Genomic DNA, 46,652 nt, shown 5'->3' with positions numbered 1-46,652 from the left:
GGAAGCTAAGCCCACCAGCGCCGATGGTACTGCTCGGGAGACTGGGTGGGAGAGTAGGTCACCGCCGGCCACTCACTCTTTGAAGTGGGATCGTGTGGGGAGTAGCCCTTTTCGGGGGGCTGCTCCCCACATGTGTTTCCGGGTCTGGTGGGTCGCCATCCACGGTGTGGTGGGGGGAGCATCGTTCAGTAAGCGCCAGTCGACCTCGAATCTTGGCTCGCCCATCAAGACCTGCGCTCGATGTTCCACACCCTGGCTCGGCTGCAGGTTGTACCGTCGCGCGATGGATACGCAGCACTTTCTACTGTGGCTCCATGCTGGAGTCAGCACGCTTGGGCGGACGTCGCGGTTGTGGCGGTTTGAGGTGCTGCGCTTACTTGGACGACGAGCCCTCCTGGTCAACATCAGCGACGTAGGCCCCCGAACCCGTCACGTTCATCATCGAAAGACATCGCCACCCATGGGTTCCGCGACGTCGGCGAACCACCGCATCCCCAATCCTGACCGCTGACGACGGCGCCGTGGTCGTGTGATCAGGCGTTCTGTGAGGTCCAAGAGGCGTGCAGACGCGAGTAGGGACCGCCGGCGTGGGCGAGCTCTACTGCTGAACCGACCTCGACGACACGACCGGCGTCGACGACTACCACGGTGTCCGCCGCTTCCGCCGTCGACAGCCGGTGGGCGATGGCGACGGACGTCCGGCCGCTGAGAACGCCCTCGAGAGCCCGCTGCAACCGGACCTCTGTCGCGGGGTCCACCGACGACGTGGCCTCGTCCAGCACGAGCAGGTCGGGGTCGGCGAGGTGGGCCCGGGCGAGGGCGACCAGCTGACGTTCCCCAGCCGAGAGTCGTTCTCCCCGTTGACCGACAGGGGTCTCGAGACCTTCGGGGAGGCCGTCGAGCCAGCCGCCGAGGCCCAGGTCGACGAACGCAGCACGCACGTCGTCCTCGGTGGAACCGGGGCGGCCGCGGCGCACGTTCTCGCCGACGGTCGCGTCGAAGAGGAAACCCTCCTGCGGGACGGCCACCACGCGGTGGTGCAGTTCTCTCGACGGCAGGTCGCGGGCGTCGACGCCGTTCAAGAGCACCGTCCCGGACGTGGGATCGACCAGTCTGGTGATGAGGCGCGATAGCGTCGTCTTGCCCGAGCCGGTCTCACCGACGATCGCGGTCCGCGAGCCGGCGGGGAAGTGCAGGGACACCCCGGCGAGGACGACCTTGTCGGTCCCCGGGTAGGAGTAGGCGACGTCGTCCACGCGCACGTCGATCGGGCCGGTGGGCAGCGTCCGCGGTGTCGCCGGTTCGGGCACGGTGACGGGGGTGTCGATGAGGTCGACCACGCGACGCCAGCCGGCGAGCGCGTTCTGGAGTTCGTTGAGGACCTCCGTCGCGGCCTGGACAGGGCCCACCCACAGCTGGGCCAGGAACAGGAACGCCAGCATCTTGCCGAGGGTGATGTCCCCGGCGAGCCCGAGCAGGGTTCCGAGGACGATGACGAGGGCGCTGACGAGACCCGACACGAACACACCCGCGGTGAACGTCACCGCCGTCGCGGTCTGAGCCTTCACCGCCTGCTGGCGGTGGGCCTCGATCGCGCCGTCGATGCGGCGCCACGAACGGTCCGACGCCGCGTGGGCGCGGATCACGTCGGCACCCACGACCGTTTCCGAGATGGCGGCGAGCAGTTCGCCCATGCGGGCCCGGACCGCCTGGTAGGCGCGGGACACGGGGCGCTGCAGTCGTTGTCGGGCCAGGACGAGCGGGACGAAGCAGCCGATGACCACCAGCGCCAACTGCCACGAGTAGAAGAACATGAGGCCCGTCGCGAGCAGCACCTGGCCGGCGGACAGCACGAGGACGAGCATGCCCGTCTGCAGGAACGTCGAGATGGTGTCGACGTCGCTGGTCACGCGGCTCACCAGGGATCCACGCCGTTCGCCGCTCTGGGTCAGGACGGCGAGGTCGTGGACGTGGCGGAAGGCCCGCACCCGCAGGCTCGCGAGCCCGGCCTCGGTGGCCTGGAACAAGCGGACGTTGACGAGCCACGCGGTTCCCGAGGTCACCAGCAGCACGAGGGCCGCCAGCGCGCAGAGGAGGACGACGTGCCCGACGTCCGGGCCACCGCCGGCCTCGACGCCGGTGTCGATCGTCTGCTGCACCGCGATGGGGACGGTCAGCTTTCCCAGCGTGGTCGCCGCGGCGATCGCGAGGGTCACCCCGAGGCCTTCCGCGAACTCCGGCGTGAGTTCCTTCGCCCGGGCGATGACCCCGCGCTCGACGGTCGTTGCGGTGCTCACGCGACTTCTTCCTCCTCGGCGGCGGCGCGCGCCGCGGCTGCTCGTGCGTAGGCCGTCACCAGTTCCCGGTAGCCCGCGTCACGGGCTTCCACCTCGGCGGCGGGCCCTCGGTCGACGACCCGGCCGTGTTCCAGGTGCACCACCTCGTCGGCCAGGGCGATCGTCGCGGGGCGGTAGGCCACGACGACGACCGTCGTCCCGATCCCCGTCCGCTCCAACCCGTCGAGCACGGCTCGCTCGACGGTCGGGTCGAGGGCGCTGGTCGCGTCGTCGAGCACGAGGAGTCGGGGTCGCCGCACGAGGGCGCGCGCCAGGGCGAGTCGTTGGCGCTGACCACCGGACAACGTCGAGCCGCGTTCGCCGACGAGTTCGTCCAGGCCCAGCGGCAACGACTTCACGAAGCCCTCGGCCTGAGCGAGTTCCAGGGCCTGCCACACCTCGTCGTCGGTGACGTCGAGGCCGAGGGCGACATTGCCGCGGATGGTGTCGTCGAAGACGAAGGTCGACTGGGGGACGAGCGAGGCGGCGCCGGCGATCGCGCCTTCGGCGAGCTCGCGCACGTCGACCCCGTCGAGCAGCACGTGACCCGTCGTCGGGTCGACCAACCGCACGAGGAGGCCGGCCAGCGTCGACTTCCCCGCGCCCGTGCCGCCGACGATCGCGACCGTCGTACCGGCGGTGACGTCGAGGGTCACGTCCGAGAGGACGGGCACGGGGGCCGGGTGGGGTGTCGCGGGTTCCTCGGCGAGCGGGTCCACGGCTGGCGCGGGGTGGCGGTACGAGAGGTCCGTCGTCGAGACGGTCAGCGGGCCACCCGCGTCGACGGGTCGCGAACCCCAGGGGGTCGTCTCGTCGGACTGGAGCACGTCCTGCACCCGCGCGTCGCCGGCGACCGTGCGGGGGAGATCGGCGAGCAGCCAACCGAAGGAGCGGACGGGGAAGGCGAGCAGGCCCAGCAGGTAGGCGATCTGGACCAGGTCGCCGACGGTGGTGGTCCCGGCCGCCACCCGCACCGTGCCCAGCACCAGGACCATCAGGGTCCCGAGCGAGGGGAGGGCTTCGATGATGGGGTCGAAGGCGCCGCGGGTCCGGCCGGCGGCGACGTTGGCGTCGCGCAGGCGTTCGGCGTCCACCCGGAACCGGTCGACCTCGTCGTCGGCCAGGCCCAGCGTCTTCACGACGAGGGCGCCCTCGAAACTCTCGTGGGCGGTCGTCGACACCTCGCCGCGCAGGTGCTGCACCCGGACGACGAGCGGGGACATCCGGCGCTGGTAGGCGATGTTCGCGATCACCAGCGCGGGAACCACGATGAGACCCACCGCCGCGAGGACGGGGTCGGCCGAGACCATCGCGATCCCCGCGAAGAGGATGAGGACGGCGGTCCCCAGGGCGAAGGGCAGCACGAGGGTCGCCTGCCACATGGCCTCGACGTCCGAACCCGCGGTCGCGAGCAGTCGTCCGGCGGGGTGGGCGTGGTGCCAGGCGAGCGGCAGATCGAGGTAGCGACGGGACAGGAGCCGTCGGTAGCGGGCCTGCAGGGCGTAGGTGAAGGCACCGCCGAAGATGCGGCGGAGGAGAACACCGCCGACCAGCACCACCGTGATCGCCATGAGCGTCGCGCCGGCCAGCCACACGTCACCAGCGCCGATCGAGTCGCTCCCGGTGAGGGCGGGGACGACGATCCGGTTCGTGACGCGCCCGATCATCCATCCCGAGGCCGCGTTGCCGATCCCGTAGATCAGCGAGCCGACGATGGCGATCCGGAAGGGGCGCGGCTCTTCCCGGACGCCCCGGGCCAGTGTCTTCACGCCGATGATGAAGGTGCCGCTCACTGGTAAACCCTTTCACAGGAGGGTCTGCAGCGCGTCTCAGCCGACGGCTCGACGCTTCTCCGAAACACCGGGCGGAGACCCTTGACCGTAGATCGTGCACGATCTACGGTCTATGACATCAGCTCACCGCAGAGTTGAGGTCGAGGAGGTGATCCGCGTGCCGCACCACCCGTTCTCCACCACCCCCCTCAGGAGGGCTGTCTACGATGACGTTCGTGGATCAGCCGACGACGCGACGGTCTCTGGCGCCGAGCCGGCAGATGCTCGCCGACCACGTCTACGACGCGGTCCTCGACCTGCTCATCGACGGCGAACTGCAGGCGGGTGCCACCCTCGGGATCGACGGTCTCGCCCGGCAGTTCGAGGTCTCGCAGACACCCGTCCGCGAGGCGCTCGCCCGCCTGGAGTCCACGGGACTGGTCCGCCGGACCGCGCTCAAGGGCTACCGGGTCGCCCCCGTCGCGACACCCGAGGAGCTCGTGCGGCTCATGCAGGCCCGGCTCGTCCTGGAGCCGGCGCTCGCGGAGCTCGCCGCGCACCACCTCACCCCCGAACTCCTGGCCGAACTCGAGCTCGCCGTGCACGACCTCGCGACGGCGCCCCTCGGGCCGTCGTTCCACGAGTTCCGGCAGTACTGGGAAGCCGACGAACGGTTCCACCGGATCATCGCCCGGGCCACCGGGAACGAGTTCCTCATGTCGGCGTACACCGCCCTCGGCGGGCAGATCCAACGGTTCCGCCTCTTCGGGGGCGGCGGGGTCACCGACTCCGACCACTGCGTCGCCGAGCACACCCGCGTCCTCGCCGGACTGCGTTCCGGTGACCCGGCCGTCGCCCGCGCGGCGATGGCCGCACACATCACCGAGGCCCGGGACCGCGCGCTCGGGGCGTACGACGCCCCCGACGCCGCCCACGCCTGACCCACTGCTCCACCCCCCTCCACCACTCCCGTTCGCGACGTCGCGATCACCCACGCCCGGAAGGCGCCCCATGAGCACCAGCACTGCTCACAACCCCGGCCTGTCCACCGACACCAACCACTTCCCGCGCTCCGCACCCAGCGACCCCACGGCGCCGCACGTCGGGTCCGCGACCGTCGTCGTCGACGCGTCCCGCGAGACCGGACCACTGGCCCGCATCTGGGAGAGCATCGGCTACGACGAGATCAACTGGACCTACACCCCCACCGGCCGTCGGCTGCTGAAGACCTTCGGGGAACTCTCGCCCCGGCCGTTCCTGGTGCGCCCGCACTACGTGTTCTGCTCGGGCACCGGCTTCGGGATCCCGCACTGGGGCAACGGGAACGTCTACCACGAGGACGCGCACGGGAACCCGGTCTACGACTTCACCATCGTCGACCAGACCTACGACTCCATCGTCGAGGCCGGTCACCACGTCCTGGTGGAACTCGCGTTCACCCCGCGCGACCTGCTGCCGCCGGAGGCCGACGAGCTGAAGGTCGTCTCGAGCCCCACCGTCTACAGCAACTACGAGGCCGGGGCCTGGGCCTACCCGCCCAAGGACTTCGAGAAGTGGCGGGGTCTGGTCGCCGAGCACGCCCGGCACTGTCTGGAGCGCTACGGCGCCGACGAGGTCCGCGAGTGGCTCTGGGAACTGTGGAACGAACCGGACATCTTCTACTGGAAGGGAACGCCGGAACAGTTCTGCGAGCTCTACACCGTGACCGCCGAAGCCGTCCGCAGCGTGCTCCCGGACGCCAAGGTCGGCGGGCCGGCCGTCACCGGCGGCGGGGTGGAGTTCCTGCGCACGTTCCTGCAGCACACCTCGGAGCACGAGACCCCCCTCGACTTCGTCTCCTTCCACACCAAGGGATCGGCGTTCACGCCCTGGCGGGTCTACGGCCCGACGGGTGCCCCCGCACCGGAACAGCAGAGCCCGTCGGCGCACAAGATGCTCCACGAGATCCGCCGCATGCAGCAGGTCATCGCCGAGTTCCCGCAGTACCGGTCGCTCCCGGCCATCGTCGACGAGTGCGACGCGGGGGTGCCTGCGCACTTCAGCGTCTACGACAACGCGAACTTCCAGTTCCAGAACACCGAGTACTACCCCGTGTTCCAGGTCAAGCTGTTCAAGAAGATCCTCGACCTCAACGAGTCCGAGGAGGTGAAGGTCGAGCAGGCCACGTCCTGGAGCTTCTACTTCGAGGGCGAGCGGTTCTTCGAGGGCACCCGGAGCTTCCTCACCGCGGGGGGCATCGAGAAACCCTTCCTCAACGCCTACCGCATGATGGCCCGCCTCGGCGGCCGGCGGCTGGCGGCGACCTCGGACGCCATGAGCCCGGCCGAGGACCTCGACTCCGGTGACGGCCGCAGCATGCGCGAGGAGGTCGACGTGCTGGCCTCCAGCGACGCCGCGGGTCGGGTGACCGTCCTCGTGTGGCGGCACACCGACGACCAGTACCGCAGCGACGACGGTCCGGTGCCCGTGGACCTGCGGGTCGAGGGGCTGACCGGTCGGGACTACTCGCTGAGCCACCACCGCATCGATGCCGTCCACAGCAACTCCCACACCGCGTGGACGGGGTTGGGGAGCCCGCAGAACCCGAGCGAGCAGGAGATCGCCGCGATCACGGCGAAGCAGGGGCTCGAGGAACTCGAACCCGCCCGGTCGGTCACCGTCGAGGGCGGCACGTTCTCGACGACCGTCCAGCTCCCGCTGCCCTCGGTCTCGATGTTCGTGCTGGAGCCGAGGTGAGCACCCCGTCGCTGGCGGCGGTGCGACTCGCCGACGACGTCGTGATGCCGCAGCTGGGACTCGGGGTGTTCCAGGTCCCGGCGGCGGAGGCGCAACGGGTCGTCGAGGACGCCCTCGCCCTCGGGTACCGGCACGTCGACACCGCGGCGGCCTACGCGAACGAGGCGGGCGTGGGGGCCGCCCTGCGGTCCTCCGGTGTCGCCCGCGACCAGGTGTTCCTCACGTCCAAGCTGCGCAACGGCGACCAGGGGTTCGACCAGACCCTGCGCGCCTACGACGACTCCTGCGAGCGGCTGGGGGTCGAGTTCCTCGATCTCTACCTCGTCCACTGGCCCAACCCCGCGGCAGGTCGCTACCGGGACAGCTGGGCGGCTCTGCAGCGCCTCCACGCCGAGGGCAGGGTGCGGGCGGTGGGGGTGTCGAACTTCCTCGTCGAGCACCTCGACGCCCTCGACGGGCCACCGCCCGCCGTGAACCAGATCGAACTGCACCCGACCTTCCAGCAGCGGGACCTCGTCCGCACCTGCACGGAACGGGGGATCGTCGTGGAGGCGTACTCCCCGCTCGGACAGGGCGCCGACCTGGACGATCCCGCGGTGCAGGACGTGGCCCGGGCGCACGGCGCGAGCCCCGCGCAGGTGGTGCTGGCCTGGCACCTGCACCGGGGGCACGTCGTCATCCCGAAGTCCTCGCGCCGGGACCGCATGCAGGAGAACCTCGACGCGGCCCGGCTCGAACTCACCGACGCGCAGGTCGCGTCGATCACGGCCCTGGACCGCGGGCACCGCATCGGCGGCGACCCGACCACCTTCTCGCTCAGCCAGATCCGGTAGGAGGTCCTTCGATGGCGAGGACGATCACCCCGGTGGACACGCCCGTCACGACCCCGGCACCCCGCCCGGGACGCCCGCGCAGACGCGGCGTCGACACCCGACGACAGACGATCTGGGTGTGGGCGTTCCTCACGCCGACGATCGTCCTCTACGGGCTCTACACGCTGTACCCGATCGTCGCCAGCTACTGGTACTCGCTGGTGGAGTGGAACGGGTTCAGCTCCGACCAGAGGTTCATCGGCGTCCAGAACTACCGCGCCGTGCTGGCCGACCCCGCCTTCTGGTCCTCGGTCAAGATCACCCTGGTGTTCATGCTGCTGGTGGCCCCGGCCCGGATCCTGCTGAGCCTGCTGCTGGCCATGGTCCTCAACTCGCCGAAGCTGCCGCTGCGCAACCTGTTCCGTACCGTGTACTTCCTGCCCGTCGTCACCACGACGGCCATCGTCGGGGTCGTCATGCAGTTCGTGTTCGACCCGGCCAGCGGGCCGTTCACTGCGTTCCTCAAGGCCATGGGCGCCGAGAGCGGGATCGACTTCCTGGGCGACTCCGGGACCGCGCTGGTCACGGCGGCCGCGGTGTACGTGTGGAAGTTCTTCGGGATCACGATGGTCTACTGGCTCGCCGCGTTGCAGACCGTCCCGACCGAGCTCTACGAGGCGGCGCGCATCGACGGGGCGGGTGCGGTGAAGCTGTTCCGCTACATCACCCTGCCGCTGCTCACCCCGTTCCTGCTCATCATCACGGTGCTGACCGTCGAGGACACGTTCCACGCCTTCGACCTGATGCAGACGATGACCGGTGGGGGACCGTTCTTCTCCACCGAGATCATCGAGATCTACATCTACCGCTGGGCCTTCAGCGCCTCGATCCCGCAACTGGGGTTCGCGTCGGCCGCAGCCGTCCTCTTCGGGTTGTTCGTCATGGCCGTCGGTGCGTTGCAGGCCTGGGCCCTCGTCGTCTCCCGTCGCGCCCGGAAGGAGTTGTCGTGAGCACCCTGACCCCGCCCCTCTCGCGAGGACGGCGCATCGCCCAGCGGGCTCCGTGGTGGGGGGTCGTCCTGCTGCTGACCGTCCTCGCCGTGGTCTGGATCTACCCGTTCGTGTGGATGGTGTCGGCCTCGCTGAAGAGCTCGCTCGAGGTCTTCACCGCCGGTCTGAAGATCGTCCCGCAGGACTTCGCCTGGGAGAACTACGCCCGGGCCTGGAGCGACGCGCACTTCGGGCGGTACATGCTGAACACGGTCATCCTGACCGTGTCGACCGTCGTCATCGTCGTGGTGCGTTGCGCATTGGCGGGCTACGTCCTGGGTCGCTACCGGTTCCGCGGGCAGAAGGTCATCATCGGCATCCTGGTGGCGACCCTGTTCGTGCCGACCGGGTACACGATCATCCCCATCGTCAAGCTCTCGATGGAACTCGGACTGCTGAACTCCCTCACGGGGATGGTCCTGGCCCTGTCCGGAGCGGCGAACGTGTCCGCCATCCTCATCTACGCCGGGTACTTCCGGCAGCTGCCGAAGGAACTCGAGGAGGCCGCCACCGTCGACGGAGCGGGCTTCCTGCGGACCTTCTTCCAGGTCATGCTGCCGCTGTCGATGCCCGTCACCGCGACCGTCGCCCTGCTGACCTTCCTGGCCACCTGGAACGCGTTCTTCCTGCCCCTCGTGTTCTCGTTCAGCGATCCGGACCTGCGGACCCTGTCGGTCGGCATGCAGGCCTTCGTGGGGGAGAACGCCACCGACTGGTCCGGCATGGCGGCGGCCGGCGTCATCTCCATCGTGCCCATCGTCGCGCTGTTCCTCTTCCTCCAGCGGTACTTCGTCGAAGGCATCGCCGGCGCAGTCAAGTCCTGAAGACCCTCCCGCACGACCACTCTCGATGAGGAGAACCGTCATGCCCCAGATCTCCCGCCGCTCGCTGCTCGCCGGCGGCGGCGCACTCACCGGAACCGCGCTCCTCGCCGCCTGCGGTGGCGGCAGCAGCGGTGGCAGCGGAGGCCCGGGAGCCCCCGTCACCCTGCAGTGGTGGGACCACTTCAGCGCCCTGCAGAAGTTCCACGAGGGGTGGGCGGCCACGGAGTCCAAGGCCCTCGACGCCTCGATCGAGTACACCTACAACGACGTCAGCAAGTCCACCGAGGCGCTGCAGCTCGCGAACCAGTCCAAGCAGCTGCCCGACATCTACAGCAACGTCGTGGGCCTGCCGTTGCCGGCGCTCGTCGCCGAGGGGTGGCTGCACGAGATCACGCTGTCGGACGAGGCCAAGGCGTCGCTGCCCGAGGGTGCGTACACCGAGGGCATCACGACCATCGACGGCAAGCTCTACGGTCTCCCGCTGTTCAGCTACCAGCAGTACGCCGCAGCGCAGTGGTTCAACGTCGACATCATCTCCGCCGCCGGTCTCGACCCCGACGACCCGCCGGCGTCCTACGACGACTTCCGCAAGAACCTGCAGGCGATCAAGGCCAAGGGCGGGGACGCCGCGCCGATGGTGCTGGCCCTCGGCGGGGTGGCCCGCATGCGGGAGCAGATCGACGACCTGGCCCAGGCCGCGGGGTTCCCCGGGTTCCAGGGGATGACCTACACGACGGGTGAGTTCGCGTACGACGACGACAGCTACGTCGACGCCATCGAGTTCTGGAAGGGGCTCAACGACTCCGGTCTCATCCTGGCCGGCAGCGGCAGCCTCACGGTGGCCGACGCCCGGACCCGCTGGGCCTCGGGCATCGCCGGGTACTTCCCGGACGGGCCGTGGTGCGCGGGTGGCGCGAAGAACGTCGTCCCCGAGTTCGTGGACAAGATGGGGGTCGGCCCCATCCTCACCCCCGGCGGGGGACCGGTGACGACCTACCGCGGCACGCCGGCCGCGCAGTTCTTCGTGGCCGGCAACACCAAGAACCCCGAGCAGGCGATCGCCGTCATCGAGTCGATGACCACCACGGAGTACCAGAAGGGACTGGCCAGCGGGATGGACCAGCCCCCGACGGACCTGAGCGTCGTCGAGTCGGCCGACGTCATCGCCCCGTACAAGGAACTCGCGACGTGGTTCGCCGCGACGGTGAAGCGGGCCCCGGAACCCATCGTCCGCAACCCGGCGATCAGCGCGGTCCAGTCCGCGCAGAAGCCGATCAGCCCGCACCTCGGCGACATCGTCCAGGGCTACCTGGGCGGGGACGTCAAGGACCTCAAGGGGGCGTTGCGCAGCCTGAACGACGCGTTCAACACCGACCTCGACGCGGCCATCGCCACCGCCACCGCGGGCGGGGCGCAGGTGTCGCGGGCCGACTACGCGTTCTCCGACTGGGTACCCGGTCAGGACTGGGTCCGCCCGGCCTGAGCGGCCTGTGGACAACTCTCGGGGTCGGTCCCGGTGTTCGCCTAGCGTGAGTCTCCGTCGAACGGAGGAGCACCGTGAGCAGACACCTGGGGCCGACCCCGAGCCCGTCCGGGGACCACGCGGTCCGCCGGGTGGAGCGGGCGTTCGCGGAGTGGCTGACGACGCACGAGTCGTCGCAGCACGTCGGGGTCGGGGACCTCGCGCTGCGTCTGCAGGTGCTGCGCACCTCCCGCCGCGACCTGGCGCGCCGACGGGGCGACCGGCATCCGGACCGGGTGCTGACGACGCTCGTCCCGGACGACGTCGAACTGCTCGTCGCGCAGTCCCGTCGTGCGGCCGAGTGGTGGGGGCTCGAGTCGGTGGCCGAGGTGCGGGCGACGTGCCGGTCGTGGCTGGAGTACCTGCGGTTCCTCGTCGAGTCCGGGCGGTGGGAGGGCGATCGGGGGACGGCGGCGGCGGTCCACGACGCACTGCTGCGCCGGCTGCGCACGGAACGGGGTGAGCTGCTCGCGAGCGGAGGCCACACGGTGCGGACCTCGTTCCCGGTGGAACTGGCGCAGCTGCAGCGGACCCGGCTGGTGCAGGAGGCCGAGGACGTCCTGCGGGGACGCACACCGGGCACACCCCGGCTGCGGGCCCAGCTCGAGGACCTGGGTTTCGGGCAGGAGGACGGTCGGCGTGGTCCGCGGTGGCCGTCCTGGGACTCCGCGCAGGAGGTGGACGCCGCCTGCGCGCGGCGGCGACTCGTCGTGGCCGAGGTGGTGCGCGTGGTGCGGACCCTGGACGACGACCACGCGCGGACGCTCGCCCTGGCGACGTCGGAGAGCCCGGCCGACGTCGCCGAGGGCGGTCGACGGCTGGAGGCCGCCGTGTCGGCGGGAGCCCTGGCCGGGCTCGTGCGGGCCGGCGTCGTGCCCGTCGCCCGGCCGTGGCGCATCGCCCGAGGGTTGCAGCACTCCGTGCACGTCGCGCTGTCCCGGCTCGTGGACGAGGGAGTGCTCGACGGGGAGCTGCGGCGGCCCGTGCTGGCGGCGGCGGGGTGACCTCGGTGGTGGTCCGCACCCGCGCGGGATGACACCCTGGTGCGGTGGCAGCTGCAGACCGGCCCCCCGTCAGTGAGTCCTACGAGCTCGGCCAGCGCGCGCTGGGCGACCTGCGCGGTGACTTCGTCGCGTGGCTCGAGGAGAACGTCGAGGTCGACGAGGAGGTGGGCGCCGCGGCCGTCGCCGAGGCGCTGACCGTCGGGGCGGGTGGTCTGCTGACCGTCCGGTCCGGAGCCGTGATCTCCCGGCTCACCCCCGTCGACGTCGAGGCGCTCACCGCCCAGGTGATCCCCGCGATGGTCTCCGACAGCGGCACCCCGGAACCCGCGGAGATGCAGGAGGACCTGGAGGCCATCTGGTACCAGTTCCTCGCCTTCCTCGGCGAGACCGGGCGCTGGACCGGGTCCCAGGGCGACCTCGAGACCAGCCTGACCCTGCTGGCCGGTGAACCGCCGGAGCTGGCGGAGGTGTTCGCGGCGGCGGCGGAAGGCGTCGACGAGGGCGAGGAGGACGCGACGGTCCTCGCCTCCTTCCCGGTCCGCGCGGCGCAGGCCGTCCTGGCCCACGTCGGTGAGGGCCTCGTCGTGCCCGACGACGCGGAACTCGCGCCGGACTCCGTCACGGCGGTCCTGGCCTTGTTCGAGAACCCCATCCCGATCACCGCCGACCAGGACGGTGCACCGCAGGACCTCGAGGACGTCCCGTGGTTGCGCCAGGTCGTCCTCACGATGATCGACCTCGACCTGCTCGACGGCGACGACGAGACGCTGCTCGTCCCCGGGGCGGAGGCGCAGGGGTGGCTCGACCCGACGCCGGAACCGCGTGAACTCCGCCGCCTGCTGGTGGGCCGGTTCGTCCTGGACGATCCCGGAACCCTCGACGGCGGGTTCTCGATCACCGAGGCCGTGATGCCCACGGTGCTCGCCTCGGCCGTGGCCGGGAACCCCTTCGACGACGCGGCCCTCGACGAGCTCGTCGTCAACGCCGACGTGCTGGGGCCCGCCGCGGGGGTCGCGGTGGAGGAACTGCGGGAACGCCTCTCCGACCTCGCCGTGTTCGGCGTCCTCAGCGAGTCCGCCCCCTGGACCGTCGCCCGCGGGTACTGGCCGGCCCTCGCCGCCGCCGCCGCCGAGGAGGACGGCGACGAGGACCCGCTCGGCGACCTGTTCGGCGACGGGGAACCGCACTGGCTCGAGAACGTCATGGGTCAGCTCGGGGTCGGCGACGACCAGGTGCAGCAGATCCGGAACATCCTCGGCGGGCGGTAGTCGCCGGGGTCGCCGCTCAGTCCGCCTCGACGGCGAGTTCGGCCCAGACGGTCTTCCCGTCGTTCTCGACGAGAACTCCCCAGGCGTCGGCGACGGCTTCCACGATCCCGAGTCCCCTGCCGCCCAGGGCGTCCGGCCCGGCCGTGCGTTCCTGGGGGTGGCGGGGCGAGGAGTCGTGCACCGAGATCGTGAGCCGGCGTGCGGCACCGTCGAAGCGCAACGAGAGACCGGCGCCGCCGCCGGTGTGCACGAGGGCGTTGGTGACGAGTTCGGACAGCACGAGTTCCGCCTCGTCGAGGAGTTCGTCGGTGGACCAGGCGAGGAGCCGGTCGCGGAGGAACTCCCGCGCCGAGGCGACCGCGCGGATGTCCGGGGGCAACCAGAGGGAGGCGTCGAGCCGGCCCGAGTCCGTGCCCGTGAACGTCGCGACGAGCATGGCCGCGTCGTCCGTCAGGGCGTGCGGGATCGCGGCCATGATGGTGGAGGCGAGCCGTTCCGCGGGTTGGTCGGGCTTGTCCCGCAACGTCGTGCGCAGCGTGTCCCGCAGGGTCGCCTCACCGACCTCGGAACCCTCACCGAGGACCTCCACCACCCCGTCTGTGTGCATCACCAGGGCACTTCGGCCCAGCAGGCGGTACCGGGTCGTCGGGTACTCCGCGCCCGCCAGGACCCCCAGCGGGGGACCGGGGTCGACGTCGATCTCGCGGTACCCGGACTCGTCGACCACGAGGGGTGGTGGGTGGCCCGCCGTCGCGACGGAGAGGAGGCCCGTCGACGTGTCCAGGCGCGCCAGGCAGCACGTCGCGAACAGTTCCGCGCCGAGTTCCAGCAGCAGCCGGTTCGTGCGTCGCAGGACCGTCGAGGGGTCGTGGCCCTCGCTGACGTAGGCGCGCACCGCCGTCCGCACCTGACCCATGAGCCCGGCCGCGCGGGTGCTGTGCCCCTGGACGTCGCCGATGATGAGGGCGATGTCGTGGCCGGTCTGCACGGCGTCGTACCAGTCGCCGCCGATCTCGGAGCCGGCCAACGCCGGGGCGTAGCGCGCCGCGACCTGCAGGCCCTCCTGCTGGGGCAACCACGTCGGCAGCAGACCGCGTTGCAGGTCACGGGCCAGGGTGGCGAGCGCCTCGTGCGACGTCGCCAACTGCGCGCGCGAGGACCGTTCCGCGTCGAGCAGCTGCGCCCGCTCCAGGGCCACCGCCACCTGGGAGGCGACGGCGGCGAACAGCTCCAGGTCGGCGTGCTCGAGGGGGGATCGATCGCCCCAGCCGACGCTCAACGCGCCCAGGACCTTCTCCCGCCCCGCCAGCGGGACGACGAGCGTGACGCCGATCTGCTCCGGCTCGACCCCCGTCAGGTCCCGGTAGCGGGCGATGTCGTCCCCGCTCACGACGACCGGTGCGCCCGTGCGGACGGCCTCGGAGATCGGGTTGTCCGACGAGCGCGGCACCCGGCGGAGCCGGTCGTGCTCCGGCGGCATCGGCGGCAGGCCGTCACCGCGCAGTTCGTCGCCCTCGAGCACGTAGACCCAGGAGGAGCGGCAGTCGAGGACCTCGATGACCGCGGCCGGGATGCGCTGGGTGATCTCCACGGCCGTCGCGCTCGTCTGCAGCAACCCGGTGACGCGTTCCAGCAGGGTCGAACGGGAGGCGGTGGCGGCGGCGAGCCGTTCCGCGGCGCGGAGCAGCGTCGCCTCCAGCGCCATCCCCAGTGCCGACGCGACGATGCCCGCGGCCGCTTCCTCGTCCGCGGTGAACGGGTCGGTGCGGGTGAGGACGACCGCGCCCCGGATCGAGGACGTCGAGAGCGGCGCGACGACGACGTGCGCGGGAACCTCGGCGATGCCCGGCAGCGTGGTGCCGTCGCACCGGGCGACGGACGCGGCCGCCGCCTCGGCCGCGAAGGGCGGGTCGTCGACCTCGAGGAAGGCGTCACCGTCGACCAGGTAGAGCGGAGGGTGCGACGACGCGCCCGCGAACCAGACGACGCAGTGGTCGGCGCTCAGGGCCTGGCGCCCGGCCCGCGACGCGGCGCGCAGCAGGCCGCGCAGATCACCCGCCGTCTCGGGGGCGTTGATCGCCCGCAGGTAGGCGTTCAGGCCGTGGAGCACCTCGGCACCGTACCCACCCCGGCTGTGCTTCTCGCGTCGGTCGGTGGCGATCGTGGTGGCGACGGCCGGGGGGTCAGGCGGGAGGGGCGAGGCTGGAGGGTCCGCCGGAGAGGACGGCGGCCGCGAGGGCCCGTGAGGCGGGACGGTCCTGGGTCTTGGGGTTCGTGAGCAGCACGAGGTCGATCTGGCCCAGTTCCGGCAGCTTGTGCTGGGGGCCGAGGGGCACGAGCTGCACGGGCACCAGCGAACTGGCCAGGCAGGAGACCCCGATGCCGGCGGCCACGGCCGCGATGAGGCCGTTGACCCCGCGGCAGACGCAGGCCGAGCGGTAGCCGATGCCGACGCGGTCCAGCGCCTCGTGCATCGCGGCGCCGCTCAGGGAGGGAGAGGGGTAGACCGCCAAGGGCACCGGCTGGCTCAGGTCGAGGCGGGTCTGGGGGTTGCCGACCCAGACCAGCCGCTCGCGCCGGACGAGCTTGCCCTCCCCGGAACGGGGTGGTCGCTTGCCGATGAAGATGTCGAGCCGGTCGTTCTCGAGGCGGCGGTGCAGGGTTCCGGACTGGTCGACGGTGAGTTCCAGGTCGACGCGCGGGTTCTCCGTCCGGAAGTCGCGCAGGATGTGCGGCAACCGGGTCAGGGCGAGGTCGTCGGACATCCCGATCCGCAGCCGACCCACCGGCCGTGCCCCCGTGAAGTACGCCGCGGCCTGTTCGTGGGAGGCCAGGATGGAGCGGGCGAACCCGATCATCGCCTCACCGTCGGGGGTCAGCGTGACGGAGTGGGTGTCGCGGTGGACGAGGTGACGGCCGACGGAGTCCTCCAGCTTGCGGACGTGCTGGCTGACCGTCGACTGGCGGACCCCCAGCCGGGCCGCGGCCTGGGTGAACGAGTGCGTCTGCGCCACAGCGAGGAACGTGCGCAGCTGCACCGGCTCGAACGTCCCCGTGGGTACCTGGCCTGCGGTCATGGTCCTCCGCCCCGTCGCGGGTCATCACGACACGTGATGACTGATAAGCCGTCAACCGGGCTGCAGCATAGCGCTGTGTCGGCCGATGATGGTGACGCACAGTGGTCGGAACCAGATGGTCAGTTCGAGAGGTACTCAGGTCGTGACACCGGCAGCCGCCGAGGCAACTGCAGATCCCACCGGAACCACCGCACGAGAGTCCAGGGGCCGAGCGACGTTCGCCGCCCTGCGCGTCCGCAACTTCCGGATCTACGCCACGGGGCAGGCCTTCGCCAACACCGGCGTCTGGGTCCAGAACATCGCCCTCGACTGGCTCACGCTGGAACTCACGCACTCCCCGGCCGCCGTCGGCATCACGATGGCGCTGACCTTCCTGCCCATCCTCGTCTTCGGGATGTACGGCGGGATGATCGCCGATCGCTACCCCAAGCGGAACATCCTGCTCGTCACCCAGCTGTGCAGCGCGAGCATCGCGACCACGCTGGCCGTGCTCACGATCAGCGGGAACATCACCGTCGGGGCCATCTACGCCCTGGCCGTCGTCACCGGGTTCGTCATCGCCCTCGACAACCCGACCCGACAGGCCTTCGTCGGCGAGGTCGTCCCCGCGGAGCACATCCGCAACGCGGTCGCGCTCAACGCGGCGGTCTTCCAGACGACCCGCCTCGTCGGCCCCGCCGTGTCGAGCGTCCTCATCGGCACCGTCGGCTCCGGCTGGGCGTTCGCCGTCAACGCCCTGCTCTACGTCGGCCCGACGATCACCCTCGCCAGCATGAACACCGCCGAACTGCGCCCGGTCACCGCGCTGCCGCGCGCCAAGGGGCAGCTGCGCTCGGCCCTGCGCTACGTCGCCGACCGCCCGCACGTCGGCTGGACCATCGCCCTCGTCGGCGTCTTCGGCACCTTCGGCCTGAACTTCCCTGTCGTCCTCACCGCGATGGCCTCGGAGACCTTCCACGCCGGTGCCGGGCTCTACGGCACCTTCAACATCGTCCTGGCCGTGGGATCCATCGCCGGAGCGCTGATCGCCGGCGGTCGCAGCCACTCCCGGCTGCGGTTGATCCTCCTCCTCGGAGCGGCGTTCGGCGCCGCCCAGACCCTCGCCGCGTTCGCCCCCGACCTCGCGACGTTCATGGTGGTGCTCGTCGTCATGGGCGTCACCAACCTCGCCTTCCAGGCCATCGCGAACTCCTCCGTCCAGCTCTGGGTCGACCAGGAGTACCGCGGCCGCGTCATGGGTCTCTACGTCCTCGTCTTCATGGGCGGCACCCCCATCGGCGGACCGATCGTCGGCTGGATCACCGAGCACGTCGGGGTCCGCGCCGGGATGGCCGTCTGCGGACTCGTCCCGCTGGCCGTCGCCGTCGCGATGGCCGGTGTCCTGGCCGCGCAGCCCGTCCTCGCCCGTCGTCGGGAGACCGCGGCTGCGCTCGCCGGGTGATCCCCGGCGGGCCTTCCGTCGTGATGGTTGTGCGAGTGCAGCGGAAGGCGCTCTCCGCGCTCAAGGCGGCCACGAAGATCCCGATACACCCAGGGTGCCGCTCCGCTCCACGCCGACCTCGAGGTGGAGTGCGCCCCGGTGCGTCCTCACCCTCGCGGTGCTCGGCTGGATCGCCTACGCGCTGCTGACCCTCCTCGCCCACGACGCCGGACGAGCCCTGGACACCTGGCTCGGCTCCGCGGTCGAACTCCTCGCCGTCGCCGGGATGTGGATGCGGACCCGGATCGCCGACGGCGAGGCACGGGCCTGGCGGGAGTTCGCCGTCGGCTGGTCGATCTACACCGCCACCGAGATCGCCGTCGACGTCCTCGACACCGTCAACGGCAGCGACGTCGCCCTCACCGCCCTCGAGGCCGGCTACGTCGTCGGGTACGTGTTCTGGCTGCGGGCCGTCGGGCGGCTGCTCTGGCCGCACCGGGTGCAGCGTCGCGGGTACGCCCTCGAGGTCGTGACCGTGCTCGTCCTGCTCGCCGGTCTGGTGACCCGCTTCGTCGCCGCCCCGCTCGCCGCCCTCACCGGGATCCCCGCCTTCGACGCCGGGTGGTGGCTGTACCTGCCGTCGGGGGACCTGATCCTCGCCGTCTGCGCCGTCGTCGTCGCCGCCACCAGCGGCAGCGACCGCCGGTGGTGGGTCCTGGCCGGCGGGCTCGCCGTCTTCGACGCGGGGGACATCGGCTACTCCGCCGTGCTGCTGAGCAGCGGCGGAACCGCCCCGACCTTCGGGATCGGGTTCGACGTCGCCTGGGTCGGTGGTCTCCTCGCCGTCGCGATCACCGCCTGGATGCCGGCGCGACCCGTCCGCACCACCCACCGCGACGGCCGGACCCTGCAGGTCGTCCCGCTCGTCACGGTCCCCGGTGCCGCGCTGCTGCTCTTCGCCGTCGCGGTCGGCCGTCCCGACCCCCTCACCGCCGGCCTCGCCCTCGTGGCGCTCGCCGGCGGCATCGGGCTGTTCGTCGCCGGGCAGCGGGACCTGCTGGACCTGGAGCGCTTCCGACGCGCCGCGCTCGTCGACGACCTCACCGGTGCCCCCAACCGGCGGGCGCTGGTGGAGGAGGCCGACCGGCGGGTCGCGGAGGGCGCCGACCTCGTCCTCGCCCTCTTCGACCTCGACCGGTTCAAGGCCGTCAACGAGTCGCTGGGTCACGCGGCCGGCGACGACCTGCTGTGCCAGGTCGTCGCCCGGTTGCGTGCCGCGCTGCCGTCCGAGGCGGTGGTCGCCCGGCTCGGTGGCGACGAGCTCGCCGTCCTGCTGCCCTGCGACCTCGTGACCGCCACGGAAGCGGTCCGGGCCGCGCACTCCCGCGTCAGCGGCACGTACACCTTCGACGGTCAGCGCATCCACGTCGGGTGCAGCGTGGGGGTCGCCGCCCACCCCGGTCACGCCGGGACCGCGGCCGAACTCCTGCACGTCGCCGACCTCGCGCTCATCGCCGCCAAGCGGCACGGCGACCGGGTCGAGGTCCACTCCGCCGCGACCTCCGGCGGACTCTCCGGGGAACTGCTGCTCGTCGAGCAGTTGCGGATCTGCCTCGACCTCGACACCGAGGCCGACGCGGACGACCGACTGCGGGCCGGGGCGCTGCTGCTGCACTTCCAGCCGCAGGTGCGCACCGACGACGGTGAGGTCGAGGGGGCCGAGGCCCTCGTGCGCTGGCAGCACCCCGACCACGGACTCCTGCCCCCGCTGACGTTCCTCGGTCTGGTGGAACGGCACGGGCTCATGCACGCCCTCACCGCCTGGGTCATCGACGAGGCCGTCCGCGTCGCGGCGACGTGGCACCGCGACGGCCGTGCGGTGCGGGTCGCCGTCAACCTCTCCGCCACGAACCTCGGGGACGTCGACCTGCCCGCCCGGGTCGCCCGGGTCCTGCAGGCCCACGGCGCGCCGACCACGGCCCTCGCGCTCGAGATCACCGAGACGGTCGCGATGGAGGGTTCCGGGGTGAGCCTCGCGGTGCTGCGGGAGTTCTCCGAGATGGGGTTGTCGCTGAGCATCGACGACTTCGGGACGGGCTACTCCTCGCTCGGGTACTTCCGCCAGCGCGAGTTCGACGAGGTCAAGCTCGACCGCAGCTTCGTGACGGGGATCGGCACCGACCCGCGCGCCGAGGCCGTGATCGTCTCGACCATCGAGCTCGCGCACCGGCTCGGGGCGCGGGTCGTCGCGGAGGGTGTGGAGGACATCGACACCCTCCGCGAACTCGCGCGCCTCGGCTGCGACCTCGTGCAGGGCTACCTGCACAGTCCGGCCGTCCCGGCCGCCCAGTTCGAGCGGTGGTGCGACGAGCGCCGCGCGCAGGCCACCCTCCACCCCCGGCCCTAGCCGAACCGGATCCGCCCGGCCTCCCGGTGGCGCACCGCCTCCGCCAGCCGGGCCTGCACCCGCGCGAGCGGCACCCGGACGGCCGGACGGCCGATGGCGAGGGCGTCCGCCGCGACCTCGGCGTCGCCGACGACCGCGACGACGGGCACGCGCCGGGCGCGGGCGTCCCGGATCCGACGGGGCAGCGGGCCGTCCTCGACCACGTCGACCCGCAGCCCCGCGAACCGGGCGGCCAGGGCGTGGACGTGCTCGCCGTGCCGGTCACCGCTGACGGGCAGCAACCGGAGCTGGACCGGCGCGAGCCAGAACGGGAGCCGGCCCTCGTCGCGTTCGAGCAGCATCGCCACGAGCCGCTCCATCGAGCTCAGCAGAGCGCGGTGGACCATCACCGGTCGGTGCTTCCGGCCGTCCTCGCCGACGTAGTGCAGGTCGAACCGCTCCGGCTGGACGTGGTCGACCTGAACGGTCGAGAGGGTCTCCTCCCGACCGGCCGCGTCGGCGACCTGCACGTCGATCTTCGGGCCGTAGAACGCGGCCTCGCCGACGCCGACCTCGTGCTCGTCGTCGCCGAGGGCCTCGCGCAGCTGGTCCTCGGCCCGCCGCCACAGGCCGTCGTCGCCGAGGTGGCCGCCGCCGGGTCCGCGCACGGACAGGCGCAGCCGGCGGATCTCCAGACCCAGCACGGCGTAGGCCTCCCGGATCGCGTCCAGGGCGGTCCGCACCTCGGTGACGACCTGGTCGGGTCGGCAGAAGACGTGGGCGTCGTCGAGGCTGATCTGGCGCACGCGGCGCAGCCCGACGAGGACGCCGGAGAGTTCGCTGCGGAACATCGACCCGAGCTCGGCGTAGCGGACCGGCAGGTCGCGGTAGCTGTGCGGCCGGGCGGCGTAGACCTGGGTGTGGTGCGGGCAGTTCGCCGGTCGCAGGACGAAGTCCTCGTCGCCGATCCGCACGGGCGGGAACATGTCGGCGGCGAACTCCTGCCAGTGCCCCGAGCGTTCGAAGAGCCCGCGCTTCGCGAGGACGGGGGTGTGGACCCGCCGGCAGCCGCTGCGCAGCGAGAGTTCCAGGGCGAAGCGTTCGAGTTCCCCGCGGACGACACCACCGTCGGGCAGCCACAGCGGCAGGCCGGGCCCGACGAGGGGGGAGGTGTCGAAGAGGTCGAGTTCGCGGCCGAGGGCCGAGTGGTCACGGGACAAGGGGTTCTCCTCAGGGTGGAGGGGAACCTGCCGGTGGCACGAGGAGAGCCCCGGGGAAGGTCCCCCGGGGCTCGGAAAGTCGGATCAGCTCAGCGCTGTCCGCGACGCCGGAGGTGCACCGGCGTCGTCGTGTCGGACGGACTGAACTTCACGAGACCGAGCGTGCCACGATGTGGGGGTGGACGTCGAGGGGTTTCCGGTGCTGCGCTTCGACCCGGCGGACCCCGCCGATGCGGACGAGCTGTTCCCGATCATGTCCGACCCCGCGGGCTGGTGGTTCGACCCGTCGGGTCGCCACGTCGAACCCGCGACGACCCGTTCCTGGCTGGAGCGGGCGGCGGCCCGGTGGTCGAGCGACGGGTTGAGCTACTGGTCGGTGCGCCTGGACGCCACGGGTGAACTCGTCGGCGTCGGCGGGGTCCAGAAGCACCGGACCGGGATGTGGAACCTCGCGTACCGCATCGCCGTCCCCCACCAGCGGAGGGGTTTCGCCGTGGCGCTGGGCCGAGCCGGGCTGGACGCCGCCCACGCCGCCGAACCCGACACCGTCGTCGTGGCGTGGGTCCTGGAGACCAACGAACCCTCGCGCCGGGTCGCGCACCGCCTCGGGCTGCGCCCGGAGGGACCCCGGGTCGACGCCAGCGACGGCGTGGTGCGGATCGCCTACGTCGACCGAGAACTCAGCCCAGGGCCCGGCGCAGGGCGCTGATACCGAGTCCTCCGGAGGTCCGGGCGACGGTCGAGGCGGCCACCATCTGGTACCCGTGGAACGCGCCGGGGTAGACGTGGAGTTCCGTCGGGACCCCGGCCCGGACGAGGCGCAGCGCGAACTCGACGTCCTCGTCGAGGAAGAGGTCGAGGCTGCCGACCTCGAGGAACGTGGGCGGCAGCCCGGTCAGGTCCTTCGCTCTCGCGGCGGCCGCGTAGGCGGAGACTCCGTCACCGCCGGGTTCCGTGCCCAGCAGCGACCGCCAGCCGAACGCGTTGGAGGCGCGGGTCCAGACGAACTCGCCGGTCGCCGGGTTCGCCTCCCGGGTGACCGTCCGGTCGTCGATCATCGGGAACACCAGGTACTGGAACGCCACCGCGACTTCGCCCCGGTCGCGCGCGAGCAGGCCCAACGCCGCGGCTAGACCGCCGCCGGCGCTGCCACCCCCGATGGCGATCCGGCTGCGGTCGACCCCGAGGTCGTCGGCGTTCTCGTGCAGCCAGCGCAGCGCGGCGTAGCAGTCCTCGACCGGCCCGGGGTGCGGGTTCTCCGGGGCCAGTCCGTAGTCGACCGAGACGACGACCATCCCGACGCCGAGGGCGAGCTGGGCGGCGTTCAGCTGGTCGGCGTCGGCGCTGCCGACGACGTAACCACCGCCGTGGATCCACACCAACGCCGGGGCGCCCGCGGGCAGTGCGGTGGGCCGGGTCACCAGGACCCGGACGTCGGGGGCCCCGTCGCGCGGAACCCGGACCTCGTCGACGGTGAGTCCCGGCGGGAGCTCCGGCAGGGGCAGCTGCGCCGCCGCGGCGCGCACCGCGGGGAGTTCCTCGACGGTGAAGTTCCGGGCCGGCAGCAGATCGAGGATGTCGCGGAGTTCGGGGTCGACCAGGTGGAGCGTGCTCACGGTGTTTCCTCCTGAGGGGTGGGGACGAGGACGTGGAACTCGGCGGTGCCCGTGACCGTGCGGTAGGGCTCGGTCGGGAAGACCAGGTGGGTGCTCGTGGTGCCGTCGGCGAACACCTCGACGGAACAGCGGTCGAGGTGGACTGCGAGTTCTGCGGTGCCCGGCGGCAGCGGTGAGCGGGTCGCGCGGGGGAAGGACGGGTGGAAGTCGACGAGACCCGAGGTGCGGCGGTCCACCACGAGTTCCGAGCCCTCGACGGCGATGCGGAGGACCTCCCTGCCCGCGGAGAACTCCCAGGAGGCGTCGCCCGCGAACCGACACACCACCACGCAGTCGGTGCCGGGGAGTTCCCCGACCTCGCGGGTGAGGCGGCCGGAGACCTCGACCGGAACCCCTTGGAGGAGGGTCGGGACCCCGTCACGCGTGGCGAGGGAGAGTTCGCGCGGCAGGGTCATCGCACCCCGCCACGGGGCGGTGGGGGTGGAGCCCGCGTAGTCGGGATCGGCCATCCAGCCCAGCAGGACCCGGCGGCCGTCGGGCGCGTCGGTCCAGGTCGCAGCGGCGTAGACGTCCGGGCCGGTGTCCAGGCTCCGCGGTGGGCCGACGTCGAGCTGGATCCCGTCGAAGGAACCGACGCGGTACACGACGTCCGGCCCGTCGGGGCCGTTGACGCTGAGCAGGAGCACCCAGCGGACGTCGTCCGGGTCCCCGGAGTCGTCACCGTCCAGGGGGAGCGGGAACAGGTCGGGGCACTCCCAGATCCCGGTGGTCGTGCCGTCGTCGAAACTGCTCAGGAACTCCCAGTCGAGGAGGTCATCGGAGCGGTACAGCACGACGACGCGTTCGTCCGCCTCGACGGCGACCATCACCCAGTGGTCGTCGTACCGGAACACCTTGGGGTCGCGGAAGCCCGTCGACGCGCGGTCCAGGACGGGGTTCGACGGGTTCTTCGTGAACGTCACGCCGTCGCCGCTCCAGGCGAGCGACTGCGCCTGCGTCCCGTCGTCGTAGGCGCTGGTGTAGACCGCCGCGATCCGCGGTCCGTCGACCACCGCGCTGCCCGAGAAGATCGCCTCGGGGCCCTCGTGCGGGATCGCCAGCGGCAGCCGGTCCCAGTGCACGAGGTCCAGGGACGAGGCGTGACCCCAGGACATGTTCCCCCAGTCCGGCCCCTCGGGGTTGTTCTGGAAGAACAGGTGCCAGCGGCCGTCGTGGAAGAGCAGCCCGTTCGGGTCGTTCAGCCACGTGTCCTCGGCGGTGAAGTGCACGTGCGGGCGGAAGTCCACGCCGCGAAAGCTACCCGCCGCGTCGGGGGCGAGGACCAGCGGTCAGGCGGTGGCGATGACGGCGGCGAGCAGCGCCGTGCGTTCCAGCATCCCCGACAGCGTCGCGTGCTCGGACCGGGCGTGCGCGCCACCGCCGACCGCGCCGAGGCCGTCGAGCACGGGAGCCCCTGCGGCAGAGGCGAAGTTGCCGTCGCTGGCCCCGCCGACGGCGATCTCGGCGAGGTCGACACCGAAACCCGCCGCCACGTCGCGGGCGCGTTCGTAGAGCGCGGCGGTCCCCTCCGTGCGGACCATCACGGGACGGTTCCACTTCCCGGTCAGTTCGTAGCTCACCCGCTCGTCACCGGTGTCGAGGTTCGCGAGGACGCCGTCGACGCGGACCTGTTCCGCCGGGTCGGTGACCCGGACGTCGAGGCTCGCCCAGGCCGTGCCGGGGGTGACGTTGGGGCGGCTGCCCCCGGTGACGACCCCGACGTTGAGCGAGGTCCCGGCGTCGAGGTCGGTCGCGGCGTGGACCTGCGGGACGATCCGGGCCAGCGCCAGGATCGCGCTCGCCCCGGCGGTCGGGTCGAGGCCGGCGTGCGCCTCGACGCCGGTGAGGTGGACCTGGAAGAGGCCGACCCCCTTGCGGGCCGTCTTCACCGCACCGCCCGGCCCGCTGGCCTCGAGGACCAGGACCTCGGCGGCGGAACGGGCGACGTCCTCGATGACCGTGCGGGCCACCGGCGAACCGACCTCCTCGTCGCCGTTGAGCAGCAGGCGCACGGTGCGTCGTGGAACCCCGAAGTGCTGCAACGCCTTCAGCCCCCAGACGAGCTGCACGAGACCGGACTTCATGTCGAACACCCCGGGACCGCGCAGGACGTCGTCCTCGAGCGAGAACGGCATCCCCGCCAGGGTTCCGACCGGCCAGACCGTGTCGTAGTGGGCCAGCACCGCGACGGGCGCGCCGGGCAGGTCGCCGGGCAGGTCCAGCACGACGGTGTCGCCGTGCTCCCCGCCGTCCTGCACGGTGCGGGCGGAGGGTTCACCGAGGTGGCCGGTGATCCACGCCTCGACGAAGGCGAGCCCGCGCTCCAGGGCGGACCGGTCGTCGGAGGGGGTCTCGATCTCCACGTAGGCGCGGAGTTCTTCGAGCATCTCGTCGCGGTGCCCGTGCACCCAGGCGGTCAGGTCGGCGGCGGGGACGGTCAGCGGCCAGGTCGCGGAGGACGTCACCCGGCCCATCCTGCCGCTCAGTCGGGGAGCAGCGCTTCCAGCAGGCTCGTGAGTTCGGTCTCCACCTCGTCGAGCGGAGCCGTCGAGCGGTGGCCGCGGGCCAGGATCAGCGCCCCCTGCAGGGAGGCCTGGACGAGGGTGGCCAGGGAGGCGGCGCGGGCGGCGGCCAGGCCGCCGTTCTCGAGGACGGCGGCGAGGTCGTCGTGCCAGGCGCCCGCGTACTCCGAGACCACGGCCCGCAGCGCGGGGTTCGCGGCCGAGGTGTCGACCGTCGTCGCGGCGAACGGGCAGCCGCGCCGGAAGTCCTCCGCCACCAGCAGCTCGCGCCAGCTCGCGAGGATCCTGCGCACCGTCGTGACCGGGTCGGCTCCTTCCGCGCGGGCGGCGCGGACGGTGCGCCGGCTCGCGGAGTCGGCCTGGGTCAGCGCCTCGGCGACCAGCTGGTCCTTGCCGCCGGGGAAGTAGTGCTGCAGGGAACCGCGGGGGGCGCCGGCGTGGGCGACGACGTCGCGCAGTCCGACGCCGTGCACGCCGCGTTCCTGGATGAGTTCGCGGGCGCTGGCGACCATCCGCTCCCGCGCCGTGGGGATCTTCGCTGTTGTGTCCATGACAGTCGTCATGCTACAACGTCCCCATGAGATATGACAGTCGTCATAGCGCGAGGGGCCGCAGCCCGTGGTGGACGGTGGCGGTCGCCTGCCTCGGCATGACGATGAGCTTCCTGACCATCACGGCCACCCTCACCGCGCTGTCCTCGATCGCCTCCGACCTGGGGCTCGGGCCGGTGGAACTCGTGTGGACCAGCAGCGCCTACGCCCTGGCCCTCGCCGCGTTCGTGCTGTCCTCGGGCGCGCTCGGCGACCTCCTCGGGCGCCGGACCGTCCTCCTCGCCGGGGCCGCGGTGCTCGGGGCAGGGGCCGTCCTCACCGCCTCGGCCGGCAGCGCCGCGGTGCTCATCGCCGGCGAGGTGGTCATGGGGGCGGGGGCCGCGCTGATCGTCCCCAACAGCCTCGCCATCGTCTCCGGCGCGTTCACCGACCCGCGCCGCCGCGCCTCGGCCGTGGGGGTCTGGGCGGCCTGCTCCGGGATCGGCCTGGCCGTCGGGCCGATCGCCGCCGGCCTCCTGCTGTCCGCGTCCAGCTGGCACGCCGTGTTCCTCGTCGACGTCGTCGTGGCGGTGCTCGTCCTCGCCGCCGCCCCCTTCGTCGTCCCGAACACCCGGGTGGCCGGTCGCGGGATCGACCTCCCGGGGACCGCGCTCGCGACCCTCGCCGTGGCGGCCCTCGTCGTCGGCGTCGTCGAAGGTGGCCGCTCCGGGTTCGGGTCCCCGGTGCCCGTCCTCGGGTTCGTCCTGGCCGTCGCGGCCGGAGCGGGTTTCGTCCTCGTCGAACGGGTCGTCGCCCGACCGGTCGTGGACCTGGCGGCCTTCGCCGCACCGCGCACCGTCGGGGCCCTGCTCGTCTCGGCCGTGGCCCTCTTCACCTTCACCGGGCTGGGGTTGCTGACGACGCTGGAGATGCAACGGGCGCAGGGGCTGTCCGCCCTCGCCTCCGGGGTCCGACTGCTCCCGCTGATGGCCGCCTACGTCGTGGCCAGCTCGCTGGCGGCGCTCGCCGTCCGGCGCGCCGGGATCCGGCCGGTGCTCCTCCTCGGACTGTTCGCCACGGCCGTCGGAACCCTCGTCCTGCACCAGACCGGGCTGGGGAGCGCCTACGTGCCGACCGCCGTCGGGTTCGTCCTCGTGGGTTCCGGTCTCGGCCTGCTCGTCGCCCCGACCACGGCGCTCGTCGTCGGCAGCGTCCCGGCCGAGCGGACCGGGATGGCCGGGTCCGCCGTGACCACCGTCCGCCAGGTCGGCGGCGCCCTCGGGGGGAGCGTCCTCGGGACCGTGGTCACGAACCGCCTCGCCGGCCACCTCGCCGACGGTGACGCCGCACCGCTCGCCCTCACCGCCGCCGTGCACGACGGGTTGCTCGTCGCCGCCGGCGTCCTCCTCCTGACCCTCCTCGCCACCGCGGTGCTCATGCGCGCACCGCGGGCCTCGACCACCACGGCGATCGAAACCCCCGAAGGGATCCCAGCGTGAAGATCGACGGAACCACCGCACTCGTCACCGGCGGACTGCGTGGCCTCGGCGCCGCGTTCACGGCCGAACTCCTGGCCCGCGGTGCGCGGAAGGTGTACGCCACCTCGCGCGGCAGCGCCTCGCACGACGACCCTCGGGTCGAGACCGTCGCGCTGGACGTGGACGACGCCGACGCGGTGGCCGCCTTCGCCCGGAGCGCGACCGACGTCGACCTGGTGGTGAACAACGCGGGACTCGCGACCGGTTCGGACCTGCTCACCTCACCCCTGGCGGACATCCGCCGGGAGTTCGAGACGAACGTCTTCGGGGTGCTCCACGTGGCCCGCGCGTTCGCCCCCGTCCTCGCCGCGAACGGTGGCGGCGCCCTGCTGGACGTGCACTCGGTGCTGTCGTGGGCCACGACCGGTTCGGGTTACGAGGCCAGCAAGGCCGCCGCCTGGGGGGTGACCAACGGGCTGCGGGCGCTGCTCGCTCCGCAGGGGACCCTGGTGACCGGGTTGCACCTGGGCTACACCGACACGGACATGATCGCCCACCTCGACGTCCCCAAGAACGACCCGCGCGACGTCGCCCGCGCGGCGCTCGACGGGATCGAGCGTGACGCGACCGAGGTCCTGGCCGACGAGGTGTCGCGGCAGGTCAAGTCCCTGCTGTCCGGCGATCCGGCTGCCCTGGTGCTCTGAGCGGGACCTCCTCGTCGGGCGCCCGGGCAGGCCCGCTGGACGCGCCCCGGAGTCGGCACGCGACCCTGGGGCCCACCGCGTTCCCGCACCGCCGCCCGACGAGGAGCCGTCCCCGTGTCACGTCCCACCCCCGACCTCCCGGCCGCCGGAGCCGTCCTGCCCGCCGACGCCGACCGCGCCGTCCTCGTCGGACGCCTCCACGACCCGGACGTCGCCGGCCCGTGCGTGGTCGTCGTGCGCGGCGGTCGGGCCCACGACATCACCGCGGTCGCGAGCACGGTCAGCGAACTGCTCGACCGCGAGGACGTCGTCGAGCTCGTCCGGGCGGCACCGGCGGGACGGAGCTGGCCCGTCGACGACCTGCTGGCCGCGACCACCGCCGGCCACCGCGACCGACCGCACCTGCTGGCCCCGGTGGACCTCCAGGTCCTCAAGGCGGCCGGGGTGACCTTCGTCTCGAGCATGCTCGAACGGGTCGTCGAGGAGCGGGCGGCCGGCGACGCCACCCTGGCCCGCGAGGTGCGTGACCGCCTCGCCGGGGTCATCGGCGGGGCGATCTCCTCGGTGCGGCCGGGATCCCCCGAAGCCGAGCGGGTGAAGCAGGTGCTCCGCGCGGAGGGCCTCTGGTCGCAGTACCTGGAGGTCGGGATCGGGCCGGACCCGGAGATCTTCACCAAGGCCCCGGTCCTCTCCGCCGTCGGCACCGGGGCGACGATCGGCGTGCTGGCCCGCTCGACCTGGAACAACCCCGAGCCGGAACTCGTCCTGGTCGCGTCCTCGCGGGGGCGGGCCGTCGCCGCCACCCTCGGCAACGACGTCAACCTCCGGGACTTCGAGGGCCGCAGCGCCCTGCTCCTGACCGAGGCCAAGGACAACAACGCCTCGTGCGCGATCGGACCGTTCCTGCGGCTCTTCGACGAGGACTTCACCCTGGCCGACGCCGTCGCCCAGGACGTGCAGCTCACCGTGCGCGGGCGGGACGGCTACACGCTGAACGGCGTCAACTCCGTGAGCGAGATCAGCCGGACACCGGAGGAACTGCTCGCCCACGCCTGGGGCCCCCACCACCGCTACCCCGACGGGTTCGTCCTCTTCACCGGGACGATGTTCGCCCCCACCGAGGACCGGGACGCACCGGGCCAGGGGTTCACGCACGCCCCGGGCGACGTCGTGACGATCAGCTCGCCCGCCCTCGGCACCCTGGTCAACACGGTGGACACCGCGGAGAACGCCCCCGACTGGACCTTCGGCATCCGTGAGCTCATGCACAACCTGGCCGCCCGCGGCCTCCTGGGCGCCCCCGGAACCGCGGGCTGAACGGCGCGCGCGCTCAGAGGTCGGGGGCGGCGAGGACCTCGTACGCGTCGAGTTCCGCCAGGAACCCCTCGCGGACCTCGTCGCTCGCCCAGGAAACCTCGATCGCGTTGCGCTGCAGCTGGATGAGGTCGTCGAAGTCCAGGGCCGCCGCACGGGTGAGGGCGATGAGGTTCTCGGTGACGTAGCCGCCGAAGTAGGCGGGGTCGTCGGAGTTCACCGTCACCTTCACCCCGCGGCGCAGCAGGTCGGCGATGACGGGGGCCTTGGAGTCGTCGGTGACGAACGAGTTCGAGATCGGACAGCAGGTCAACCCGATCCCGCGCTCGGTCACCAGGGCGAGCAGGCGCGGGTCCTCGACGACGTTCGTGCCGTGGTCGATGCGGTCGACCCCGATGTCCTCGATCACCTGGCGCAGGTGCTCCGTGGTGTTCTCCTGGTCGATGTCGCAGTGCGCGGTGAGCCTGAACCCGGCCGCGCGGGCCTTCGCGAAGAGGTCCGCGAACTTCGCGGGCGGGTTGCCGCGTTCGTCGGAGTCCAGACCGATCCCGACGATCTGCCCGCGGAAACCCATCGCCGCCTCGATCGTGGCCTCCGCGCTCTCCAGCGGCAGGTCGCGCACGATGCAGAGGATCAGGCCCGCACTGAGCCCGAACTCGCGCTCCGCCTCGAGCACGGCGTCGTGGTAGCCGAGGACGACGTCCTCGAAGGCCACCCCACGGGCCACGTGCACCTGCGGGTCGAAGAACACCTCCGCGTGCCGGACGTTCTGCGAGGCCGCCTTGCGGAAGTACGCCATCGCCAGGTCGCGGAAGTCGGCCCGGGTCACCAGGACGTCCATCGCCGGGTAGTACACGCCGAGGAACGAGGCGAGGGAGTCGAAGACGTAGGTCGCGCGGACCTCCTCCACGCTCTGCTGCCCGATGTCGATCCCGTTGCGACGGGCGAGTTCGAGCTTGAGGTCGGGTTCCAGCGTCCCCTCGAGGTGCAGGTGCAGCTCGACCTTGGGGAGTCGGGCGGTGAAGGCGGCGTGGTCCGCGACGTCGTTCATGGCCGTCATCCTGCCCGCTGGCCCGACCCCCGGCGCGCCCGCCGGTCCCGGCTCCGCGCAACACGAACGCAACACGACGGCAACGCGCGGAGCGATCGCGGCACCGAGGATCGGAGCCCCGACGTCCGTCCTCCACCCCGCGACCGAGAGGCCTTCGATGACCCAGCCCCGCCCCCGCCGCGGCGTCCTGCCGGGTCCTGCCGGCGGTCACCCCGCATGAGCGGGGCACTCGTGGAGACCGGGCCCCCGCGGACGACGGTCCACGAACGCGTCAGCCGCTCGCTGCGCGACGACATCCTCTCCGGCGTCCGGAAGCCGGGGGAGCACCTGCGGCAGAGCGCCCTCGCCGCCGACCTCCAGGTGAGCGTCGCCCCCGTGCGGGAGGCGCTGCGCGACCTCGCGGCGGAGGGCTACGTCCGCTTCGACCCGCGTCGCGGCGCGACGGTGCGGTTGGTGGACCTCACGGAGCTCCTCGAGATCCGGATGCTCCTCGAGGCGGTCGAACCGCTGGTGGCCCGGTTGGCCGCGGAACGCGTCACGCCCGAAGAACTCGCCCGGATGCGCTCGGTGCAGGAGCGACTGGAGCAGGTCCGGACACCCGAGGAGCACGCCCCCCTGGACGCCGCCTTCCACGACCTCCTCACGGCGGCGACCCGGTCCCCGCGGCTGCAGGCGCTGGTGGAGTCGCTCAACGGGTCCTGGCACCTGGCCGTCGCCGCGGCCCTCGACGCCGTCCCGCACCGCGTCGGGGAGGCCGTCGCCGAGCACCGCCCCGTCCTGGCGGCCCTCGCGGCGCACGACGCCGAGGCGCTCGCGAGCGCCTGCCTGGCCCACCGGCGTCCCACGTGGGACGCCGTCGAGGCCGTCGTCCGCCGACGGGCGCAGGACCGCGCGCTCCCGGGGCGTTCCTGATGGCGGGCCCCTCCTCCCGAGGGATCCGGTCGGTGACGGCGTCGGCGTCGGCCTCGGTGACGTCCGCGCTCCACCCGACCCCGGGCGGTCCGGCGGACGTCGAGCTCGATCCCCGGCTGAGCGATCCCCAGGCGGCCCGGCTGGTCGCCCGCCGCGAGCGGGAGACGGGCCGGCTGGTGCCGCGCCACCTGGCCGGCATCGCGGTGGCCCGGGCCCGGGCCCGGCAGGACGCGCCGGGACCGGTCGAGGACGCCGCGCTCGTGGTGCGCGACGTCACCGTCCGCGGGGCGGCCGGTCCCCTGCCGGCGCGCACCTACCTGCCGCGCACCGGGAGCCGGGCCAGCGTCCTCTACCTGCACGGCGGGGGGTGGGCGCTGGGGGAGCGCGACGTCGACGACTCGCTCTGCCGCGCGATCGCGACGGGCGCCGGGGTGGCGGTGCTGAGCCTGGGGTACCGGCTCGCGCCGGAGCACCCCTACCCGGCGGCGCTCGAGGACTCCGCGACCCTGCTGGGTGCGCTGGCCGACGGAGACGTCGAAGGGTTCGCGGGTCCGCTCGTCGTGGCGGGTCTCGGCGCGGGAGGCCAGCTCGCGGCCGTCCTGGCGTTGCGCTCGCGGTCGGGGTTCGTCCCGCCGATCGTCCACCAGTCGTTGTTCTGCCCCGTCCTGGACTGCGACCTCGACCGGCCGTCCCACCGGGAGTTCGGAGCGGGCCTGGGACTCTCCCTGGAGGACCTGGCGTGGTTCTGGCGGATGTACGTGCCGGACCGCGCGACGCGTCGCCGTCCGGACGTCTCGCCGCTGCGGATCCCCGACGCGAGCGGTCTGGCCCCGGCGACGGTCGTCGTCGCGGGTGCGGACCCGTTGCGCGACGAGGCGTGCGAGTACGCCGAGCGGCTGCTCGCGGCGGGGGTGGACGTCCGCCGCGTGCTCGTCGAGGGGGTACCGCACGGTTTCGTCGCGGTGCCGGGCCTGGTGAGCGCCGCCGGTGCGGTGCGGGCGGCGACGGACCACCTGGCCGCCACCCTCGACCGCCGTCCGCCCGCGGGACCACGGGTCGTCGACCTGCGCGACCGGGCCGTCACCCTGCCCACGACGGGCGTCCCCGCAGGTGGGGGGCCGGCGGCGGGCAGGTGAACCGGGTGGGGGCCGACGGACCGGCGGAACGGCCCCACGGCGACGCAGAGTAGGGCAACATCTCTCTTCGTGAGCGTCGTCTCGTCAGGTGCCGTGCTGCGGGTCCCGCAGCCGCGCGCTGCGGACGTCCGGCACCCGGTCACCGGGGAGGGCTGACGCGTGGCGCAGGAGTTCCCGGTCGACGCCGTGACCCTGCGACGGGCCAACCGGGCGAGCTGGGTCCTGCTCTTCACGGCCCTGGCCTACGGGGTGGTGTGCCTCGGCGTGGCCCTCGGACTGCTCCCCTCGGGCAGTGGCCGCTTCGCGGACGCGACCCTGGGCAACGGCGTCGAGGTCGCGGCCCTCGTGGCCCTGGGGTGGCGGGCCTGGCACTGCCGGCGGATCAGCCCGTTCTGGGCCGTGCTGGCGCTCGGTGTGGGGGCGTACTGCGCCTCCGAGATCGCCTTCGACGTCGCCGAGGCGGTCCTCGGGCGCGGGGTGCGCGGGATCACCGGGCTGGACGTCGGCTACGTGGTGGGCTACGGGGCCATGCTCGTCGCGATCGTCCGGCTGGTCTGGGTGGGGGCGAAGCGCTGGCGCGTCGGGTACGTCGCCGAGGCCCTCGGGATCGTCCTGCTCGTCGCGGCCCTCGCTCAGGAGTTCCTGGTGCGACCCCTCGTCGGCGCCAGCGGGTTGCCGTCCGCGGCGGTCACGACGTGGGTGATGCTCGTCGTGGTCGACGCGCTCCTGCTGGTGGGCAGCGTCCTCACCGCCCTGCGCACGGGCGGGCGGTGGTGGTTGCCCGCCGCGGGCTTCGCCTGGCTGGTCGCGGCGGACACCACGTTCGCCGTCGTCTCGATCGCCGGCCGCTACGCCCCGGGCAGCGGCGTCGACGGGATCGCCGTCGTCGGGATCGCCCTGCTCGGGGTCTCCGCCCTGCAGGTGCGGACGGCCGTCGGCCCGCGCGCCCGTTCCCGGATCTCCATCGTGATCACGCCCGCGGTCGTGCTGCCCGCCTGCTTCGCGTTGCTCGTCGTGGACCACGTGCACCCGTTGACGGACTCGGCGATCTGGCTGGCCGCGGGAGCCGCGGCCGCCGCCGTCGTGCGGATGGTCCTCTCGCAGCAGGAACTCCTGGAGCTCGCGACCTTGCGCCGTGAGGCCCTCACCGACGACCTGACGGGCATCGCGAACCGCCGGGCGCTGCTCGCCGACCTGGAACGGCGGTGCGCGAGCGAGCAGCCGTTCGGTCTCGCGCTCGTCGACCTCGACCGGTTCAAGGAGGTCAACGACGGCCTCGGGCACGCCGCCGGTGACGAGCTCCTGCGCCAGGTGGTCCGTCAGCTCGTCCAGGCGGCCCCGGCTGCCGTCCTGGTCGCCCGGTTGGGCGGGGACGAGATCGCGCTGCTGATCCCCGACGCCGACCCGGCGGGCGCCGTCGCCGACGCCGTCGCCCTGCACACCGCGATGGTCCGTTCCTACGACCTGCTCGGGCACCGCGTCCACGTCGCCGCGAGCATCGGGGTCGCGGGCTACCCGCACGACGCCCAGCGCCCGTCCGACCTGCTGCGGTGCGCGGACATCGCCATGTACGAGGCGAAGATGCTGGGCGGGCGGGTGTGCGCGTTCGGGTCCGGTGAACCCGGGGGGACCGCCCGCGGCCGGGGCAGCCTGACCCTCATGACCCAGCTGCGCTCCGCCCTGGGCCTCGCCGACCCCGGTGAGGTGCCCGGGGCCTGCGGGCACCTGCGCGTGCTCTTCCAGCCGCAGCTCGACGTCGCCGACGGCGCCGTCGTCGGAGCCGAGGCCCTGGTCCGCTGGGACCACCCCGACCTGGGCCTGCTCAGCCCCGTGGAGTTCCTCGACGAGGCCGAACGGCACGGGCTGATGGGCCACCTCACCCACCGGGTCCTCGATGACGCGCTCGCCGCGGCGGCGTCCTGGCGCGCCGATTTCCCCGGGGCGCGGTTGCGGCTGGCGGTGAACCTCTCGGCGACGAACCTGCTCGACGTCGACCTGCCCACCCGGGTCGCGGAACTCCTGGGTCGGCACTCGGTGGAACCCGCCGGGCTCGGTCTGGAGATCACCGAGACGGTCCTCATGAGCCGGTCCCCCCGGACCCGCTCCGTCCTCGACGGCCTGCGGGAACTCGGGGTCGCGTTGTCGATCGACGACTTCGGGACGGGGTACTCCTCACTGGCCTACCTCAAGGAACTCCCGGTGGCGGAGGTGAAGCTCGACCGGGGTTTCGTCGCCGACATCGCCCGCGACCCGCGCTCGGCCGCGATCGTCGCCTCCACCATCTGGCTCGGGCACGAACTCGGGGTGCGGATCGTGGGGGAGGGGGTCGAGGACCTGGCGACGCTGGAGGTCCTGCGCGAGATGGGCTGCGACACGACGCAGGGGTTCCTGCACGCCGAACCCCTGTCGGCCGCGGCGTTCCGCGACTGGCTGACGGTCCGCCTCGCCGGGGTGGGGAGTGCGCAATAGGGTTTCGGCATGACCCAGGTACCTCTCGTGAAGTTGCACGACGGCGTCGAGATCCCCCAGCTGGGGTTCGGCGTCTGGCAGGTTCCGCCGGAGCAGACCGCGGAGGTCGTGCTGCAGGCCCTGCAGGCCGGCTACCGCCACATCGACACCGCCGCCGGGTACGGCAACGAGGCCGGTGTCGGTGACGCCCTGCACGCCAGCGGGATCCCCCGCGAAGACGTGTTCATCACCACCAAACTCGCCAACGAGGACCACGGCCGGGACAAGACCCTCGCGGCCTTCGACGCGTCGATGTCCAAGCTCGCGCTCGACTACCTCGACCTCTACCTCATCCACTGGCCGATGCAGGCCGACGACTACGTCGAGACCTGGAAGGCGTTCGAGGAGATCAAGGCGTCGGGACGCGTCCGCACCATCGGCGTCTCGAACTTCCAGAAGACCCACCTGCGCAAGCTCCTCGACGAGACCGGCACCGTCCCCACGGTCAACCAGGTCGAGGTCCACCCCTACCTCGTCCAGGAGGACCTGCGCGCCTTCCACGCCGAGCACGGCATCGCGACCGAGGCGTGGAGCCCGCTGGCCCAGCGCCTCGACCTCGTCTCCGACCCGGTGATCACGGGCATCGCCGACGAACTCGGCCGCACCCCGGCCCAGGTCGTGATCCGCTGGCACCTGCAGCAGGGCAACGTCGTGATCCCCAAGTCCGTGACGCCGGAACGCATCGTGTCGAACTTCGACGTCGTCGGCTTCGAGCTGAGCGGCGAGCAGGTCGCGGCGATCAGCGGGCTCGAGCGCGCCGAACGGACCGGGCCGGACCCGGACGTCCTGGGCTGAGCACCGTCCCGGTCACTGCAGGGCGAGCTCGAACCAGACGGTCTTGCCCGCCCCCGCAGCGTCCGAACCCCACCGCAGGGCGAGGGTGTCGACGAGCGCGACACCCCGCCCTCCGGTGGCGGTCGGGGGGACGTGGCGCACCTCCGGCGTCCCCGGCCCGCCGTCGCTGACCGAGACCCGCACGGACCCGACCGCGCGGCGCAGGCGCACCTCGATGGGCTCCCCGCCGTAGCGCACGGCGTTGGTGACCAGTTCCGTGGTGAGCAGCTCCAGCGTCTGCCGGACGCGGGTCGGGAGGTCCACGGCGGCGAACTCGTCGCGCAGCCAGGACCGGGCACGCCGAGCAGCCGACGGGTCAGCCCGCAGCTCCAGACGCGTCATGCCACTCCCGTTCGTCCCCACTCGTGTGGAACCAACTCTGGCACCCGGTCCCACGTCGGCAACCGGGACGCCCCCCCCGATCGCCCGACCGGCGCTCGGGAGCGCACGCAGCGGGCATGATGCTCCGGTGGAGGAACGGGTTCGCGGACTGAGCAGCACCACCCTGCTGCCCGCGCACCCGGACGCGGACTTCGACCGGTTCGCCCGGCTGGGGACCCTCGCCCTCGGCACGCCCGTGGCGCTGGTGTCGATGGTCAGCCGCGACGGTCAGGTCTTCCCCGGGGCGGTCGGACTGCCCGAACCGTGGCAGACCCGGCGCCAGACCCCGCTGACCCACTCGTTGTGCCAGCACGTCGTCACCTCCGGCAAGGTCTTCGCCGTCGAGGACGCCCGGCTCGACCCGCTGACCGCCGACTCCCTCGCCATCCCCGACCTCGGCGTCGTGGCCTACGCGGGCGCGCCGCTGCGCCTGCCCGACCCCCGGACCGGGGTCGCGGACCCGACCTCGCCCGTCGTGGGTGTCCTCTGCGCCATCGACAGGGCACCGCGGCGGTGGACCGCCGAGCAGATCGAGGTGCTCGAGGACCTCGCCGCCGCCTGTTCCGCCGAGCTGGGCCTGCGCGTCCTCGAGGAACGCAACCGGCTGCTGCTCAACCTCGCCGACGCCCTCGTGGGAGCCCGGACCGTCGCGGAGGTCAGTGCGACCGTCGCCAGCGTCACCCGGTCCTGGCTGGGCGGGGCCTGGAGCGGACTGCTGCTGCCCGAGGCGGGGAACCGGCGGCTGCGATTCGCCGACCTCACGACCCTGCCGCCCGGCACCGGGGCCGGGTGGGAGCTCGTCGACCTCGACGCACCGGTGCCCGCCGCCTGCGCCGCCCGCGAGCGCCGCCCGCTGCTCTTCGCCGACGTCGGGCAGTTGCGCGCCGCCTTCCCCGACGTCGAGGCGCAGGCAGCGCTGCCCGTCTTCGCGGCGTCGGCGTACCTGCCGCTGCTGGTGCAGGACCGGCTGATCGGCGTGCTGTGCCTGCTCTGGGGCTCCGAGCGCCTCACGCTCTCGGACGAGGCCGACGTGTGGAGCGCGTTGGCCCGGTTCACCGCCCAGGCCCTCGACCGCGCGACCCTGGACGCCGAGCGGCGTTCCCGGGCGGAGGTGCTGCAGCGGTCGTTGCTGCCGCGGCTGCCGGCGTCCACGGGTGAGCTCGCGGTGCGGGGGCGTTACGTCCCGGCCAGCCGTGAGGAGGAGATCGGCGGCGACTGGTACGACGTCGTCGTCGGGCCCACGGGGGACACGACCCTCGTCCTGGGCGACGTCACGGGCCACGACATGGTGGCCGCGGCCACGATGGGCCAGGTCCGGGGACTGCTGCGGGCCTTCGTGTGGGACCGGGCCGGGACCCCCGCGGAGCTGGTGTCGCGTCTGGACCGGGGGATGTCCGGTCTCGGCGTGGACGGGTTGGCGACGCTGGTCCTCGCGCGGGTCGAGGCCTCCGGTGCGGGCTACCGGTTGCGGTGGACGAACGCGGGACACCCGCCGCCGGTGCTGCTGCACCCCGACGGGACGACCGAACTGCTCCACCGCCCCGCCGACCTGCTCGTCGGGTTGCTGCCCGAGGTCGAGCGCCACGAGCACGTCGTCGACGTCCCGCGGGGGGCGACGCTCCTGCTCTACAGCGACGGGCTCATCGAGCACCGCGGGCACAGCCTCACCGGCGGGATCGAACGCGTCCGGTCCTCCCTGACCCGCCACGTCGGCGCGGGCCTGGACGCGCTCCTCGACGAACTGCTCGCCGAACTCGTCGGGACGCGCGGCGAGGACGACTGCGCCCTCCTCGCCGTGCGGTTCCCCTGATCCCGGACCCCCGAGTCAGAGCGGCGCGGTCAGCTCCAGGTTGATGTCGTCGGGGTCCTGCAGCGACAGGATCGCGATGCCCATCTCCGTCAGCTCGACGATCTCGCCGTGCTCGACCCCGCGTCCGGTCAGCCGCTCGGCCGCCGCGGCGAGGTCGGCGGTCGAGGCGACCGCCAGGCTCAGGTGGTCCAGACCGACGCGGGTGGAGGCGAAGGAGTCCCCGGCGGCAGCGGCCGGACGCAGGCCGAGGACCTGGTCGCCGACGGCGAACGCGCACCCGCCGAACATCCGCTCGGGGTCCTCGCGGACCCCCGCCTCCTCGACCCGGTCGCTGAAGTCCACGACGGGGTGGACCCCGAACACGTCCTCGTAGAAGGCCTTGGAGCGGGCGATGTCCGTCACGGTGAGCCGGACGTGGTGGATGCCCGTCGGGCGGGCGGAGGGCGCGTTGGTCATGGCGCCACGTTCACCCCCGGCGCCCGTCCCCGCGCGGCGGAACTAGCGTGGGCTCGGTGAACGGTTCCCTCACCGACGTCCCCGGCCTCGAGGTCGGCCACGTCACCCGCCGGGGTGACGGCTGGCTCACCGGCGTCACCGCCGTCCTCGTCCCCCCGGGCACGGTCGGCGGGGTCGACGTGCGCGGCGGTGGGCCCGGGACCCACGAGACCGACGCCCTCGACCCGCGGACCCTGGTGCCGACGGTCGACGCCGTCGTGCTCGCCGGAGGTTCCGCCTACGGCCTCGTCACCGCCCACGGCGTGCAGCGGTGGCTCGCCGAGCGGGGCCGCGGGTTCCCCGTCGGTCCCGGCCCGGGCGAGGTCGTCCCGATCGTGCCCGCCGCGGCGGTCTTCGACCTCGGCCGCGGTGGGGTCTTCGGCAACCACCCCACCGAGCAGATGGGCTACGACGCAGCCGCTTCCGCCCACCCCGGCCCCGTCGAACGCGGGGTCGCGGGCGCCGGGACCGGTGCGGTCGTCGGGGGCCGGTTCAAGGGCGGGGTGGGGTCCGCCTCGGCCCGCTCGGGCGAGGTGGTCGTGGCGGCGCTCGCGGTCGTCAACGCCGTGGGGCTGCCCGTGACGGGGCCCGCTGCGGGACCCGTCGAACCGGGGCCGCTGAACACCACGCTCGTCGTGGTCGCCACGAACGCGCTGCTCGACCCGGCGGAGACGTCGCGGACCGCGACGGTCGCCCACGACGGCCTGGCCCGGGCGTTGAACCCCGTGCACACCCTCGCCGACGGCGACACCGTCTTCGCGCTCGCGACGGGGACGGTCCCGCTCGCGGCGGAGCGGGCCGCCCGGGTCCGCGAACTCGTGGACCTGCAGCGGGTCACCGCCGACGTCGTGCGGGACGCGGTGCTGGACGGCATCGCGAGCGCCGAGACGGTCGGCCCGTTCGAGCGCTACCCGGGCTGAGGTTCAGGCGCCCGCGTGGCGCAGGTCGATGGTGCGGGGAGCGGGGCCGGCGCTGCGGACTCGGCCCTTGCCGGAACCCTTCGCCTCGTACATCGCGGCGTCGGCCTGCTGCAGGACGCGCGCGGCGTCCTGGTCGAGGTCCGCCATCGCGAGCCCGACGCTGATGCCGACCTTGAACTCCCAGCCGGCGACGGGGAAGGGGTCGGTCATCGCGGCGACGACGCGTTCGGCGACGGCGGCCGCGGCGGCCTCGTCGGGCAGGTCGGGGCAGACGACGGCGAACTCGTCGCCCCCGAGGCGGGCCACGGTGTCGCCGGGACGGACGGCCGCGGCGAGGCGTTCGGCGACGCCGATGAGGACGTGGTCGCCGGCGGCGTGGCCGCCGGTGTCGTTGACGGGCTTGAAGTCGTCGAGGTCGCAGTAGAGCAGGGCGACGTGGTTGCCGCTGCGGTGCGCGGCGGACAGCGCGTGCCGCAGCCGGTCCTCGAGGAGGGTGCGGTTGGGCAGGCCGGTCAGCGGGTCGTGCAGCGCGGCCTCGCGCAGGCGGCGCTGGACGAGGCGGCGCTGGGTGACGTCGGCGACCTGGACGACGGCGCCGACCTCGCCCGGACCGTTCTCACCCGGGGTCGGCCAGGCCGCTGCCGCCAGTTCCAGCCAGACCTCCCCGTCACCGTGCTGGAGTTCGGCGTGCCAGTGGGCGTTGCGACCGGCGACGACCTCGTCGGCCATCTCGGCGACGGCCGCGACGAAGGTCCCGCGCTGGTCGGGGTGGACCTGCTCGGACCAGTCGGAGCCGACCTCCACCTCGACCCCGAGCATCGACTGCAGGCGGTCGTTGACGCGGGCGACGACGGCCGAACCGTCGGGGCGCAGCCGCAGCAGCGCGACCCCGAGGAGGGCGTCGTCGAAGGTCCGGCGGAACACCTCCTCGCGGCGGGAGGCGGTGACGACGGCCCGTTCGCGGGAGCGGACGACCAGCGACATGACCAGCGCGACGGCACCGGAGGTGAAGAGCAGCGCCTGCAGCGCCACCGGCCCCTGCCCGCCGGCGGGGTGCCCGCCGGCCCCGGCGGTCGCGATCACCGCGACGACGAGCTGGCAGGAGAGCGCACGGCCGACCCCGAGACGGGCTGCACCCCAGAGGATCGGCAGTACGACGAGGAACGACCAGGGGCCGACGGCGCCGTGGTGGAGGACCGCGGCGGAGACGACGGCGGAGAGGATGAGGACGAGCACCCACTCCGAGATCGCGGCCCGGGCGCGGTGGTCCCCGGTGCCGGTCCGTGGCGGGCGGGGCATCAGCATCAGCGGTGCGACGAGCAGGATGCCCAGCAGCTGGCTGAGGGCGTAGGCCACCGTGCTGCCGGACTCCGAGGTCTGCAGCAGCAGCAGCGCCGCCGCGGCCACCCCGGCCAGTGCGCCGCCGGTCAGGCGCCACGCGTCGCGACCCCGTCGCAGGCGCAGACCGGTGCGCGAGCTCGCAGACTCCCCTCGGCCGAGCACGGAGACGACGGCAGCGCCGACCCCGCACTGCAGCGCCTGCGCGCTCGCGATCACCGTCGTGCCGTCCCCGACCCCGCCGGGAACCTTGTTCGCGGCCACGGCCCCGACGAGCGTCCCGGCGACGCACCACCACCGCCGGGCCGGTCGGCGCACCGCCAGGGCCAGAGCCGCCCCCGCGGCCGGCCACCAGACGACGCCGGCCGGGCCCTGGGACCCGGCCAGGAACGGCGCCACCACCGACAGGACCGCCACGACGACGGCGGTCGTGACCCCGAGCCGGACGCCACCACCGCGCAGGCGCTGCGGCTGCTCCGTCCGTTCGTCCGAACGGTCGACGGTGTGGCCACCCGTCCGGAGGTCGTGGACTCTCGCGATCATGACCCCCTCCTCGGCAGGTCCGGCCGCGGACTTGAGTACTCCGTCCGGGTGAATCCGAATCGTGACCACGCCGGTACCGGACCGTCGCCCGCCCGCTCCCGCGGCGGGGAGCGACGCGTGCTCCGAGCGACCCGCCGCATCGGCGATCCTGGGGCGGTGAGCAGCTCCGGGATCCCGCACTCCTCCCACTGGGGGGCCTTCCACGCCACCCCCGACGGCGAGGGGCTGCGGGTCACCCCGCACCCTGATGACCCGGCGCCGTCGTCGTTGCTGCACAACGTGCCGGTCGCGGCCACCCCCAGGGCGCGGGTGCTGCGACCGCACGTGCGCCGCGGCTGGTGGGAGGACGGACCCGGACCCGACGAGCGCCGGGGCCGCGACGAGTTCCTCGCCGTCGGGTGGGACGAACTGCTCGACCGGGTCGCGGCCGACTACACCCGGGTGCTCGCGGAGCACGGCCCGCGGGCCGTCTACGCCGGGTCCTACGGCTGGGCCAGCGCCGGACGCTTCCACCACTCCCAGAGCCAGCTGCACCGGTTCTCCAACGTCCTGGGCGGTGCCGTCCGCTCCACGTGGACGTACAGCCACGGCGTCGGTGAGGTGCTGATGCCGCGGATCGTCGGCAGCCAGGAACCGCTGATCTCGCCCACCGCGTGGAGCAGCGTCGAGGCCCACACCGACCTCGTCATCGCCTTCGGCGGGTTGCCCGCGAAGAACTCCGAGGTCGCCAGCGGCGGCATCAGCCGGCACGAGGTGGCCGGGCGGCTGCGGTCGGCGAAGGCGCGCGGCGCCGAGTTCGTCCTGGTGTCCCCGCTGCGCGACGACCTCGCCACCGAGCTCGACGCCGACTGGCTCGACGTCGTCCCGGGGACCGACACGGCGCTGCTGCTGGCGATGTGCCACGTCCTGCTCACCGACGGCACCTGCGACGCGGACTTCCTCGCCACGCACACCGCGGGGTCGCAGGAGTTCCTGCACTCCCTGCGCGGGGGCGACGACGGGGTCGAGAAGACCCCGGAGTGGGCGGCGGAGATCTGCGGGATCCCCGCCGGGCGCATCCGCGACCTCGCCCGCCGTGCCGTCCGCGGCCGGACCATGGTCATGGTCAGCTGGTCCGTGGCCCGCGCCCGGTTCGGGGAGCAACCCCTGTGGGCCGCCGTCGCGTTCGCCGCGATGATCGGCCAGATCGGCCTGCCCGGGGGCGGTTTCGGGCACGGCTACGCCTCCACCGGAGGCGTCGGGAAACGCGCCGGCAGCTACCCGCTGCCGACGTTCCCGCAGTTCGCCGACCCGTTGCGGGTCCGCATCCCCGTCGCCCGCATCTCCGACGCCCTGCTGCACCCCGGCGAACCGTACGAGGTCGACGGCCGGCACGAGGACTACCCGCACCTGCGGATCGTGCACTGGGCGGGGGGCAACCCCTTCCACCACCACCAGGACCTGCAGCGCCTGCAGCGCGCGTTCCGCGCGGCCGAGACGGTCATCGTCCACGACCCGTTCTGGACCTCCACCGCCCGCCACGCCGACGTCGTGTTCGCCGCGACGACGACCCTGGAACGCGACGACATCGGCGCCGCCCGCTACGACGACCGGCTCATCGCGATGGGCCGGGTGCACGCCCCCCTCGGCGAGGCCCGCGACGACCACGCCGTCCTCGCCGACCTCGCGCGGCGCCTCGGCGTCGGTGACCGGTTCACCGAGGGGCGCACGGCGCAGGAGTGGGTCGAGCACCTCTACGAGGAGTGGCGTTCCGGCCCGGCGTCCCGGGCCGGGATCCTCGCCCCGACCTACGCCGAGTTCGTCGCCGCGGGGGAGTTCGCGCTGCCCGTCGAACCCGGCGAGAAGGTCATGTTCGCCTCCTTCCGGGCGGACCCGGAGACGTTCCCGTTGCGCACCCCCAGCGGCCGGATCGAACTGCACTCGAGCACCATCGCGGGTTTCGGCTACGACGACTGCCCCGGCCACCCCGTCTGGCTGGCGCCCGAGGAGGAACCCGACGGGGAGTTCCCGCTGCGGTTGGTGGCGAACAACCCCGCGACGCGGCTGCACAGCCAGCTCGACCACGGCGCGACGTCGCAGGCGGGCAAGGTCGCCGGCCGCGAACCCGTCCGCATGCACGCCCGCGACGCCGCCGCCCGGGGGCTGCACGACGGTCAGGTCGTCGTGCTGCGCAGCCGCCGCGGCAGTTGCCTGGGGGGACTCGTCGTCTCCGACGCCGTCCGGGAGGGCGTCGTGCAGATGTCCACCGGTTCCTGGTTCGACCCCGTCGCGGGGGCCGCGGCCGGGGTCACCTGCGGGTACGGCAACGTCAACGTCCTCACCCGCGACGTCGGTTCCTCCCGGCTCGCGCAGGCCTGCACCGGTCAGCACGCGACGGTCCAGGTCAGCGCGTTCGACGGAGTTCCGCCGCGGGTGACGATCTTCGACCAGCCGTAGCGGCGGAAACGGCTGGCCCCGGGGTCGCGGAACCCGGCAGGCTCGGGACGTGCTCCCCGTCGACCTGCACCCCTTCGCCGACCTCCGCCTCGTCGTGCCGGACCCCGAGGGTGACGTCGAACTGCGCACCGGGGACCTCGACGGGGTCGTGGAACTCGCCGCGGTCGCGGCCGGCGGCGTCCACGCCCCCGGCGCCATGCCCTTCGCGAACCCCTGGACCGACGGCGCACCGGCCGAACGCGCCCGCCGGACCCTGCGCTGGCAGCTCAGCGGCTGGAGCGGCTGGTCACCGGAGGCGTGGCGCCTCGACTTCGTCGTCCGCCGGGGCGGGGTCGTCGTCGGGACGCAGTCCCTGGAGGCGAACGGGTTCCCCGTCCTGCGCGAGGTCGTCACCGGGTCCTGGCTCGGCCTGGAGCACCAGGGCCGCGGGACCGGGCCGCTCATGCGGGCGGCCGTCCTGCACCTGGCGTTCGAGGGGTTCGGCGCGGTCTGCGCCCGCAGCGAGGCCTACCTCGACAACCCGCGGTCGCTCGCGGTCTCGCGCCGGCTCGGCTACCGGGAGGACGGACAGCACCGGAGCGTGCGCGGGGGAGACGTCGCGGTGCAGCAGCGCCTGCGCCTCGACGTCGCCGACTGGGCGGCCGGACCCCGCCGCGAGGTGCGCCTGCAGGGCGTGGAACCCGCCCGCGCGGCGCTCGTCCCGGGTGTCCCATAGCGCGCCGGCCGGTGAACTTCAAGGTTTCGTCCCGTGAGTGCTGCGTTCGGGTCCGAGCGCTGCTCCGCGTGGGGCATCATGGAGCCCCGAACACGGTGCGCCCTCGTCCTGAGGCGCGGCACCGCCGAGGTGCGGAGGTGCCGCAGGTGACGACCGAGGGCTGGCCTGACGACAGGCTGACCTCATCCGACGCTCCTTCGCTCGTCCGTCACCACGCGGGACCCGCTGACGATCCGGACCGGTACGAGCTGCTCGGTGAGGCCGAAGGCGCCGACGAGGCGTGGCACGTGATCGACCACCGTGCCGCGACGGGTGAGGCGCTGTTCACCCTGGCCGCGTTGCGCCCGACGGTCACCGACGGCCTCGAGGTCGTGCACACCGGCGACGACAACGGTGGCGACGTGGTCACGACCCCGCCCGAGGTGCTGTGGCGCGAACGCGCCGCCGGTCTCGCCCGGGTCCGCCACGCCCGCCTGGCCGGGGTCGTCTCCACGTTCGCGGGTCCCGCCCCGCACCGGCCGGGCCGGGCCGACCCCGACGCCCGGGAGTGGAACTACGCCGTCCTCGAGCAGGCCGCGGGGCGCTCCGTCGCCGACTGGCTGCGCGACGACCCGGGCGCCAGCGTCGAGGAACGCTTCACCGTCCTCGCGACCGCCGCCGGCGTCCTGCAGGAACTGCACCGCGGTTCCGAGGACGCCCCGCCCGTCGTGCACGGCGACATCACCCCGCGTTCGGTCCGCCTCGGCGGGTTCTGGCCCGCGGACGGGGTCCGGCTCTCGGGCGCGAGCCTCGGCGGCCTGCGCCGCGGTCCCGTCGCGCAGCGCTCCGTCGGCGCCTACACCGCCCCGGAGGTCCGCGAGGGGGCGCTGCCCTCGGCCGCGAGCGACGTCTTCGGCTTCGGTGCGACCGCCGTCCTGATCCTCACCGGCATGCCGCCCTCGACGTCCCCGGACGGTGTCCTCGACCCCGCCCTGGTGAAGCGGCAGCTCGCTGCGGCGACGCTGACGGCCCAGCACCCGGGACTCGGTCACCTCCTGCTGCAGGCGCTGTCCGCCGACCCCGCCCAGCGTCCCGACCGCCTGCCCGCGTGGGTGAACGGGATGCGCGCCTTCGTCGAACCGCGTCCTTCGCTGGACCCCTACGACGGCGCCGACTTCCCGCCCGCGGTCCCCGCGGCCCCGGTCGCGCGCGAGGCGCGGTCACTGCCCAAGCGGCCGGTCGTCGTCGTGGTCGGCGCGTTGCTGCTGGCCACCGCGGGAACGGCCGTCGCGATCGCGGCCGTGCAGCAGGGCCGGTTGAAGGACGTCCCCAACCCGGTCGCGATCGTCCAGCCTCCCCGGACGGCGGACTCCCTGCCGACGTCGTCGGCGCCGGCGGCTCCCGCGTCCACCGACGGGTCCTCGAGCACGCCCTCCGGTGCGCAGGCCCCCTCGACCCGGCGGTCGTCGTCGTCCACCTCCGCCACGACGGGGGCCTCGGTCCCCCCGACCGACCCTGCCCTCGTGCCGCCGCCCTCGCTCCCCTCCGCGGCCGCACCGCCCGCGCTCGCGCAGACGACCGCGCCCGTCGTCCCGCCGGCCTCGACGCCGACGACCTCGGTGATCCCGCCGGCCTCGGGTGGGCTCGGCGCCGGCCTCGGCGCCCCGCCGCTGCCGCAGGGGACCCGCACCCCGGGCGGACCCTCCAGCACCTCACCGACGTCCAGCGCACCGACGTCCACCCCGCCGACGTCGACCCCACCGACGTCCACTGCGCCGCCGTCCACCCCTCCCACGACGACCGGTCCGACCACGCCCGGTGGCACTGGGTCCCTCCCGCCGAGCAGCAGCGCACCGGGCGGGCCGGCGTCTCCGTCGGGCAGACCGACGATGACCCTGGGCAGCCTGCCGACCCCCGTCGGCGAACCGACCCCCTGACCGACGATGACCCTGGGCAGCCTGCCGA

At 73.1% G+C, this 46,652-nt stretch carries 36 protein-coding genes and 1 rRNA gene; 24 read left to right on the top strand and 13 right to left on the bottom strand.

Going from position 1 to position 46,652, the window contains the following annotated elements; all coding sequences use genetic code 11:
• Positions 1–70, top strand: a 5S ribosomal RNA gene (rrf, locus tag AC0I8G_RS23085); the annotation flags it as partial.
• Positions 71–533: 463 nt separating this feature from the next.
• On the opposite strand, the gene AC0I8G_RS23080 is transcribed toward rrf, so the two are convergent.
• Both AC0I8G_RS23080 and AC0I8G_RS23075 read right to left on the bottom strand, forming a co-directional pair.
• Positions 534–2,297: an ABC transporter ATP-binding protein gene (locus AC0I8G_RS23080; RefSeq protein WP_471732040.1), complete on the bottom strand. Its 1,764-nt coding sequence runs from the start codon at positions 2,295–2,297 to the stop codon at positions 534–536.
• Positions 2,294–4,129: an ABC transporter ATP-binding protein gene (locus tag AC0I8G_RS23075; RefSeq protein ID WP_471732039.1), complete on the bottom strand. Its 1,836-nt coding sequence runs from the start codon at positions 4,127–4,129 to the stop codon at positions 2,294–2,296. The genes AC0I8G_RS23080 and AC0I8G_RS23075 overlap by 4 nt, the downstream gene beginning before the upstream one ends.
• A 206-nt stretch (positions 4,130–4,335) precedes the next feature.
• On the opposite strand from AC0I8G_RS23075, the gene AC0I8G_RS23070 reads away from it, so the two are divergent.
• The 8 genes from AC0I8G_RS23070 to AC0I8G_RS23035 all read left to right on the top strand — a co-directional run bounded on the left by AC0I8G_RS23070 (position 4,336) and on the right by AC0I8G_RS23035 (position 13,323).
• Positions 4,336–5,049, top strand: coding sequence for a GntR family transcriptional regulator (locus AC0I8G_RS23070; RefSeq protein ID WP_471732038.1), 714 nt, complete (start codon positions 4,336–4,338; stop codon positions 5,047–5,049).
• Between the two features lie 70 nt (positions 5,050–5,119).
• A complete protein-coding gene (locus tag AC0I8G_RS23065; protein ID WP_471732037.1) occupies positions 5,120–6,844 on the top strand; it encodes a GH39 family glycosyl hydrolase in 1,725 nt (574 codons plus the stop codon).
• On the top strand, positions 6,841–7,677 hold the full coding sequence (locus AC0I8G_RS23060; protein ID WP_471732036.1) for an aldo/keto reductase: 837 nt from the start codon (positions 6,841–6,843) through the stop codon (positions 7,675–7,677). The genes AC0I8G_RS23065 and AC0I8G_RS23060 overlap by 4 nt, the downstream gene beginning before the upstream one ends.
• 11 nt (positions 7,678–7,688) lie before the next feature.
• Complete coding sequence (locus AC0I8G_RS23055; protein WP_471732035.1) at positions 7,689–8,666, top strand: carbohydrate ABC transporter permease; 978 nt, start codon at positions 7,689–7,691, stop codon at positions 8,664–8,666.
• Entirely contained in the window at positions 8,663–9,529 is an 867-nt protein-coding gene (locus AC0I8G_RS23050; protein WP_328293530.1) for a carbohydrate ABC transporter permease, read from the top strand. The genes AC0I8G_RS23055 and AC0I8G_RS23050 overlap by 4 nt, the downstream gene beginning before the upstream one ends.
• Before the next feature lie 40 nt (positions 9,530–9,569).
• A complete protein-coding gene (locus tag AC0I8G_RS23045; protein WP_471732034.1) occupies positions 9,570–11,012 on the top strand; it encodes an ABC transporter substrate-binding protein in 1,443 nt (480 codons plus the stop codon).
• 74 nt (positions 11,013–11,086) lie between these two features.
• Positions 11,087–12,055 carry a hypothetical protein gene (locus AC0I8G_RS23040; RefSeq protein WP_471732033.1) on the top strand — a complete coding sequence of 323 codons (969 nt, stop codon included), beginning with the start codon at positions 11,087–11,089 and terminating at the stop codon, positions 12,053–12,055.
• Between the two features lie 44 nt (positions 12,056–12,099).
• Positions 12,100–13,323 carry a hypothetical protein gene (locus AC0I8G_RS23035; RefSeq protein WP_471732032.1) on the top strand — a complete coding sequence of 408 codons (1,224 nt, stop codon included), beginning with the start codon at positions 12,100–12,102 and terminating at the stop codon, positions 13,321–13,323.
• 16 nt (positions 13,324–13,339) lie between these two features.
• Here the strand turns inward: AC0I8G_RS23035 and AC0I8G_RS23030 are convergent, their stop codons facing one another.
• Both AC0I8G_RS23030 and AC0I8G_RS23025 read right to left on the bottom strand, forming a co-directional pair.
• Positions 13,340–15,433 (bottom strand): ATP-binding SpoIIE family protein phosphatase, encoded by a 2,094-nt coding sequence (locus AC0I8G_RS23030; RefSeq protein ID WP_471732031.1) that lies wholly within the window; start codon positions 15,431–15,433, stop codon positions 13,340–13,342.
• Between the two features lie 73 nt (positions 15,434–15,506).
• Positions 15,507–16,400 (bottom strand): LysR family transcriptional regulator, encoded by an 894-nt coding sequence (locus AC0I8G_RS23025; RefSeq protein WP_471732030.1) that lies wholly within the window; start codon positions 16,398–16,400, stop codon positions 15,507–15,509.
• Positions 16,401–16,542: 142 nt separating this feature from the next.
• On the opposite strand from AC0I8G_RS23025, the gene AC0I8G_RS23020 reads away from it, so the two are divergent.
• Complete coding sequence (locus AC0I8G_RS23020; RefSeq protein WP_471732029.1) at positions 16,543–17,841, top strand: MFS transporter; 1,299 nt, start codon at positions 16,543–16,545, stop codon at positions 17,839–17,841.
• Positions 17,842–17,998: 157 nt separating this feature from the next.
• The gene (locus AC0I8G_RS23015) at positions 17,999–20,227 is read left to right on the top strand and encodes a putative bifunctional diguanylate cyclase/phosphodiesterase (RefSeq protein WP_471732028.1); all 2,229 of its coding nucleotides are present in this window, start codon (positions 17,999–18,001) and stop codon (positions 20,225–20,227) included.
• Here the strand turns inward: AC0I8G_RS23015 and thrS are convergent.
• Positions 20,224–21,426, bottom strand: a complete 1,203-nt coding sequence (gene thrS / locus AC0I8G_RS23010) for a threonine--tRNA ligase (RefSeq protein ID WP_471732027.1) — start codon at positions 21,424–21,426, stop codon at positions 20,224–20,226. The genes AC0I8G_RS23015 and thrS overlap by 4 nt on opposite strands.
• A gap of 178 nt (positions 21,427–21,604) precedes the next feature.
• On the opposite strand from thrS, the gene AC0I8G_RS23005 reads away from it, so the two are divergent.
• Positions 21,605–22,135, top strand: coding sequence for a GNAT family N-acetyltransferase (locus tag AC0I8G_RS23005; protein WP_471732026.1), 531 nt, complete (start codon positions 21,605–21,607; stop codon positions 22,133–22,135).
• On the opposite strand, the gene AC0I8G_RS23000 is transcribed toward AC0I8G_RS23005, so the two are convergent.
• Genes AC0I8G_RS23000 through AC0I8G_RS22985 form a run of 4 tightly spaced genes read right to left on the bottom strand, consistent with a single transcriptional unit; the run spans position 22,107 to position 26,154 of the window.
• Entirely contained in the window at positions 22,107–23,042 is a 936-nt protein-coding gene (locus AC0I8G_RS23000) for an alpha/beta hydrolase (protein WP_471732025.1), read from the bottom strand. The two genes, AC0I8G_RS23005 and AC0I8G_RS23000, sit on opposite strands and share 29 nt — an antisense overlap.
• Complete coding sequence (locus AC0I8G_RS22995; RefSeq protein WP_471732024.1) at positions 23,039–24,328, bottom strand: glycoside hydrolase family 32 protein; 1,290 nt, start codon at positions 24,326–24,328, stop codon at positions 23,039–23,041. The genes AC0I8G_RS23000 and AC0I8G_RS22995 overlap by 4 nt, the downstream gene beginning before the upstream one ends.
• A gap of 42 nt (positions 24,329–24,370) precedes the next feature.
• Positions 24,371–25,546: a M20 family metallopeptidase gene (locus tag AC0I8G_RS22990; protein ID WP_471732023.1), complete on the bottom strand. Its 1,176-nt coding sequence runs from the start codon at positions 25,544–25,546 to the stop codon at positions 24,371–24,373.
• Between the two features lie 17 nt (positions 25,547–25,563).
• Positions 25,564–26,154: a TetR/AcrR family transcriptional regulator gene (locus AC0I8G_RS22985; RefSeq protein ID WP_471732022.1), complete on the bottom strand. Its 591-nt coding sequence runs from the start codon at positions 26,152–26,154 to the stop codon at positions 25,564–25,566.
• Between the two features lie 26 nt (positions 26,155–26,180).
• On the opposite strand from AC0I8G_RS22985, the gene AC0I8G_RS22980 reads away from it, so the two are divergent.
• From AC0I8G_RS22980 to AC0I8G_RS22970, 3 genes are all read left to right on the top strand, one after another.
• Positions 26,181–27,632 carry an MFS transporter gene (locus AC0I8G_RS22980; protein ID WP_471732021.1) on the top strand — a complete coding sequence of 484 codons (1,452 nt, stop codon included), beginning with the start codon at positions 26,181–26,183 and terminating at the stop codon, positions 27,630–27,632.
• Positions 27,629–28,315, top strand: a complete 687-nt coding sequence (locus tag AC0I8G_RS22975; RefSeq protein WP_471732020.1) for an SDR family oxidoreductase — start codon at positions 27,629–27,631, stop codon at positions 28,313–28,315. The genes AC0I8G_RS22980 and AC0I8G_RS22975 overlap by 4 nt, the downstream gene beginning before the upstream one ends.
• 114 nt (positions 28,316–28,429) lie before the next feature.
• Positions 28,430–29,632 (top strand): fumarylacetoacetate hydrolase family protein, encoded by a 1,203-nt coding sequence (locus AC0I8G_RS22970; protein WP_471732019.1) that lies wholly within the window; start codon positions 28,430–28,432, stop codon positions 29,630–29,632.
• 13 nt (positions 29,633–29,645) lie between these two features.
• Here the strand turns inward: AC0I8G_RS22970 and add are convergent, their stop codons facing one another.
• A complete protein-coding gene (add, locus tag AC0I8G_RS22965; RefSeq protein ID WP_380261979.1) occupies positions 29,646–30,680 on the bottom strand; it encodes an adenosine deaminase in 1,035 nt (344 codons plus the stop codon).
• A 216-nt stretch (positions 30,681–30,896) separates the two neighbouring features.
• Here add and AC0I8G_RS22960 point away from each other — a divergent pair, with 216 nt between their 5' ends.
• From AC0I8G_RS22960 to AC0I8G_RS22945, 4 genes are all read left to right on the top strand, one after another.
• On the top strand, positions 30,897–31,592 hold the full coding sequence (locus tag AC0I8G_RS22960; protein WP_471732018.1) for a GntR family transcriptional regulator: 696 nt from the start codon (positions 30,897–30,899) through the stop codon (positions 31,590–31,592).
• 32 nt (positions 31,593–31,624) lie between these two features.
• The gene (locus tag AC0I8G_RS22955) at positions 31,625–32,728 is read left to right on the top strand and encodes an alpha/beta hydrolase (RefSeq protein WP_471732017.1); all 1,104 of its coding nucleotides are present in this window, start codon (positions 31,625–31,627) and stop codon (positions 32,726–32,728) included.
• A gap of 159 nt (positions 32,729–32,887) precedes the next feature.
• Positions 32,888–35,197, top strand: a complete 2,310-nt coding sequence (locus AC0I8G_RS22950; RefSeq protein ID WP_471732016.1) for a putative bifunctional diguanylate cyclase/phosphodiesterase — start codon at positions 32,888–32,890, stop codon at positions 35,195–35,197.
• A 9-nt stretch (positions 35,198–35,206) separates the two neighbouring features.
• The gene (locus AC0I8G_RS22945; RefSeq protein WP_471732015.1) at positions 35,207–36,031 is read left to right on the top strand and encodes an aldo/keto reductase; all 825 of its coding nucleotides are present in this window, start codon (positions 35,207–35,209) and stop codon (positions 36,029–36,031) included.
• Between the two features lie 12 nt (positions 36,032–36,043).
• On the opposite strand, the gene AC0I8G_RS22940 is transcribed toward AC0I8G_RS22945, so the two are convergent.
• A complete protein-coding gene (locus tag AC0I8G_RS22940) occupies positions 36,044–36,412 on the bottom strand; it encodes an ATP-binding protein (protein WP_471732014.1) in 369 nt (122 codons plus the stop codon).
• A 127-nt stretch (positions 36,413–36,539) separates the two neighbouring features.
• Between AC0I8G_RS22940 and AC0I8G_RS22935 the strand changes: the two genes are divergently transcribed.
• Complete coding sequence (locus tag AC0I8G_RS22935) at positions 36,540–38,261, top strand: GAF domain-containing SpoIIE family protein phosphatase (RefSeq protein WP_471732013.1); 1,722 nt, start codon at positions 36,540–36,542, stop codon at positions 38,259–38,261.
• 15 nt (positions 38,262–38,276) lie between these two features.
• On the opposite strand, the gene AC0I8G_RS22930 is transcribed toward AC0I8G_RS22935, so the two are convergent.
• Positions 38,277–38,717: a VOC family protein gene (locus AC0I8G_RS22930; RefSeq protein WP_471732012.1), complete on the bottom strand. Its 441-nt coding sequence runs from the start codon at positions 38,715–38,717 to the stop codon at positions 38,277–38,279.
• Between the two features lie 56 nt (positions 38,718–38,773).
• On the opposite strand from AC0I8G_RS22930, the gene AC0I8G_RS22925 reads away from it, so the two are divergent.
• Complete coding sequence (locus AC0I8G_RS22925) at positions 38,774–39,676, top strand: P1 family peptidase (RefSeq protein WP_471732011.1); 903 nt, start codon at positions 38,774–38,776, stop codon at positions 39,674–39,676.
• Positions 39,677–39,679: 3 nt separating this feature from the next.
• Here AC0I8G_RS22925 and AC0I8G_RS22920 read toward each other — a convergent pair whose 3' ends face one another.
• A complete protein-coding gene (locus AC0I8G_RS22920; protein ID WP_471732010.1) occupies positions 39,680–41,557 on the bottom strand; it encodes a diguanylate cyclase domain-containing protein in 1,878 nt (625 codons plus the stop codon).
• 156 nt (positions 41,558–41,713) lie between these two features.
• Here AC0I8G_RS22920 and AC0I8G_RS22915 point away from each other — a divergent pair, with 156 nt between their 5' ends.
• From AC0I8G_RS22915 to AC0I8G_RS22905, 3 genes are all read left to right on the top strand, one after another.
• Positions 41,714–43,993, top strand: a complete 2,280-nt coding sequence (locus AC0I8G_RS22915) for a molybdopterin-dependent oxidoreductase (RefSeq protein WP_471732009.1) — start codon at positions 41,714–41,716, stop codon at positions 43,991–43,993.
• A 49-nt stretch (positions 43,994–44,042) separates the two neighbouring features.
• The gene (locus AC0I8G_RS22910) at positions 44,043–44,708 is read left to right on the top strand and encodes a GNAT family N-acetyltransferase (RefSeq protein WP_471732008.1); all 666 of its coding nucleotides are present in this window, start codon (positions 44,043–44,045) and stop codon (positions 44,706–44,708) included.
• Positions 44,709–44,995: 287 nt separating this feature from the next.
• On the top strand, positions 44,996–46,624 hold the full coding sequence (locus AC0I8G_RS22905) for a serine/threonine-protein kinase (RefSeq protein WP_471732007.1): 1,629 nt from the start codon (positions 44,996–44,998) through the stop codon (positions 46,622–46,624).
• The last annotated feature ends 28 nt before the right edge of the window (positions 46,625–46,652 follow it).

This window comes from Kineococcus sp. AC630 (assembly GCF_979255925.1).
Note: the sequence above shows the minus strand (reverse complement) of the source record. Positions and strands in the feature narration are given on the sequence as shown.

Coding starts and splice junctions, on each gene's coding strand:
- add (WP_380261979.1), bottom strand. CDS start 30,680: ATGAACGACGTCGCGGACCACGCCGCCTTCACCGCCCGACTCCCCAAG.
- AC0I8G_RS22940 (WP_471732014.1), bottom strand. CDS start 36,412: ATGACGCGTCTGGAGCTGCGGGCTGACCCGTCGGCTGCTCGGCGTGCC.
- AC0I8G_RS23070 (WP_471732038.1), top strand. CDS start 4,336: ATGACGTTCGTGGATCAGCCGACGACGCGACGGTCTCTGGCGCCGAGC.
- AC0I8G_RS22985 (WP_471732022.1), bottom strand. CDS start 26,154: ATGGACACAACAGCGAAGATCCCCACGGCGCGGGAGCGGATGGTCGCC.
- AC0I8G_RS22930 (WP_471732012.1), bottom strand. CDS start 38,717: ATGACCAACGCGCCCTCCGCCCGCCCGACGGGCATCCACCACGTCCGG.
- AC0I8G_RS23055 (WP_471732035.1), top strand. CDS start 7,689: ATGGCGAGGACGATCACCCCGGTGGACACGCCCGTCACGACCCCGGCA.
- AC0I8G_RS23025 (WP_471732030.1), bottom strand. CDS start 16,400: ATGACCGCAGGCCAGGTACCCACGGGGACGTTCGAGCCGGTGCAGCTG.
- AC0I8G_RS22945 (WP_471732015.1), top strand. CDS start 35,207: ATGACCCAGGTACCTCTCGTGAAGTTGCACGACGGCGTCGAGATCCCC.
- AC0I8G_RS23065 (WP_471732037.1), top strand. CDS start 5,120: ATGAGCACCAGCACTGCTCACAACCCCGGCCTGTCCACCGACACCAAC.
- AC0I8G_RS22960 (WP_471732018.1), top strand. CDS start 30,897: ATGAGCGGGGCACTCGTGGAGACCGGGCCCCCGCGGACGACGGTCCAC.
- AC0I8G_RS23045 (WP_471732034.1), top strand. CDS start 9,570: ATGCCCCAGATCTCCCGCCGCTCGCTGCTCGCCGGCGGCGGCGCACTC.
- AC0I8G_RS22920 (WP_471732010.1), bottom strand. CDS start 41,557: ATGATCGCGAGAGTCCACGACCTCCGGACGGGTGGCCACACCGTCGAC.
- AC0I8G_RS22980 (WP_471732021.1), top strand. CDS start 26,181: ATGAGATATGACAGTCGTCATAGCGCGAGGGGCCGCAGCCCGTGGTGG.